General features: G+C 35.1%; 45 protein-coding genes (1 of these 45 running past the window's edge). 25 read left to right on the plus strand and 20 right to left on the minus strand.

What is annotated here, in order from left to right:
* Nucleotides 1-1,223, plus strand: partial view of a TonB-dependent receptor plug domain-containing protein gene (locus BLS98_RS20035; RefSeq protein ID WP_089738789.1) — the 3' portion only. 847 nt of this gene lie to the left of the window's left edge; only the last 1,223 of its 2,070 coding nucleotides appear in the window; its start codon lies beyond the left edge, outside the window; it ends in the stop codon at nt 1,221-1,223.
* Entirely contained in the window at nt 1,220-1,681 is a 462-nt protein-coding gene (locus tag BLS98_RS20040; RefSeq protein ID WP_089738791.1) for a thioredoxin family protein, read from the plus strand. The genes BLS98_RS20035 and BLS98_RS20040 overlap by 4 nt, the downstream gene beginning before the upstream one ends.
* Before the next feature lie 342 nt (nt 1,682-2,023).
* On the opposite strand, the gene BLS98_RS20045 is transcribed toward BLS98_RS20040, so the two are convergent.
* Both BLS98_RS20045 and BLS98_RS20050 read right to left on the minus strand, forming a co-directional pair.
* Nucleotides 2,024-2,500 (minus strand): cupin domain-containing protein, encoded by a 477-nt coding sequence (locus BLS98_RS20045; RefSeq protein WP_089738793.1) that lies wholly within the window; start codon nt 2,498-2,500, stop codon nt 2,024-2,026.
* Nucleotides 2,501-2,504: 4 nt separating this feature from the next.
* Nucleotides 2,505-3,497 (minus strand): NADP-dependent oxidoreductase, encoded by a 993-nt coding sequence (locus tag BLS98_RS20050; RefSeq protein WP_089738795.1) that lies wholly within the window; start codon nt 3,495-3,497, stop codon nt 2,505-2,507.
* A gap of 91 nt (nt 3,498-3,588) precedes the next feature.
* Between BLS98_RS20050 and BLS98_RS20055 the strand changes: the two genes are divergently transcribed.
* Complete coding sequence (locus BLS98_RS20055) at nt 3,589-3,966, plus strand: winged helix-turn-helix transcriptional regulator (protein WP_089738885.1); 378 nt, start codon at nt 3,589-3,591, stop codon at nt 3,964-3,966.
* A 419-nt stretch (nt 3,967-4,385) separates the two neighbouring features.
* On the opposite strand, the gene BLS98_RS20065 is transcribed toward BLS98_RS20055, so the two are convergent.
* Complete coding sequence (locus BLS98_RS20065) at nt 4,386-4,751, minus strand: DUF1304 domain-containing protein (RefSeq protein WP_089738800.1); 366 nt, start codon at nt 4,749-4,751, stop codon at nt 4,386-4,388.
* A gap of 66 nt (nt 4,752-4,817) precedes the next feature.
* On the opposite strand from BLS98_RS20065, the gene BLS98_RS20070 reads away from it, so the two are divergent.
* From BLS98_RS20070 to BLS98_RS20080, 3 genes are all read left to right on the plus strand, one after another.
* Nucleotides 4,818-5,390 (plus strand): Crp/Fnr family transcriptional regulator, encoded by a 573-nt coding sequence (locus tag BLS98_RS20070; RefSeq protein WP_089738802.1) that lies wholly within the window; start codon nt 4,818-4,820, stop codon nt 5,388-5,390.
* Between the two features lie 63 nt (nt 5,391-5,453).
* On the plus strand, nt 5,454-5,885 hold the full coding sequence (locus BLS98_RS20075) for a DoxX family protein (protein ID WP_167356258.1): 432 nt from the start codon (nt 5,454-5,456) through the stop codon (nt 5,883-5,885).
* A gap of 5 nt (nt 5,886-5,890) precedes the next feature.
* The gene (locus BLS98_RS20080; RefSeq protein ID WP_047095198.1) at nt 5,891-6,334 is read left to right on the plus strand and encodes a carboxymuconolactone decarboxylase family protein; all 444 of its coding nucleotides are present in this window, start codon (nt 5,891-5,893) and stop codon (nt 6,332-6,334) included.
* 212 nt (nt 6,335-6,546) lie between these two features.
* On the opposite strand, the gene BLS98_RS20085 is transcribed toward BLS98_RS20080, so the two are convergent.
* The 5 genes from BLS98_RS20085 to BLS98_RS20105 form a co-directional block, all read right to left on the minus strand.
* On the minus strand, nt 6,547-7,515 hold the full coding sequence (locus BLS98_RS20085) for a cyclase family protein (protein ID WP_089738804.1): 969 nt from the start codon (nt 7,513-7,515) through the stop codon (nt 6,547-6,549).
* A gap of 187 nt (nt 7,516-7,702) precedes the next feature.
* Nucleotides 7,703-8,686, minus strand: coding sequence for an aldo/keto reductase (locus BLS98_RS20090; protein ID WP_089738805.1), 984 nt, complete (start codon nt 8,684-8,686; stop codon nt 7,703-7,705).
* A gap of 308 nt (nt 8,687-8,994) precedes the next feature.
* Nucleotides 8,995-9,750, minus strand: coding sequence for a type 1 glutamine amidotransferase domain-containing protein (locus BLS98_RS20095; RefSeq protein WP_228425273.1), 756 nt, complete (start codon nt 9,748-9,750; stop codon nt 8,995-8,997).
* Complete coding sequence (locus tag BLS98_RS20100) at nt 9,750-10,040, minus strand: putative quinol monooxygenase (protein WP_089738807.1); 291 nt, start codon at nt 10,038-10,040, stop codon at nt 9,750-9,752. Before BLS98_RS20100 ends, BLS98_RS20095 begins: the two co-directional genes overlap by 1 nt.
* A complete protein-coding gene (locus BLS98_RS20105) occupies nt 10,037-10,654 on the minus strand; it encodes an NAD(P)H-dependent oxidoreductase (protein WP_089738809.1) in 618 nt (205 codons plus the stop codon). Before BLS98_RS20105 ends, BLS98_RS20100 begins: the two co-directional genes overlap by 4 nt.
* Before the next feature lie 287 nt (nt 10,655-10,941).
* Between BLS98_RS20105 and BLS98_RS20110 the strand changes: the two genes are divergently transcribed.
* From BLS98_RS20110 to BLS98_RS20125, 4 genes are all read left to right on the plus strand, one after another.
* Nucleotides 10,942-11,688 (plus strand): metallophosphoesterase family protein, encoded by a 747-nt coding sequence (locus BLS98_RS20110; protein WP_089738811.1) that lies wholly within the window; start codon nt 10,942-10,944, stop codon nt 11,686-11,688.
* Between the two features lie 232 nt (nt 11,689-11,920).
* Complete coding sequence (locus BLS98_RS20115; RefSeq protein WP_089738813.1) at nt 11,921-12,856, plus strand: alpha/beta fold hydrolase; 936 nt, start codon at nt 11,921-11,923, stop codon at nt 12,854-12,856.
* Between the two features lie 236 nt (nt 12,857-13,092).
* Nucleotides 13,093-13,995, plus strand: a complete 903-nt coding sequence (locus BLS98_RS20120) for a LysR family transcriptional regulator (protein ID WP_089738816.1) — start codon at nt 13,093-13,095, stop codon at nt 13,993-13,995.
* 10 nt (nt 13,996-14,005) lie between these two features.
* Nucleotides 14,006-14,512: a GNAT family N-acetyltransferase gene (locus BLS98_RS20125; protein ID WP_089738818.1), complete on the plus strand. Its 507-nt coding sequence runs from the start codon at nt 14,006-14,008 to the stop codon at nt 14,510-14,512.
* A 4-nt stretch (nt 14,513-14,516) separates the two neighbouring features.
* Here BLS98_RS20125 and BLS98_RS20130 read toward each other — a convergent pair whose 3' ends face one another.
* Nucleotides 14,517-14,993 (minus strand): GNAT family N-acetyltransferase, encoded by a 477-nt coding sequence (locus tag BLS98_RS20130; RefSeq protein ID WP_228425271.1) that lies wholly within the window; start codon nt 14,991-14,993, stop codon nt 14,517-14,519.
* Between the two features lie 579 nt (nt 14,994-15,572).
* Between BLS98_RS20130 and BLS98_RS20135 the strand changes: the two genes are divergently transcribed.
* The 4 genes from BLS98_RS20135 (at nt 15,573) to BLS98_RS20150 (ending at nt 18,675) form a co-directional block, all read left to right on the plus strand.
* A complete protein-coding gene (locus BLS98_RS20135; protein WP_089738820.1) occupies nt 15,573-16,448 on the plus strand; it encodes an aldo/keto reductase in 876 nt (291 codons plus the stop codon).
* Nucleotides 16,449-16,621: 173 nt separating this feature from the next.
* Nucleotides 16,622-17,674 carry an NAD(P)H-dependent flavin oxidoreductase gene (locus BLS98_RS20140; RefSeq protein ID WP_089738821.1) on the plus strand — a complete coding sequence of 351 codons (1,053 nt, stop codon included), beginning with the start codon at nt 16,622-16,624 and terminating at the stop codon, nt 17,672-17,674.
* 58 nt (nt 17,675-17,732) lie between these two features.
* The gene (locus BLS98_RS20145; RefSeq protein WP_089738823.1) at nt 17,733-18,179 is read left to right on the plus strand and encodes a lipocalin family protein; all 447 of its coding nucleotides are present in this window, start codon (nt 17,733-17,735) and stop codon (nt 18,177-18,179) included.
* 61 nt (nt 18,180-18,240) lie between these two features.
* Entirely contained in the window at nt 18,241-18,675 is a 435-nt protein-coding gene (locus BLS98_RS20150; RefSeq protein ID WP_089738825.1) for a hypothetical protein, read from the plus strand.
* A gap of 83 nt (nt 18,676-18,758) precedes the next feature.
* On the opposite strand, the gene BLS98_RS20155 is transcribed toward BLS98_RS20150, so the two are convergent.
* Genes BLS98_RS20155 through BLS98_RS20170 form a run of 4 tightly spaced genes read right to left on the minus strand, consistent with a single transcriptional unit; the run spans nt 18,759 to nt 22,007 of the window.
* A complete protein-coding gene (locus tag BLS98_RS20155) occupies nt 18,759-20,096 on the minus strand; it encodes a UDP-N-acetylmuramate--L-alanine ligase (protein WP_089738827.1) in 1,338 nt (445 codons plus the stop codon).
* Between the two features lie 6 nt (nt 20,097-20,102).
* The gene (locus tag BLS98_RS20160; protein ID WP_089738828.1) at nt 20,103-20,540 is read right to left on the minus strand and encodes a hypothetical protein; all 438 of its coding nucleotides are present in this window, start codon (nt 20,538-20,540) and stop codon (nt 20,103-20,105) included.
* 3 nt (nt 20,541-20,543) lie between these two features.
* Nucleotides 20,544-21,350, minus strand: a complete 807-nt coding sequence (locus tag BLS98_RS20165) for a lysophospholipid acyltransferase family protein (protein WP_045493822.1) — start codon at nt 21,348-21,350, stop codon at nt 20,544-20,546.
* Nucleotides 21,351-21,377: 27 nt separating this feature from the next.
* A complete protein-coding gene (locus BLS98_RS20170) occupies nt 21,378-22,007 on the minus strand; it encodes an NUDIX hydrolase (RefSeq protein ID WP_089738829.1) in 630 nt (209 codons plus the stop codon).
* A 364-nt stretch (nt 22,008-22,371) separates the two neighbouring features.
* Here BLS98_RS20170 and BLS98_RS20175 point away from each other — a divergent pair, with 364 nt between their 5' ends.
* The 6 genes from BLS98_RS20175 (at nt 22,372) to BLS98_RS20200 (ending at nt 27,839) form a co-directional block, all read left to right on the plus strand.
* Nucleotides 22,372-23,190: a hypothetical protein gene (locus BLS98_RS20175; RefSeq protein WP_089738831.1), complete on the plus strand. Its 819-nt coding sequence runs from the start codon at nt 22,372-22,374 to the stop codon at nt 23,188-23,190.
* A gap of 172 nt (nt 23,191-23,362) precedes the next feature.
* A complete protein-coding gene (locus BLS98_RS20180) occupies nt 23,363-23,761 on the plus strand; it encodes a hypothetical protein (protein WP_089738833.1) in 399 nt (132 codons plus the stop codon).
* Nucleotides 23,762-23,768: 7 nt separating this feature from the next.
* Nucleotides 23,769-24,503: a curli production assembly/transport protein CsgE gene (locus tag BLS98_RS20185; RefSeq protein ID WP_228425269.1), complete on the plus strand. Its 735-nt coding sequence runs from the start codon at nt 23,769-23,771 to the stop codon at nt 24,501-24,503.
* 11 nt (nt 24,504-24,514) lie between these two features.
* A complete protein-coding gene (locus tag BLS98_RS20190; RefSeq protein ID WP_089738837.1) occupies nt 24,515-24,925 on the plus strand; it encodes a curli production assembly/transport component CsgF in 411 nt (136 codons plus the stop codon).
* A gap of 26 nt (nt 24,926-24,951) precedes the next feature.
* Nucleotides 24,952-26,316, plus strand: a complete 1,365-nt coding sequence (locus tag BLS98_RS20195; protein ID WP_089738839.1) for a CsgG/HfaB family protein — start codon at nt 24,952-24,954, stop codon at nt 26,314-26,316.
* Between the two features lie 11 nt (nt 26,317-26,327).
* Nucleotides 26,328-27,839 (plus strand): carboxypeptidase-like regulatory domain-containing protein, encoded by a 1,512-nt coding sequence (locus BLS98_RS20200; RefSeq protein WP_089738841.1) that lies wholly within the window; start codon nt 26,328-26,330, stop codon nt 27,837-27,839.
* 236 nt (nt 27,840-28,075) lie between these two features.
* On the opposite strand, the gene BLS98_RS20205 is transcribed toward BLS98_RS20200, so the two are convergent.
* The 7 genes from BLS98_RS20205 to BLS98_RS20235 all read right to left on the minus strand — a co-directional run bounded on the left by BLS98_RS20205 (nt 28,076) and on the right by BLS98_RS20235 (nt 35,709).
* The gene (locus BLS98_RS20205; protein ID WP_228425268.1) at nt 28,076-28,726 is read right to left on the minus strand and encodes a response regulator transcription factor; all 651 of its coding nucleotides are present in this window, start codon (nt 28,724-28,726) and stop codon (nt 28,076-28,078) included.
* 226 nt (nt 28,727-28,952) lie between these two features.
* Nucleotides 28,953-29,420 (minus strand): OsmC family protein, encoded by a 468-nt coding sequence (locus BLS98_RS20210; RefSeq protein ID WP_089738843.1) that lies wholly within the window; start codon nt 29,418-29,420, stop codon nt 28,953-28,955.
* Between the two features lie 169 nt (nt 29,421-29,589).
* Nucleotides 29,590-30,984, minus strand: coding sequence for a T9SS type A sorting domain-containing protein (locus tag BLS98_RS20215; protein WP_089738846.1), 1,395 nt, complete (start codon nt 30,982-30,984; stop codon nt 29,590-29,592).
* Between the two features lie 82 nt (nt 30,985-31,066).
* Nucleotides 31,067-32,473 carry a T9SS type A sorting domain-containing protein gene (locus BLS98_RS20220; protein ID WP_089738847.1) on the minus strand — a complete coding sequence of 469 codons (1,407 nt, stop codon included), beginning with the start codon at nt 32,471-32,473 and terminating at the stop codon, nt 31,067-31,069.
* A 79-nt stretch (nt 32,474-32,552) separates the two neighbouring features.
* On the minus strand, nt 32,553-34,115 hold the full coding sequence (locus BLS98_RS20225; RefSeq protein WP_089738849.1) for an Rne/Rng family ribonuclease: 1,563 nt from the start codon (nt 34,113-34,115) through the stop codon (nt 32,553-32,555).
* A gap of 367 nt (nt 34,116-34,482) precedes the next feature.
* Nucleotides 34,483-34,773 carry an HU family DNA-binding protein gene (locus BLS98_RS20230; RefSeq protein ID WP_002984212.1) on the minus strand — a complete coding sequence of 97 codons (291 nt, stop codon included), beginning with the start codon at nt 34,771-34,773 and terminating at the stop codon, nt 34,483-34,485.
* A 264-nt stretch (nt 34,774-35,037) separates the two neighbouring features.
* Nucleotides 35,038-35,709 (minus strand): response regulator transcription factor, encoded by a 672-nt coding sequence (locus tag BLS98_RS20235; protein ID WP_089738850.1) that lies wholly within the window; start codon nt 35,707-35,709, stop codon nt 35,038-35,040.
* A 204-nt stretch (nt 35,710-35,913) separates the two neighbouring features.
* Between BLS98_RS20235 and tssO the strand changes: the two genes are divergently transcribed.
* The 5 genes from tssO to tssD all read left to right on the plus strand — a co-directional run bounded on the left by tssO (nt 35,914) and on the right by tssD (nt 41,143).
* Nucleotides 35,914-36,423 carry a type VI secretion system TssO gene (gene tssO, locus BLS98_RS20240; protein ID WP_228425266.1) on the plus strand — a complete coding sequence of 170 codons (510 nt, stop codon included), beginning with the start codon at nt 35,914-35,916 and terminating at the stop codon, nt 36,421-36,423.
* Nucleotides 36,424-36,434: 11 nt separating this feature from the next.
* Nucleotides 36,435-36,962, plus strand: coding sequence for a type VI secretion system transmembrane protein TssO (locus BLS98_RS20245; RefSeq protein WP_089738852.1), 528 nt, complete (start codon nt 36,435-36,437; stop codon nt 36,960-36,962).
* Nucleotides 36,963-37,014: 52 nt separating this feature from the next.
* Nucleotides 37,015-37,926: a PKD domain-containing protein gene (locus BLS98_RS20250; RefSeq protein WP_089738854.1), complete on the plus strand. Its 912-nt coding sequence runs from the start codon at nt 37,015-37,017 to the stop codon at nt 37,924-37,926.
* A 47-nt stretch (nt 37,927-37,973) separates the two neighbouring features.
* Nucleotides 37,974-40,379 carry a type VI secretion system protein TssR domain-containing protein gene (gene tssR, locus BLS98_RS20255; RefSeq protein ID WP_089738856.1) on the plus strand — a complete coding sequence of 802 codons (2,406 nt, stop codon included), beginning with the start codon at nt 37,974-37,976 and terminating at the stop codon, nt 40,377-40,379.
* Between the two features lie 356 nt (nt 40,380-40,735).
* Complete coding sequence (gene tssD, locus BLS98_RS20260; RefSeq protein ID WP_045493871.1) at nt 40,736-41,143, plus strand: type VI secretion system tube protein TssD; 408 nt, start codon at nt 40,736-40,738, stop codon at nt 41,141-41,143.
* Nucleotides 41,144-41,405: the final 262 nt, after the last annotated feature.

Raw genomic sequence — 41,405 nt, forward strand, 5'->3', positions numbered from 1 at the left:
GGGAAAGTATTTATACCAACAGAGCGGAAGTTTTCGGGTTGTATGAATGGCCAATGAAAGAACATATCGTTACTCAGTTTTCCTATAATTACCATGACCAAAATTCCTTTTATGGAGCTAATCCGTTTAATGCGCTTCAGAAAGTAGCCTTTGTGCAAACATATTGGGACAGAAGTTTCGGGAAACATGATATTACAGCAGGATTGACGTTTAAAAGAACTTTTTATGATGACAATACTCCGGGAACTTTGGGATCAGATGGAGTAACCAACGCTCCCATGAAGTCTCCGATCTGGGGAGCGTTTATACAGGATCAGTGGGAGATCAATGATAAGAATACCTTGTTATTAGGATACCGTTATGATTACGATAAGGTTCATCATTCCGTACATTCCCCAAGATTTGCATGGAAATTCTCACCGAATCCGTATCATACTTTAAGATTCAATTTTGGAACAGGATTCAGAGTCGTGAATCTGTTTACAGAGGATCATGCAGCATTAACGGGTTCCAGAGAAGTTATTGTAAAGTCTGATCTGCTGCCTGAAAGATCAGTGAACGGAAATGTAAATTATATCTGGAAAATTCCTGTTGGAAACCGTATGGTGAATCTTGATGCTTCTGCATTTTATACCTATTTCAGTAATAAAATTGTGGGGGATTTTGATTCTGATCCAAATAAAATCATCTATGACAATCTTCAGGGATATGGAATTTCCAGAGGAGCTTCATTGAATGTAGATTTCAGTTTTTCATTTCCATTAAGCGTCAATTTGGGAGTAACCTATCTCGATGTTTACCAGAAATTTGATAACGAAGATCAAAAAACACAACAACTTCACGCTCCAAAATGGAGTGGCACCTATAATTTAACCTATAAATTCCTAAGTAATCTGACTGTCGATTTCACGGGACAATTTTATGGCCCGATGAGACTGCCTGTTTTACCGAATGACTTCCGTCCTGAGTATTCACCATTCTATTCTTTAGCAAATATTCAGGTTTCAAAGAGCTTCAAATCCGGATTTGAAGTTTATTGCGGGGTGAAAAATTTATTCAACTTTACTCCTAAAGATCCCTTAATGAGGCCTTTTGACCCATTTGATAAACATGCTGATGACCCAATTAGCAATCCAAACCACTATACTTTCGATACCGCATATGGCTATGCGCCTATGCAAGGCATCAGAGGGTTCTTGGGAGTGAAATATACACTGAAATGAAAATTTTAGCTTTATTTTTAATGTTTGTACCCTGTCTTTGTCTGTCTCAGATGAAGACAGGGACTTTTTCCGAAGTGGAGCTTATGCAAAAAAAATCTCCAAAACCCATGGTAATCCATCTTTATACGGATTGGTGTGGTGTTTGTAAAATAGAGTCCTTTAAACTGAATAAGGATAAAGATCTGGTGGAAATAATGAACAACCATTTTTACCTGATTAATTTTGAGGCTGAAAAAACGAGAGAGAAAATAAACTTCCAGGGACAGGAGTTTGAATATTTAGCCAATGGTAGTTCAGGGATTCATGAATTGGCGCTGGCACTATCTAAAAATAAAGAGCAGCCTGTTTATCCGTTGTGGATTTTTTTGGATAAGAACCAGAAGCTAGTCTATTATCAGGAAGGATTGCTTACTCCTGATAAAATGAAAGAAAAATTGCTGGAGATTTCCGCTTTATGATTTGTTGTTGGAAAGCGCTAAGGCGCTAAGCTTTTTCTATTCAACACGTCTTTAGGGCGCAAGGATTTTATCTGTGATAAAATTTTATACTGCTTTTTTAAATGCCACGAATGCACGAATAAAAAACGTTCACCTTGCACAAGATTCTATGTACCTATGTGGTTTAAATATTTTTTTGAACCACATAGGTACATAGATTTTATACCTGAAATTAAGCATGCATCATATTATTTGTGCATTCGTGGAAAAATATTAGCCGTTTATTTAAGGTTCTCGCAGAGTGAACAGATTTCGCAGATCTTTTTTGCATCTGTGAAATTTGTGTGATCTGTGGGAAATCTTTTACTCTTTACCTTCAGCATCAATCAAAACGGCCAGTTGTATGCATGGTTCATCAGATCTGTTACTCCAGGCATGATTGGTACCTCTTTGGATCACAATATCTCCGGGTTTCAGAAGAGTTTCCCCTTCTTCCATAATCAGATAAAGCTCCCCGGAAAGAATGATAATGTAATCTAATGTTGGAGTCTGATGCATCATCGGATGAGGTTCTCCTTTCTTGAATTCAACGCCTAAGTCTTTATCCGGTGGAACGACTACATATCGGAAGTAGGTTCCATTTTTAGGGGTTTGTGGAAATCCAGTGTTGGGAATTTTGTTTTCAACATCTAAACTTGCCGGCATTGTCTGGGTATTCCATATGTCTGAGACAATCAGCCCTGGGAAATGTTCTATTGCGTTTTCAACCTGTTGATCTTCTATGATAATTGATTTTCCGTCTTTGATTCCGGTTACGATGCGTCTTGGTATTTTGTTCATGGATTTATGAGTTTTTCATAATGAGTTTATGACCTTGGGTCTGGTTGTTTTTAAGAATAGAATGGGCTTTAAGAACAGTTTCCAAAGAAAGATCACCAATTATTTTATGTTGAGATGGAGCAATGGAACCGTTTTCAATCAATCCAGCAACTTCTTCCAGACTGTTTTTGTAATAATCATACTGTTTTACCATGCTGTAGGTATAATTGGAGATATTCATAATTACAGTTCCTTTATTGAAGAGCATTTCATGAGCTGCTTTGGTAACAAGAGCGGTAACATCTACATAAATTCCATTGATTTTTAATACCTCAGCTGTGATTTCAGCCATATAATTTCCAACCAAATCAATTCCAATATCAAAAGGTTGATTCTGATTAGCTTTTAAAATGTTTTCTACAAGATTTTGTTCTTTGTAATTAACAATCTGATGCTCTTTTAACCCAAGATTCAAAAACATCTGCTTGTTTTCTTCACTGCCAACAGTGATAATGAAGTTGTCAATATGGTGAGCCCATAAAATTTTAATTAAAAAAGAACCTACTGCACCAGCAGCTCCGGTGATAAGAATGGTCTGTTCCGGCTGTAGTTTCAATCGTTTAAAAATTTGTAAAGAAGTTAATCCTGCTGATGGAATAGAAGCAGCCTGTTCAAAGGAAATATTTTTTGGTTTAAATGAAACAATGGCTTCCGGAACTGAAATATACTCTGCATACGTTCCATTGCTTCCCATAGAGCCGCTGCCACAGAATACTTCGTCCCCAATATTGAACTGAGTGACATCACTTCCTTTTTCTACAACAACTCCGGATAATTCTCGTCCTAATATCGGCGAACTGATTAATTTTCTTTCCAGTTCATTTTCCAACATTTGATAATCTATGGGATTGAAACCACTTGCTTTGATCTGAATTAATACTTCATGAGATTTAGGCTGAGGTTTTTCCGTAAACCCATCTTCAAGCTTAAAGTCTTTATTTAAAATTACTGCTTTCATATTGTTAATTTGATGTACAAATGTAAAACGGGAATAGTTTATATTTGCTACTAGTTAACAATTGGTAACTAGTTACCTTGATGAAACTATTATGGCAAAAATTAAAGAAAACGGAACCGAAAGAGAAGCAAGCTGTACTGAGGAATTATTTGCAATGCGCGACAGCCTTGATGTATTGGGTGGAAAATGGAAATTAATGATTCTACGATATCTTACAAATAGAACGGATCAACAGATTCATTTTAAAAAGCTGGAACGTGGAATTGATGGGATTTCTGCAAAAATGTTAAGCAAAGAATTAAAGGAGTTAGAAACAAACCTTTTGATTACAAGAACGATTCAGGATACCAAGCCAATTACTGTTACTTATGCCGTTACAGAATACGGAAAGTCTGTATTTCCAGTAACGGAGACTCTTGTAAACTGGGGATTGCTTCATAGGGAGAAAATTAAAGCTTCAATGGGATAATATCTTTATAAGCTACTTCCCACAAATTTCAAAGATGCAAAAAATCTGCGAGAACTATAATTTTGTTGGAAAACGCCAAGGCGCAAAGAATTTTAAATGAAATCGTGCTTTAAGGCGCAAGAAAATCGAAGATTTTCAGCTATCATAAAACTGCTGCTATTTTGCCACGAATGCACGAATAAACATTATGAGTGTGTAATTTTTTCGGATGAAATCTATGCTCCAATGTGGTTCAAAAAAATATTTAAACTACATAGAAAGATAGAATCTTGTGGAAAGTTAAAACGTGTTATTCGTGCATTCGTGGCATAAAATAAGCGGTATTCAATTTTATCGCAGATAAAATCCTCGCGCCTTAGAAGAATGTGCATAGAAAAAAAACTTTGCGTCTTAGCGTTTTCCAACACATTTTCAGCAGACTATTTCAATAAAACAGCAATGATAGCCAATATTGCAGGCAATGCCTGAACAAAAAATATCTTCTTCGTAGCAGAAATGGCTCCGTAAATACCCGCTACAGCTACACAACTTAAAAAGAATAAAGCTACATTATCCTGCCATTGCGGATCTTTAATCAGAAAAGACCAGATGAGTCCTGCAGCCAGAAAACCGTTGTACAACCCCTGATTAGCAGCCAATCCTTTTGTAGGTTTGAACATTTCTGCCGGCAGAGCAGCTTTGAAAACTTCTTTTCCTTTGGTTTCCCATGCAAACATTTCCATCCAAAGAATATAGAGATGTTCAAGTGCCACAACGGCGATTAGAATTTTAGCAACGACTTCCATGATTTCATGTTTTTGTGATTGTAAAACTAAAAAAATAAAGTTAAGTTTGAGTATTCAATTCTAAAGATGGATAATTTCAAGGCACATTTAAATAAATTTATTACGGTAACTGACGAAGAGTATATTTCAATTTTTTCATTTTTCGAAGTACTGAAGGTGAAGAAAAAGCAAAGTCTGATGCTGGAAGGTGAGATTTGCAGAGATATGTATTTTGTGGTAGAAGGCTGCCTGAGAAAGTATTTTATTAATGAAAAAGGGGTAGAACATACCACTCAGTTTGCTATTGAAAACTGGTGGATTACCGATACATTTGCCTATGAAAGGCAGATGCAGACGGATTTTAATATTCAGTCTGTGGAAAAGTCTACTATACTTGTCATTGATTTTAAAAATCAGGAATTATTATTGGAGAAACATCCTGTGATGGAAAAATATTTCAGGATCATCTATCAGAGAGCTTATGCAGCTTCTGAAAGAAAACTCCGTTATCTGGCTGAATATTCTCGGGAAGAGCTGTACGTTCATTTCAGTACATTATATCCTTGGTTTATTCAGAGAATTCCTCAATATCTTATTGCTTCATTTCTTGGTTTTACTCCGGAATATTTAAGTGAAATTAAAGCAAAATTACGTTCTTAAACCAGTTTAAGTTTTTTACGGATCAGATATCGGAAATTTGTCATGTAATTAAAAGCGAATGCAATGACAGATACAAAAACTCAATTTCCGCAGTTATTTTTAAGATTGGCTCTTTCTGTAACCATGCTTTCTGCAGTGGCAGACCGATTCGGGTGGTGGAGTCCAGAAAATTCTTCATGGGGAAATATGAAAAGCTTTGAAGAATACACGAGGTCATTAACGTCTTTTCTTCCTGAAGCTTTGAGTACATTTTCAGCTTATGCAGCGACATCTTTAGAAATTGTATTTCCATTGATGCTGTTGGTGGGTTTTAAAACAAGAATTGCAGCCTATGGAAGCAGTATCTTATTGTTGATTTTTGCAGTATCAATGACGATTGCTTTAGGTTCTAAAGCACCACTCAATTATTCAGTATGGGTGGGAAGTGCAGCCGCTCTTTTACTGGCTGTTCAGCAACAATATTCTTTTAGTATAGATCAATTAACCAAAAAATAAATATAATGAGCGCAAGATTTAACATGGCTACTACAGATGCCGCAGCTTACAAAGCAATGCTAGGATTGGAAGGGTATTTACAGAATACTTCTTTAACCCATATTCAAAAAGAATTAATTAAAATCAGAGCTTCCCAGATCAATAAATGTGCTTTCTGCCTTGATATGCATACCAAAGATGCCCTTAAATATGGGGAAACAGCTCAAAGAATATTCATTCTGGATGGATGGACAGAGGCTAAAGAGTTTTTTACAGAAGAAGAGCAGGTACTTTTAGCGATGACTGAGGAAATTACTTTAATCAGCCACAAAGGGCTAACTGATGAAACGTATCAGAAAGCTAAAACATTCTTTGATGAGGCTCAGATTGCTCAGATCATTATGGCAATTATCACTATCAATGCATGGAATAGAATAGCGATAAGTACACATCTTCCGATAGCTAAATAATGGAGAAAAGAAAAAGCTGAAGGTAAGACTGAGGTTTATTCATAAAAAAAGAGCTTTTCAATAATGAAGAGCTCTTTTTTGTATAATTGTGAATAGCAAAATAAAGATTCCGTGGGTATTAATTCTAAAATAAATCTTAATGGTTAGTGATTAAGTTTGGGTACGGAAAGTACTTCTCCACTTTGTTATTCATAATCATTTAAAAAATATATTTAATAGATTGCTACCGGGTTAACGTTTACCTGAGTAGATCCAACATATAGAGGCTGTCCCAGAACAAACAGGAATTCCCATACTTTTTGTTTGACTAATGGACGGGTATCAATCAATTCTAAGTTATAGATTCCTTTTTTAGCCAGCATATATTGGTTGATAGGAAACTCTTCTTTACTTTTTGGATTTGGATAGACTTCGGAAGCCCAGGTATCACCTCCAAAAGCAATAATTCCTTGGTCTGCCACCCATTTGGCTGCATCCATTCCGATTCCCGGTTCAGTTTCTAAAAACTGTTTGTTGTTTTTGCCTATGAGTTCAAGCCATCCTGTATTGAAAAGAATAACGTCTCCTTTTCTTAAGGTAAGACCTTGTTTCTTTAAAACAGATTTGATATCCTCAACGGTAAATTCTGTTCCACCAGGCACAATAGCTTTTCCAAAATGAGCGACCATATCAAGGACTACACCACGGGTAACGAAAGGAGGAACTTTTTCAACACCCAGTTTTTTTACACCTTCTACAGTTACAAAATCAGTTGCTTTATTTCCATTATAGTAAACGTTATCAATACCGATGTGTCCAATACCGTTAAGCTGAGTTCCTACACCGGTCCATCCGTTTACCAATTCGTCATTGAATGTAAATTTGTTGGGACCTATGCTTTTTCCACCCTGTTCTCCGGGTTGAATATTATATAGATTGAAGCTTCTGTGTCTGAAAGCCGGTAAGTTTTTATCAATAGGAACCGCAAGGGCCAATGTTTTACCTTGTTTCACCAATCCAAGTGCCTGTTTTACTACTTCGGGAGTTAATAAATTTGCGGCTCCAATTTCATCCTGTGCTCCGTAAGCAGAAGGATACCATGATTTATCTTCTGGGTTGACAAGTGTTTGAGCATTTAATGCAATGCTGTTTATAGTCAATAGGGTTCCTAACCCGAACGTTTTGATAAGATTCTTTTTCATTTTTTACGATTTATGGGTTGAATAAGAAGGGAAGCTGGAAGAGGGAATTTATTGAAGCCTTTTAAGAATTGATATTTTATTGATCAGATTGTAGTTTCTAGATTGAACATACTGTAAGTTTATCATTCACAGCTAGTGTTTTCAATTTCATATTTCCTCCTTCCATCCTCCAGCTTCCAGCTTTATACTAAATCTCGCTTAAAGCAGCGTTGATGAAGGTCAGTTCTTCCTGAGAAAGGTTGATATCCATTGCTTTTGCATTATCAATAGCTTGCTCTGCATTTCTAGCTCCTGCCAATACTACTGTAATTGCCGGTTGTAGAGTAGTCCATCTTAATACCAACTGAGAAAGGCTGGCTCCTTTTTCCTGAGCAATAGGTTCAATTTTTTCTAGGAAAGTTTTTACTTTATTTAAATCGAACTGAGAGAAATAGCCGTTTCTGTGGTCGTTGTCTTTTAATTTATTATCCTTGAAATACTTACCTGTTAAAAGGCCTCTTTCCATTGGGCTGTAGACGATAATTCCTGAATTGTTTTCTAAAGAATAAGGAACAAGATCACTTTCAATAGCACGGTTCAGCATGCTGTAAGAAACCTGGTTGCTTGCTAGCTTCAAAGTTCTGTTAGCTTCTTCCATTTGGGCAACACTGTAGTTACTTACTCCGGCAGCACGGATTTTTCCTTGTTGGATTAACAATTCCATCGCTTCCATTGTTTCACTGATAGCTGTTGTGCTGTCTGGCCAGTGAAGCTGTAAAAGATCGATATAATCTGTACCCAGTCTTTGTAGGCTTTCTTCAACTTCTTTGATGATGTTTTCTTTTGAAGCCAATTTATAGACAGGAATTATTTTCCCTTCATCTTCAGCATCAAAGAAAAATTCCCCTTTTCCGTTGTTGCTTCCGTCCCATACCAATCCGAATTTCGTTAATAGCTGAATTTTTGAACGGTCCTTTCCTTTCATCGCTTCACCAATCATTTCTTCACTTAATCCGAAACCATAGAAAGGTGCTGTATCAATAGAAGTTACTCCATGATCCAATGAGGCATGAATAGAATTAATGGAATCCTGTTTTTCATTACCACCCCACATATTACCACCAATAGCAAAAGCTCCGTGAGTGATGGTTGATAATTCTAACTCTGTATTTCCTAATTTTCTGTATTCCATTTTTTTTAATCTTAATTTGTTATTGTGTTAAACCATAGAAGTTGTAAAAGTGTTTGTAGATATCTGATAGACCACCCCGTCAAAAATTCTTTGAATTTTTGACACCCCTCCAGAGGAGGGGAATTTTCAGCCCTTCAATTGAGATATTGGTGAAAATTGGAGGTTTTCAAAACTTAAGTGTTCTTTTCAACAGCTTAGATTCTAACTTCTATTTACTTAAGTGTCTAAAAGCTTTTTTTAACTCTGACTTCGTCGAAATAATATTCATCGACTAACAGGAGATAATCTTCGATTTGTGGTTTAAAAACTTATTTGTTATTTAATTCTTTTAAAATTGCTTCTCCAACGCTCTTTGCAGATTGTGGATTTTGTCCGGTGATGACTCTTTGATCTGTTACCACATGGTTCTGCCAAAGTCCGGATTTTTCAAATTTTGCCCCTCTTTCTTTTAATTTATTTTCCAGTAAGAAAGGAACAATGTCTGTTAGTTTTACAGCGGATTCTTCTTCATTAGTGAAAGCATTGATTTTCTTTCCATCTACCAGATATTTCCCGTTATTCAGTTTGATATTCACCAAACCTGCTGGTCCATGGCATACTCCTGCTACAATACCTCCGTTTTCATAAATTGTTGAAGCGATATCAGACAGTTCTTTATTATCAGCCAGATCCCACATGGCTCCATGGCCGCCTGCGTAAAAGATGGTTGAATATTCTTTTGGGTTCACCTGTGATGGCATTAAAGAATGATCTATTTTGTTTTTATATTCTTTGTTTTCCCAGAACTCTTTGTTTATAGGATCCTTTAAATCAAATCCATCTACCGGTGGAGTTCCGCCTTTTGGACTTACAAAATCAATTTCATATCCTGCTTTGTGAAGAACTTCCCATGGGTGAGAAACTTCTCCCAAATAGTATCCTGTATCTTCTCCCGTACTGCCTTTTTTATCATGACTGGTGACTACGAATAATATTTTCTTTTTCATATCAATAGATTTTTTGTGTTGAGCCTGAATGAATCCTATCGTGAAAAGGCTGAGCAATAAAAGCGCTAATTTTTTCATTATGAAAGGAGATTAGTGGTATAAATTTGTGGTGTTTCCTGAAGTTTTTCATCAATCAAAGCTCCGAAAGCTTTAATATAGGGCTGCTCATTGTGCTGTGCTAATCCTTCTTCACTTTTCCATATTTCGTAGAAGACAAAATGATTCTTGTCTTCAATTCCCTGATGAAGATTGTACAATTCGCACGCTTCTTCTTTTCTTGTTTCCTGTACCATATTCTGAAGAACGTCCAATACTTCTGAACGATGTTCTTCTTTGGCTTTGATTACTGCGGTAAGGTGAATTTTCATGATACTAATTCTGATTTTAATTCTTTTTCAAATACGTTTCTCACATGTTCACTGTAAAGCTTCATATCACGCTCTATGTTGGCATTTTTTTCTACATCATGGAAGTGGAAACTTTCCATTTTTTCTAATGATACAAAGGCATTCATTCTGTGAAAACCAAATAAAGGTCCTTCATCTACACTTTTTTCATCAAAAAATTCTCCAGGAAGCGTAAAGGCTGTAGCAGGAGCATTCCAGCTTGTTGTTACCATATATTTTCTTCCGCCAAGCATTCCTCCTGTACCATAATTGATCTCAGGGTTGGCAGCATTTCTTCCGTCACTCATATAAATACCTTTTGCATGACCTGCTGTGAACACTTCATCAATATATTTTTTTAATCCGTTCGGAAGCTGGAACCACCAAATTGGAGTATGGTAAATGATATAATCTGCCCAAACAAATTTTTCTACTTCTTCATGCTTGTTATAGTGTTCACTTACATTGGTGATTTTTACTTCTACATTATCAAATTCCTTAAGAACGGCTAATGTATTTTCTGCGATAGTATGATTATATTTTCCTCCGGAATGTCCGAAATTTTGTCCTCCGTTGATGATTAGTACTTTTTTCATTTTTTTATGATTGTTTAAATTTTACTCTGCAAAGTTACCTCGGATGTATGTATAATAAAAATAATATAAATTATAGCAAAGTATCAGAATATTTATATGATATAATTTGTATATATTCTGAATGATGAATGTATTTCTTATCAATTTTATGGTTAAGAATCACTCACTCTTAATTTATGAAGTGAAAATTAACGATCAATAATCACTGTTTCATGGTAAAATGTCATGCTGTATCTGATTTGGAATTATCTTGCGTCTTGTAAATTTGATGAAGAAATAGACAGAGAATGATACAGATAGCAGTTTTCAGTGATGTACATGGGAATCTTCCTGCATTGGACGTAGTATTGAAGGATATTGAGCAGAGAGGAATTCATCAGAAATTCTGCTTGGGAGATCTTGTAGATTTTGCCCCTTGGGGAAATGAAGTGATAGAAAGAATACAGAATTTGAATGTTCCTTGTCTGATGGGCAATCATGATGAAAGAATTGCTTTTGATCTGCCTGTTTTTCCTTTATCTAAGCATTCTCAGGAAGAAACGAATGCGAGATTTATCGCTATAGATCATTCTAAACAACATATTACAGAAGAAAACAAAAAGTTTCTTTCCGGGCTTCCTTTTCATTTGAAATTAAACTATAAAATGGGTAGTAAACATTGGAATATCCAGTTGGTACATTCCAGCTTGGAAAGTAATGATACTTATCTGTATGAATCGGAAGGTGATGAGGTTTTTATGAATATGCTGGAAGATTCAAAAGCTGATCTGATTGTGATGGGACATACGCATTTATCATTTACAAAACAGTTTGAAAATAAGAAGTGGGCTGTTAATTGTGGTTCTGTAGGCCGCTCCAAAGAAGAAAACAGATTAGCTTCTTATTTGATTTTGACTTTAGATGATGAAAAGATTGTTCCTGAAATTGTACAGTTGAGCTATCCCCTTGAAGAGACAGTCCGCCAAATCGAAGAAAGTGGGGTTCCCAATTATTATGCTGCCTTCTTAAGAAATGAAAAAGTATCAATATTGTAATTTTTCTTAAATATATCACTCCTATATATAATGAAACTGTCTGGGAGTTGCAGTATTTTTCTATGTTGTAAATAGTTGTAATGTTTTGATTTGTAGTTAATTGTAATTACTCGGACTTTGATTTGTAGAGATTCGAACTCATTTTTTTATTAAAATCAGTTCGAATTGTTTTATTCGGACCTTTTTAAGAATTCTCTGGAGGATATTTGTATCAAATTAAAATCTAGAAATCATGAAAAAGTCAAGTCTTTTTATTCTTTTACTACTATCAGCATTTTGTATGGCACAATTACATAAAGGGAAAATAGATACCCTGCTTATTCCAGAAATTGGTGGAATAAAACAAGCCATAGATATTAAAACAGATGATTCCGGAAAGCCAATATTGCTCTTTTTATCAGGAGGCCCTGGAAGCTCTATGAGAAAAAATGCTGATTCTTTTACAAAGCTTTTAAAAAGTAAATTCACCATTGTTCAGTGGGATCAGAGAGATGCCGGAAAAACGCTGGAATTAAATCCTTCTCCAGTTCAGCCTTCAGTGGAGCTGATGGGAAAAGATACTTATCAGGTGATCAATTTCCTGAGAAAAGAATTAAAACAGGAAAAAATATACCTGTTGGGAAGTTCATGGGGAAATGCTTTAGGATTCTACATCGTTAGAAATCATCCTGAGCTGTTACATGCTTATTTTGCTGTAAATCCTGTGGTAAGCCAGCTAGAGAGTGAGAAAGAATTGCTTCAGATTTTAAAAGATCATTTCAAAGCAGATCCTGTTGCTTCTAAAGAATTAGCAAGTGTACAGATTCCGTTCAAAGTAGATGAAGATCTGTTTTATTTAAGAAAATGGCTTTTTTATAAAGATGGAAAACAATATGTAACCGGGGACGAATTCAAAAAGGGATTTCTTCAATGGTCAAAAACCTGGTCACCAGCTTGGAATGAAGTAATGAATATTGATCTTCCTAAGACTTTAAAGAAAGTGGATTGTCCTATTTATTTCTTTGTTGGTAAAAACGATGTTCAAACTTCTACGAGAATTACCACCGACTATTTTGAAAAAGTAAAAGCACCGAAAAAAGATCTTGTTTTATTTGAAAATTCAGGGCATCAGATTCATAAAGATGAAGCGGAAAAATTTCAAAATGCAATACTTCAGATCGTAAAATAATCTGTGAAAAGATAAAAGGCAGGAAGCTGGGAGTGGGAAGCAGGAAGGTGCCAGGCAAATTATTTATAGCTGTTATTGGATTAAATGATTTAAAAAATCAATAAATAACGTGATAGTGTTTGTATACGGCTCATTTACTTCCCTCTTCCAGCTTCAGGCTTTCTGATCTTATCAAAACTATTAATTAGTATTATGATTATTTTGTAATTTTGTATCAGAATATTAATAATTAAGTCATGGTCAATTTAGAATGGTATCGTACTTTTAAGGCGATCTATAAAACCGGGACGTTAACAGGTGCAGCTGATGCCTTATTCATTTCGCAACCTGGGGTGAGTTTGCATTTAAGTTCACTGGAAGCGTATGTAGGATATAAGTTGTTCGACAGAACGGGTAGGAAGATGATTCCTACGGAGAGAGGAAAAGTATTGTTCAATGCAGTTGCAGAACCTCTTACCAAGCTGGAAGATGTAGAAAAAAACTTTCAGAAGTCTACAGAAAAACATACGCCGACCATTAGTGTGGGGATGTGTTTTGAAACTTTTCAGACTACACTGGAGCAATATGTTTCTTCATTACCTTTCAACCTGATTATCAGTTTTGGAGAATATCCTGAAATGCTGGATCAATTGGATAAAGGGATTCTGGACCTTATTATTACTCCGAAAAAAGGATCTTCACCCAATATAGAGCATGAAGCATTTTCTTCGGAACAGATTATATTGGTTGGTGGAAAAGATGTAGACACTGAAGCTTTCAAAAAGGTGTTGAAAACAAAAGATGCAGAACAGATCGAAGCGTGGCTGAAGAATGAAAAATGGTACGGAACCACGGGAGATATGGAACATCTTTTCCAGTATTGGACTTTAAATTTTGGACATAAACCGAATTTCCGTCCGAATTATATTGTTCCGAACTTGAATTCAATCATCCGTTGCCTGAAAGGAGGAACAGGATTAGCTGTTGTACCGGATTTCTTATGCAAAAATGAAATAGAAAGTGGAGAAATTAAACTAATCTGGGAAGGAAAGAAAAAGTTGGAAAACACTTTGTATTTCGGATGTAGAAAAAAGACCAATTACCAAACAGAAATAGAACATATTAAGGGATTATTCCGTAAGGTGATGGGTAAAAACTAATCGGTTTGGAATGAAGAAAGTTTTGGAAACAGATCGGCTTCTGTTAAGGGAATTAACCGTTGAAGATGCGGATAATTTTTATAAGCTGAATGAAAACCCTAATGTTATAAGATATACTGGAGATTCACCCTTTGAAGATATTCAAGAAGCTTATACTTTTTTGCAAAATTATAAAGATTATGAAGTCAATGGGTATGGAAGATGGGCTGTCATTGACCGATCAAGTCATGAATTTTTAGGATGGTGCGGGTTGAAATATGACCGTTCTAAGGATGAAACAGATATTGGCTTCAGATTCTTTGAAGAGCATTGGAATAATGGATTAGCCACAGAAAGTGCTGCTGCTTGTTTAAAATATGGATTTGAAAAGTTAAACCTTAAAAAGATTATTGGGAGGGCAATGTCTGATAATATAGCTTCTATAATGGTATTGCAAAAGCTTGGGCTGACTTTTGATAAGGAGTTTGATTTTGATGGTCACAAGGGTTTTATCTATACCATTCAAAAAAACAGATAGAAAACTATGATAATGGACATTCTAAAATAATCATATCCCGCATCTGCAAACCGTTTTCATAAATCGGGGATGGGTAATTTTCAATAAAGAAATCTTTACGTATCCCTATTTTATGAAAACCGTTTCTCTCATAAAACCTGATCTGCTGAAATCCTGTATCTGAAGTTCCTACACTTAGGACTTCATAATGATTGTCACGGGCAATTTCCTTGGCTTGATCCATTAAAATACTCCCAATTCCCTTGCTCCTGTAGTTTTCAATAACAGCAATATTTTTAATCTCTAGCTCAGTATCACTGTTTTTGTATAAGGCCATAACGGCAATATTTTCAGCATCATCTTGAAGCAGATAGATATCACATTTAAAAATATACTGATTGATGGCCTCAACGGTTTCATCTGCCAGTAATAATAGCCCGTAAGGAATTTCTGAATCCTTTTCACTCTTATTAAAAGTATATTGCTCCATCTGTAAATTCATGTAAATAATTGTATAACCACGCAGGTTTGTTGATATGTGGTATGGGATTTATACAAAAGTAGGAAAAATAGCTACTGGAAGCTAATATTAGAAGTCTGTGATTTTTTGTTGGAAAACGCAAGGATGCAAAGATTGTCGGAGAATTATATTGTTTTTAAGGCGCAAGAATATTTCGACTTCGCTCAATATGAGATTTTCAGCTAGAATATACTGCTGTTATTTTGCCACTAATGAACACGAATAAATAATTTATATATAGTTCCAAATCTATGTGGTTTAAAAAATAATGGAACCCAAAGGTACATAGATCTTTAAGTGAAAATTATGCCCGCATAATTTTATTCATGAATTCGTGGCATTACAATAAGCGGTATTCAATTTTATCGCAGATAAAATCCTTGCGCCTTATAACATGTTGAAAGGAAAATTTCTTTGCGTCTTTGCGGTTTTCCAACATATTCATAAGCACGTATTAATAACACTTTTTAACAAAAAACAGTAAAATTGGTAAGTTAGAGTTCCGTTTTTTTATCGCAAATTTGTTTAATCACTTTATATTAATAATTAAAATAAAGACTTATGCAAAAGAAAACCTATACGGGGCAACCTGTAGTGACTTTAAATAACGGAGTGGATATTCCTGCTTTAGGCTTTGGAGTATGGCAGATGGAAGACCTGAAAGAATGTGAAAATGCTGTTATCAAAGCTATTGAAACAGGATACCGAATGATTGATACAGCAGCAATCTATCAAAATGAAACTGCGGTGGGAGCAGCGGTAAAAAACAGTGGAGTAGACAGAGATGAATTGTTTATCACGTCTAAAGTCTGGGTTCAGGATCATGGCTATGAAAAAGCAAAAAGTGCCTTCCAGAGAACACTGGACAGATTGCAGATGGAGTATCTGGATATGTATCTTATCCACTGGCCGTATGGTGATTTCTTAGGAACATGGAAGGCTTTAGAGGAACTGTATCAGGAAGGGAAAATTAAAGCAATTGGAGTTTGTAATTTTACTGTTGAAAAATTGGAAGAATTAAAAGCAAACTCAACGACTCTTCCGGTAATTAATCAGATTGAGCTGCATCCTGTATTCCAGCAAAAAGAATTACAGGTTTACGACAGAGAAAATAATATTGTAACACAACCGTGGAGCCCGCTTGGAAATGGAAATGCCAATCTTTTAAGCAATACTGATCTGAAAGCAATTGCTGAGAAATACGGAAAAACAGTGGCTCAGGTAATTCTGAGATGGCATTTACAGGAAGGTTTTGTTGTGATTCCGAAGTCTGTGACCCCATCAAGAATTGAAGAAAACTTTAATGTATTTGATTTTGAATTAACAGAAGATGAAATGAACGTTGTCCGTACTTTAGATACAGGAAAAAGACTATTCTTTGATCCAAAAGATCCTGAATGGGAACAGAAAATGTTGAATGCTGTAGCGGATATTTAAGTTTAATTAACATTATATCTCCCGCAGATTCCACAGATACCGCAGATTTTTGATCTGTGAAATTTGTGAGATCTGTGGGAATTTTATTTTCTGTCGGAGTGTGAGGAATGTCATCCATTGTTGAAAGTGAGGTGTTCTTATTTTTTGTACCTTTTTAATTAAAATATTTTCTTATGCTTTGGCCGGATACAATCAGTAAAAAATTGGGAGTACAATATCCTATTATTCAGGCTCCGATGTTTGGAGTAAGTACAGTGCAGATGGTTGCTGCAGCAGCCCGTGCAAACTGTCTGGGTTCTTTGGCATTGGCTGATCTGTCGGCAGATGAATCTATTGAACTGATTAGAGAGACCAGAGAATTAACGGATAAGCCTTTTGCGGTTAACATTTTTACACATCACATCCCTGAAATAACTGATGATTTAAAAGATAAATTTGTTACAACCAAACAGTTTTTAGAACAGCTGGCAAAAGATAATGATATTGAAGTAAGCCTTCCTGATCTGGAAGACCTCCAAGTAAGATCTTATCACGAACTTATTGATGTGGCTATTGAAGAAAACTGTAAAATTTTAAGTTTTACTTTCGGAAACCTGGATGACCTAAGTATTCAGAAGTTAAAAGAAAATGACGTAACGCTGATTGGGACCTGTACCTCTGTAAATGAAGCTTTGATATTAGAAAAATCAGGAATTGATATCATCTGTGTACAGGGCACAGAAGCTGGTGGCCATAGAGGAACTTTTGATACTGACCATGTTCCGCAGATTGGAGGATTATCTTTATTATCACAGGTATACGATCATGTAGAAGTTCCGCTAATCTATGCAGGCGGAATTTATAACGGAAGAACTGTAAAGGCTGTAAAAGATTTAGGAGCACAGGGGTTTCAGGTAGGAAATCTTCTATTGGCTTCTCAAGAAAGTGCTTTGCAACCTTTTGAAAAAGAAAGGCTCAAAAAAGTGAGAGAAGATGAGATCATGTTGACGAAAAGCTTTTCAGGCAGATATGCAAGAGGAGTTAGAAACAAATACATTGAAGCTGTTGAAGACTCCGAATATATCTTACCTTATCCTTATCAGAATAAACTGACAAACGCATTACGAAAAGCTGCAAAATCTAAACAGAATGCAGATTTTGTTGGAATTTGGGTAGGGCAGTCTATCCACGATTACAGTGAGCTTTCCACTGAAGAGATTCTGAGAAATCTCATATTTCAAATATAAGGGAAGTAAATGAAATTGTATTATCTTCGGAAATTAAATACAATTTTAAATTCTAAACATGAAAAAATTATTTTTGTTACTCGTTGTATTTTCAGCAATTGTATCGTGCAGTAGCAATGATGATGAACCACAAACAAATAATGCCTCCATTATTGGGAAATGGTATATTGATAAAGCTGAAAAATATACATCAGGAAATAAAAAGACAGAAGTTAAAGCCTTCAGTGAATGTGAGAAAAAGGGGACTCATGAATTTAGAGAAAAGGATATGACGTCCACTACTTTCGCTCCTGAAAATAATAACTGTGTACAGACTGATGTTGTTACCAGAAACTATACTTATGATCCCACATCTAAAAAGTTTTGGTACGAAAACGAGAAAGATTTTCCTTATATCATTTCGCAGTTAACCCAAACGGATATGATACTTGAAAATCATCTTGATGATGTGGATGGTGACGGAATAAAAGATGTTGTCAAATTCTATTTTAAAAGAATCAAATAAAAAAAGGAAATGTTTCTATATATTAATTGTAGATCACTTTATCCTTTACATTAAAAAAAACATGAAAAAATTATTTCTATCTCTGGCTGTATTTTCTGCCATAGTTTCTTGTAGCGATGATGACGCTGCTCCGGAGCCCACCATTATTGGAACATGGAAAATAGGAAAGTCAATAACCTATCAAACCAGTACAAACAAAACGATAACTCAGGAACCAAACGGTTGTAGTGTACTAAATACAATGGACTTCGGAGAGGTTGATGCAAGATTAGTAGGATACGCTGCTAAGGATGATAAATGTGTTGAAGATTTTGCTGTTACAACGAAGTATACCTATAATCCCCAAACAAAGAAAATGATATTGAAGGATAATGTGAATATTTCGTCTACTGTTATACAGCTAACCAAAACGAATATGATTATTGAAGAACGTATGAATATAGATATGGATGGGATAGATGATATTGTTACAACTTATCTCACCAGAGTTAAATAAAATAAAAATTCCTTTCAAAACTGAAAGGAATTTTTTTATGTTGAAGTTTGAGATATTATCACTTTAAAATTCTCAAATTAAATTTATTTCGTCAGATCCAGTCCGCCAAAGTTTCCTGAGCTCATCATCAGATAAACTCCATCTGTTTTATCCAGTGTATTCCAGTAAGCGTGAAGATCTTCAGCATTAGTGAAAACTCTTAGATTTTCGTTTTTGAATTTCTCTTTAATGAATTCCGGAGAAATAGGTTCCATTCTTTTGATTTTTAAAGCATCTTCAGAATAGAAAACAATGGCTTCTTCCAATCCGTCCATAGCATGGTCATACTGCTCTAAAAAGGCAGGATTTAAGCTGGAATAGGTATGGAGTTCAAGGAAGCCATACTTCTTTTCACTTTTAAATTGCTCCTTAAATGCTTTTACAGCAGCTTTTACCTTGCTTGGTGCGTGGGCAAAATCTTTATATAATGTTCCTTTATCTTCTCTTTCTACCTTTTCAAGACGCTTGGATGCTCCTTTAAAGCTCATAATTGCTTCATAGAAATCCTCATCCATAATACCCAGTTGCTGGCAGATATGTCTTGCTCCTTCCATATTCAACAGGTTGTGAGCTCCAAAAACAGAAAGTGGAACATCTCCCATTTCGGTTTTTAAATATACTTTCCCATTGTTGATCTCATATTCAGGAGTTTTGTAAGGAATTTTTCTGAAATAATTTTCAGCATTTTCCACTACTTTCACTACCTCGGCATCTTCTTCATTATATACTAAAACACCACCAGGAGTAATGCTTGCTACAAATTTTCTGAACTGTTCAATATAATCATCAAAGGTCTTGAAAACATTGATGTGGTCCCATGCAATACCACTCATTAAAGCGATATTCGGTTGGTATAATAAAAATTTGGAACGCAGGTCGATAGGTGAAGAAAGGTATTCATCCCCTTCCAATACCATGAAATCATTATCCTGAGTCAATTTTACCATACAGTCAAAACCTTCCAGTTGAGCACCTACCATAAAATCCACATCTTTCTGATGGAAATTCAGAACATGGAGAATCATAGAAGTAATAGTTGTTTTCCCGTGAGATCCGGCAATAACTACTCTTGTTTTATTTTTAGACTGCTCGTATAAAAATTCCGGGTAAGAATATATTTTTAACCCTAATTCTTTTGCCTTTGCCAATTCAGGATTATCCTGGTGAGCATGCATTCCAAGAATAACAGCATCAATATCCGGAGTGATTTTTTCCGGGAACCAACCCATTTCCTGAGGCAATATTCCCTTTTTCTCCAATCTGGATTTTGATGGTTCAAAAATAGCATCATCTGAACCGGTAACCTGATATCCTTTATCTTTTAAGGCGATGGCAAGATTGTGCATGGCGCTTCCGCCAATAGCAATGAAGTGGGTTTTCAATTGTATTTACTGTTTTTTAACATTAGTATTAATGATCTGTTGGAAAGTTTCAAGGATGTTATTCCAATTCGTCTGATAATTAGGAATAATCATACTGGCATCCGACTTACTGCCTTCGTTAGGCCCTTTTTTAATATTAATTGAAGTAGAAATATTATCGTATAATTTCTTACGATCTTCCTGTATTCTTCTGAAATTATTCTGGGAAAGAACCTGATCCAGTTTCTTCAGATCTTCATTTGAAATTTTAAAATCCTGTTTGTATTTTTTTCCCTGGCCTTCAAAGGAGTAATGTACATTGTTCCCTTTGATAAGCAGATTTTCATATACAGGAGCAACGCCGCCACTTTTCGAATAACTGATATCAAAATCCGAATATACTTTTTGGCTGTTGCATGAAACGAATACTATGATAGCGAATAAAATTCCGATTATTCTGTTCATAATTTAATTATTTGAGTCCTTTTGTTCTAATTTTTTAGCTTTAAGTTCTTCATCATAATTGTGTAATACATTAAAGTCTTCCGTCTGTTCAATGGCCGTCATGATCTTCAATAGAATTTCCGGTGCTTTCTCATTATCATAATCAATATCTAACGGAGCCTTGAATTCCATGGTGGGTTTTACACCGGTTACTTTTACACGGAGTCCTTTTTTATCAAAAGCCCTTCTGAACCCATTAATTTTGATTGGGATCACGATAGGACGTTGGTTTTTTACCAATTTGGCAGTACCTCTTCGTCCCTGGGCAAAAGCAGATGTTGTTCCCTGAGGGAAGGTAGCTACCCAGCCATTGTCCAGTGCTTTCATAATATTGTCTACCTCGCTCATGTCTACCATTCTGTTGACATTTTTTCCTTCTGCTCTCCAGGTTCTTTTTACCGTTACAGCCCCTGCAATCTTGAATATTTTAGGAAGAATACCTTTATTCATAGTTTCTTCGGCTGCTACATAATAAAAATCAATCTTTGGATTCAACAGGTAGATGGGATTTTTAATCGTATTTAAATATCCATTATTTACGGCACAGAAAGCATGGTACATGGCAGCCACATCTGCAAAATAAGTCTGATGATTAGATACAAACAATACATTGGAGTCCGGAAGATCCACAAGGTGCTCTGTTCCGGTTATTTTTAACTTATTAAAGCCGTTGAACCTTCTGTAGGATACAACTCCTAAAATAAAAATAATAAACCTTTTTAAAAAATAAGGTGTTCCGAATGCATCGGTGAATATATTTTTCTTCGCCATTTTTCAATTAAACACGGTAGTGCAAAGTTACATTTTTTTCAACAACTGGCTGAATTCACTTAATATCATTGCTGTAGCACCCCAGATAATATATCCATTAAAATTGATGACGGGAACTTCACTTCCGCCGGCACTTGGAAGTGCCATAATTTCAGGGGTATCCGACAGATTTAAAAAAGAAGTGATAGGAAACTCGATGGTCTCTACAGCTTCAGTCTGCTGAAGAACGAAGAGCGGATTCTTTTTAGTATACGAAATATAAGGATATACGTAGAAATTACTAGGTGGAACATAGATAGGAGACATTTCCCGGATAATTCTCATATAATGTTTATCTATTCCAATTTCTTCAGAGGTCTCACGAACAGCTGTTTCGGCAAAATCCTGATCCATTTCTTCACGTTTTCCGCCAGGTAATGAAATCTGTCCGCTGTGTCTGTCATGTTCATTAATCGTTCTTTGGATTAAAGGAAAATACCATTCATTATCCTTAAGATATAATACAATATTCACTGCTGCAAACTTGGGATTTTTTGCAAGTACTTCATCGTATGTAAAAACGGGACGATAGGGAGGAGAAAATACACCATGGGCGGGTTCGCCGGGAAGCTCTACACTTTTTATTTTCCTTAATAAATCTTTTCCAAAATTTTCCATAGCTCAAATTTAACAATATATTCCTGAAGAAATAAAGGCCTTAACATTAATTAACCTATAAAGTGGTGATGAAAAGACATTGAATGTGAATGATGAATTTTGCTTTGCAAAGGAATAGTGAATTATCATTGTCTATCGAGTATTGCAGAGGGATACGAATGGATCCTTCATTATTGATATTTTATAATTTCTACTTCAATATCGTATTTCTACGTAACTGAAATCCGTGATGCCGTAAATACCAAAAATGGTGAGCTTAGAAACCAAAAATGGTGACTTTTATAATTTACACTTTGATGGTGGTTTCTCACTTACTTATAGCGTATACCTTTGTCTTACTATTAACCAATTAATTTTTACTAAGATGAAAAATTTACTTACAGGTGTGCTTACACTAATCGCCATGAGTTTCGGTTTCGCTCAGTCTAATATTGATGTGACTACCCAAATAGGAAACCTGAACGTAGCTACTGTAGACCAAACAGGTCTTTTGAACATGAATTCTTTAACACAGAATGGGAACCGTAATACTGCTGATATTGATCAGGTAGGTATCATTAATATGAATACTGCAGTGAGTAATGGAAACAGAAACTCAATAGATGTAGATCAAATCGGTATCGGAAACTCAAATAATGTGAGCCAGACAGGTAATAGAAATGATGCTTCAACCTGGCAGCTTGGTCTTTTTAATTCTACTCAACAAATTCAACTTGGAAGAAGAAATGAAGCTTCTTCAGTGCAAATTGGGGTGGGTAACGGTGTATTCCAATATCAGGATGGAAGAAGAAATGATGCTTCCGCTATTCAGGTAGGTAGTGGTAATATGGCTTATCAGGTTCAGATAGGAAGAAGAAATGAAGCTGATGGTCTTCAGATAGGAGCAAACAATATGCTTGTTCAATATCAAGCTGGTAATGATAATACGGCAAATCATACTCAAATAGGTAGTAGCAATCTTGCTGTTGCGGCTCAGGTTGGAGATGATAATACAGCTGTAGGACTACAGGTAGGTAACGCAAACCAGTTATATCAAGTTCAATTAGGAGATTCTAACACAGCCATTGATCTTCAGTTAGGTAATGGTAACTTTAGCTGGGTAACTCAGGTAGGTGATTCCCATTTTCACCTTGGTACTCAGATAGGTAATGGAAACTCTATGGTTATCAATCAATCGAACTAAGCCCTTTTTAATACTGTAATCTTTAAAATGGAAAGGAGAAACTACAGGTGTGGGTTCTCCTTTTTTAACCTAAAGCTTACATCTGCTTGGAGATTATGATTTTATATGATTATTTACCAGGCGTGTTTTCTTCCATACTCTATGACTAATTTTTAATTTAAATATCAATGCCATGTTTAATTTAAGATGGAGTGTTTTAGCTCTTTGTATGGTATTGCCATTGCAGGCTCAGGAAATCGACTGGGATAAGGTCAACAGTAATACAATCTTAAACCTTATGACCAGACAGAATATGGAGATGAATGCGAGTTACTCTAATATCATTCAGATAGGTAACGATAATAATGCAGAACTTTCTCTTAATAACAAAACAACTATTACTGTAAGACAGCTTGGGGACTATAACGCTCTTTATTTTATCAATTCATTCGCAGATAAAGAAACCAAGGCTGCTATTATTACGCAAGGAAGTAATAATATTATTGATGTTACGGGAAGCAATAGCATTTCAGACGGTATACAGATCAATGTAAAAGGAGATAACAGAACCATTTTCATGAGAAATTATTAAAACACAAATGATGAAACTTTTATCTATCCTGAGTTTGAATACTTTTTTTGTCTTCCTGTCTATTATGACTTATGGGCAGGAGGATAAAAAAGTATCCGCAAAAATAGAGAGTACTACACTAGAAAACCAGATCAGAATAAAGGCTGTAGTAGTTAATAATACGGCCGTCTATAAAGAACTGAACTATCTTTTAATATCTATAAAAAAAGGAAATGGAGGAAATCTCTCCAACAATCAGCAAAGCGGTAAGTTTTCTGTAAATCCTAACCAAGTAAAGATATTATCCGAGATCAGTGTAAACCTTGAACCAAAAGATGCTTTGAAAGCTTTCCTTTATATCAGAGATGAGGAATCTAAAGCACTGGTAGCAAAAGATAGTCTTGAACTCAACAGTGATCTTTTTAAAAAAAAGACAGCGAAAGCAGAAGATGATGCTGTTTATGAACTTAAAGGGCTTACCATTGATGAAACCAAAACCAAGGTTGGAAAAGACTTTTACGATATGTTTTATATCCAGTATAGTCAGCTTCCTGACAAAAGCAGCAGTGCTGTCACTATTTCTGAACTTCCTCTTCGCGGAACAAGCGGTCAAATCAATATTCAGATGGATGATAAAATAATCTACAGTTTTATAACCAATCCGGGAGAAGACTATTTAAAAGAACAGTTGGCGTCCAGTCTAAAATATATCAAGGAATTTACAGCAAAGAAAAACCTTATAAAAAATGAATTTATCTATTAAAAACGTCCGCTATGAGAACTTTAATTATTATTTTGATTTTTATTGCGGGTATTTTCCAAGGGAAATCTCAGCAACTCGTTTACAAGCCGATTAACCCAGCATTTGGAGGAGATACTTTTAATTATCAATGGCTTTTAAGCTCAGCCAATGCACAAAATCCGTATGATGAAAAAAAAGATTATACTAATCTGCTTGACCGTATGAATTCTCTTGACAGTTTCACTCAGAGCTTGAACAGACAAATCCTCAGTGAACTCTCAAGAAAGCTTTTTGAAGACCAGTTTGGTAGTGGAAGTATACAACCGGGTAATTATCTCTTCGGATCTCTTTACCTTCAGGTTACCAATACCAATCAAGGACTTTTAATTAATATTTTGGATACCGGTACAGGCGATCAGTCCGAGATCGTAATTCCAAAATAATATAGAAACTTAAAACCAAACTTATCATGAGAACTTACACTTACACCAGAATCTTTTTCTGTAGTTTTCTGCTATGTGTTTTACAGGCTTGTAGTTCAATATTCGGTTTACCTTCGGATCCCGAAAAACCAACGATGGGAGAGGTAACCGCTTCCACAGCAGAACTAAAGAAATTGCCTTTACCTAAAGAAAAAATAGTCGTAGGAGTCTATAAATTCAGAGACCAGACCGGCCAGTACAAACCTTCCGAAAATGGTAATAACTGGAGCACTGCAGTGCCGCAGGGAACCACTACCATTCTTATCAAAGCCCTGGAAGACAGCCGCTGGTTTATTCCTATTGAAAGGGAGAATATAGCCAATCTGCTCAATGAAAGACAAATTATCCGTTCCACACGTCAGGAATATATAAAAGATGCTGATAAAAGCACTCAATCACTTCCTCCACTTCTATACGCCGGAATTCTTCTGGAAGGAGGAGTAATATCCTACGATAGTAATATCCTTACAGGCGGTCTTGGAGCCCGTTATTTTGGAATTGGAGCTTCCACACAATACCGTCAGGATAGAATTACCATTTATCTCCGAGCCGTTTCCACTCTTAACGGAGAAATTCTCAAAACAGTTTATACATCCAAAACCATTCTTTCAACCAGTGTTAATGGCAGTTTTTTCAGATATATAGATACTGAAAGGCTGTTGGAAGCTGAAGTGGGATTAACCCAAAACGAACCCGTTCAGTTAGCGGTAACCGAAGCTATTGAAAAGGCAGTAAAATCCCTTATTGTAGAAGGAATTCAGGATAAAATATGGGGAAAATCCATAGATGATACAGCCGGTTATCAAGGCTTAATTAAAGAATATAATAAAGAACAGGAAGATAATAGCGGAAGAGTAATCGGAAGCCGATATCCTGATTATTACAGACAGAAAGTTTCCGTATTTGCAAATGTAGAGGCTCAGAAGGTAAAAGATGATTATGTAAATCCTAAAATGAATATAGGTGGAAAAGCGGGAATCAAATATTTTCTTACCCCTAACTTTAATGTTGAGATAAGTGGGAATTATTTTACCCTTGAAAATGAAAATATTATAAAAAGAAACTACTTCGGCCCTGAAGTTAACCTGGAATACCTCCTTTTTCCGAAATACAGATTCAGCCCATACATTTATGGTGGGGCAGGGGCGTTGTACTCTAAATATAAACCTCAGTACAAAGGACAATTTGGAGGTGGGCTTGAATATATGATTGATCATAATTTTTCATTGAGAGCTTCTGCACAATATGATCTTGGCTTTAAAGACGATTGGGAAGGGCTGGTGAATGGAAAAAGAAAAGACCAGGCCCTACGATTTGCATTGGGAATCAACTTCTATCTTGGAAACAAATAAAAACACGAATTATGAAAACTTTAATCAAAATACTCAGCATATTCATTCTAATTTTTTGTCTGTTTTCATGTAATGAAGACCTTGTAGAACAGGCTCAGACAGGAATGTTAAAAGGAAAAGTAGTGAAAAGAGGAAGTAATGTGCCTCTTGCCAATGTGAAGATTTTCACAAATCCTACTACACAAACTGTTTTCAGTGGTACTGACGGTTCTTTCGAAATTGCAGCAATGCCAATCGGTAATTATTCAGTGAAAGCAGAACTTTCGGGATATATTACCAATTTCCAGTCTGTTAATATGCAGAATCAAAATCAGGTAGTAACGGTAGTGTTTGAAATGAGTGATGATACTTCTCTGAACTCTCCGCCTACCACACCGCAGCTTTTAAGTCCGATAGATAATGCAGTCAATCAGCCATTAAGTGTTGAACTGACCTGGAGTGCAACAGATCCGGATACGGCAGATGTTTTAAAATATAGTTTAACAATTAAAAATAATCTTGACACTAACGTGATTCAGGTTAATGATTTGAAAGTAAATCATTATACACTTTCAAATTTGAAGTTTGGTGTAAGTTACTTCTGGCAGGTGTCTGTTTCGGACGACATTCACCAGCCAGTTTTAAGCCAGACCGGTAAATTTACTACCAATACGGTTCCTGCCAACAGATATCATTATGTGAGAAAGCTGAATGGTAACTTTGTGATCATGTCTAGTGATGAACAAGGCAATAGTTTTCAGTTTACAGATTCGTCCTATAACAGCTGGCGGCCACGGAAAAATAATAATGCAGGCCTCATTGCTTTTCTCCGAACTGAGGGCGGAAGTACACACATTTATACTGCAAATCCTGATGGTTCCAATCCTTTTAAAGTAACAACAGTTCCTGTAGCGGGCTTTAATAATTATGAAATGGATTTTGCATGGAGTACCAACGGTAAGGAAATTATTTATTCAAACTTCAATAAGCTTTATCGTATTAATAAAGACGGAAGTGGCCTTACACTGGTGTATACTACTCCGGATGGAAGTATGATCTCGGAATGTGATTGGAGCTATGATGGAAGTAAAATTGCATTGAAAACCAATGACTACAACGGATATAATACAAGTATTTATGTCATTGATATGATGGGGAATGTTCTTAAAACTGTAGTGTCCGGATCTGCCGGAGCCAGTGGAGGACTGAATTTTTCAGTAGATGGACAGCTTCTTCTGTTTACCCGTGACATTTCAGGATATCAGGATGGAAGCGGAAATTATCGCCAGCTGGATTCTCATATCTTCATTTATAACTTAACAGATAATACAGTGAATGATATTTCTTCTGAAAGCGAAAAAGTATTGGGTACCAATGATCTGGATCCAAGATTCTCACCTAATAATGCTCAGGTGATCTTTATGAATACTTCCAATGATAATATTTCACAGCGAAATGTAATGGTCATTGATCTGACCAGCAATATGACAGACCTTTCGCGATCCACACTTTTCAGTAATGGCGAAATGCCGGATTATGAGTAGGGAGATTTAATGAATACAAAAAATGGTAATGGTGAATTTTGCTTCGCAAGTGAATAATGAATTTTCATGGTCTACAAAAAATTGACAAGCGAAGCGAAATGACCATTTACATCTAATACTCTACATTAATAATCAGTTGTTTGCCGAACTTTTTATTAAAAGGAATTTGGGATAGGCAAAAAAATTCCAGACCGTAAGGTTTGGAATTTTTTAGGTTAATGATTTGAAGTTGTCAGTCAGTCTACAATATGATTTTCAATAGCATATTTTACGACTCCCGCAGTGTTTTTTACGTTGAGTTTCAAAAGAATTTTTTTTCGATGTGTTTCTACCGTATTGATACTTATAAAAAGTTTTTCAGAGATGTCTTTGCTGCTGAAGCCATCACATATTAGTTTTAGAATTTCCATTTCGCGTCGGGTAAGTGGATCTCTGATATGGAAATTTCGTTTCCCTTGTTCATTACTAATGAAGCTAAGCATTCTTTCCTTGGCATGGTCACAAATATAAATCTCATTCAGAAGCAAAGCATTAATAGCTTTTAGAAATTCATCATATCTGCAGTTTTTATCCAGATAGCTTTTAATGCCTTTGTTGAAAAGCTTTCTGATATCTATTACATCATAACAGCTCCCTATGACAATGATTTTAATGTGATGATGTTCTGTGATAATGCTTTCCACAGATTTACATATCTCTGTAAGCATAAGTATATTGGAACTCATGACAAGCATTTCAGGTGGTTGATCTCTTAATTGTTTGGAAAGATTTTCTAAGGAATTGCAGATATTTATAGTATTAAAAATTTTGCTCTGCATTAATAATTTTGATAACCCTTCAGTATATAGCATGGGTTCATCGAAAATAGTTAATCTTGGTTTCATCATGGTAGTTTTATTTATATAAAAATATGAAAAAAACTTAACATAATGAATAAAATTGATAAATAATTTGAATTTTTTATGATGATTATTATAGTAAATTGTTATTTTTGTTAATTATTGTGTAAATAAATCTCTTTTTATTGATTTTTTATTGTGAAAATTAGAGTTATTAGAGGCGTTTGTTTGATACTGCTGATGTTTTAGAGTATTTTTTTTAAGTATATTTTTTTTATTTAACTAACACAGTAGGGATATGTTTTACAGGGAAATTAACCGAGTTGGCTATAAAACAAAACTCATTGGCTTTATGATGAAGTTCTTTGGCTTTTTCCATCATAGATTCATCAGTAACTGTAACGGTAGGATAGAGTGTTACTTCTATGAATTGCCCGCTGCCATTAGCTTTTTCTTCCATAATTCCGGTGGCTTCATCAATATAATTGGTGACAATTACACCAGCTTCAGAGCAAAAATGAAGATACCAGAGCATATGACAGGAAGAAAGAGAAGTTAGAAACATATCTTCAGGATTGTGTTTCGTTTTGTCTCCACGGAAGGCCGGGTCAGAGGATCCTTCAATCAGAGCCTTATTTTCTACTGAAATGGTATGGCTTCTTTCGTAGTTTCTGTAGCCGCTGGTTCCTGTTCCTTTGTTTCCCGTCCATTGAATGGTAGCTTTGTAGTGGTGCTTTTTCATAATGTAAATTAAAAAGTGTTACAGTTAAAATCAATAGAGGTAAGCTTTCGCTCGCCTTATAATTAAAAAAAAATCCAATAGCTTTAGCCCAAGCCTAAAAACATCGAATAGCTCTTTAATATAAACACTAAGGTAATAAAAAACCTCTGGTAAAGCCAGAGGTCATATTTTAATTTTTAATCATTTTCTTGGTAGTGACGCTTCCGTTTTCAAAAGTAACTTTAGCTATATAAGACCCTTTGGGTAAATCAGAAACAGAACAACCAGATTCTTTTATGTTTTTTGCAATCTTTCCATCAGAATAATAAATTTCAATTTTGCTCACTTTTTCTTTAGATTGATAAATCAAGTCTTGTTTTACAGGATTTTCAAAAGAGATAGTAGGATTTGCTTTGGCAACATCTGCTGTAGATAAACTACCATTAGTAAGCAGATATTTTACAATGAATCCGTTTCCTCTTATCATGATATTGCTATTATGAATAAACATTTCCTCTACATCAGAATCTGTTTGTAAATAATCATTAAAAAGAGGATCTACTAAACCGCTTTGAGAAATTTTCGAAATTAAATTAATTGAATTACCTGCACCTCCAACATAGTAAGAACCTTCTTTTTCGGTAATACTTTGAATCCATGCCCCTCCATTCAATCCTGAATTTGTATCTACATTGTAATTAAATGTGGTATCAAAAGTTCCATCCTGATTTAATCTTTGAAGCTTATCCTCTGAAGCTGGTGCGAAAAGAATTTTATTGCTGCTATCCACAAATACTGCATTGGTACTACCATAACCAAAGCCATTATTGTCAAGCAATGGTACAGTACCATTGGTTCCAAAGTTTGTTACAGGTTGTCCATTGGAATTAAATTTTTGAATAAATCCGCTGTCACTACTAAAACAGATAATATTAGATTGATTATCCATTCGTACAAATGTTCTGCCGGCAGGGGTTCCTTTTGTGGCAGTATAGCCGCTGTTACCGAAAGTAGTATCCAAACTTCCATTGGTATTAAGTCTGAAAACTACATGCTGATGCTGAACGTTTTGAATGTATTTAATAGCGTGAACAAGTATTTTGTCATTCTGTAAAATAATTCCGGATGAAGCATAATTTTGATCAGGAACTAAAGAGGGTACAATTACAGTACCGTTGGTTCCAAAAGTGAGGTCTGGCTGGCCATTTGGAAGTATCCTTGATATGGCTGTTGATTCTGTATTAATGAAACCAAAAACTATCAATTTTCCATCAGGTTGTATTTTAACTTCGTTGAGGTAACTGTTGTTAGGTAATTGAGCGGTTCCATTAACTCCGAAAGTTGTGTCTAAAATACCATTGGTTGTGAGTTTTGATACATAAGTCGCAGTTACATTAATAGGAGTGGAGGCATTTGTATTATGGGTAAAATAAGTTTCCCCATTAGGATTTTGGACCATGGACCAAGTGAGATTTCCTGGCATGGGATATTTTCCATTGGTTGCAAAATTAGGATCCTTAGAAATAATCTGTGCAAAAGCAGTTTGCGCTACAAGAAGCAGCACAATGAATAAATTCTTTGTCATCGTAGTGTTTTTTTTAGATTGAGAATAAAAAGGATCAGCTCACAATAAGCAAACCCTTTTTATCATTCGGATATGTTGATTATTAATTTTTCATTAATTTTTTAGTAGTTTCCTTTCCATTGGCGAATCTAATCTTTACGATATAAATTCCAGTTGGAAGATCTGAAACGTTGGCGTTGTTGTTTTGAACAGTTTTGATTAGTTTGCTATTTGTAGAATAAATTTCTATAGATTGCACAGTCTCTTTTGTATCGTAGATTAAGTGTTGCTTAATTGGATTTTCAAATGAGATAGAGGTTCTACTGGCTTTGGAAAAATCTGCAGTAGCCAGTGTGGCATTGTTATTTACTATAAATTTAAAAATCTGCTTTCCTCTTACTGCAAAAATATTTCCTTCGTTGATAAGCATATTTCCAATAAATATGGGATCTGTGGAGCTTTCTGAATAATAATTGAAAGAAGGATCTATGGCTCCTGTTGAAGTAAGCTTAGAGATTAAAAAAGTTTCCCCCGTTGCTCCTGTTATCCATGAAATATAATAGCTTCCGTTTTTTTCAGTGATAGAAGCAGATAAATTACCATCATTGAAAGGAGCTGTAGTATTATCAAACACAAAAGAATTGTCCCGGCTTCCATTGGGATTTATTCGGAAAATCTCATTGTCAATATTATTGATGCATACAATAAAGTTATTGCTATCCATAATAGCTGTATTGATTAATCCCGGGCTTGATGGGAATGCTGTAACTCCATTGTTCCCAAATGCTGAAAGCACTTGTCCATTACTATCATATTTTTCCAGCGCACCATAAGGATAAGTGCTGCTATTTCTGGCAAGACTTACAATATTGGTTTGATTATCCACAAAAACAAAACGTCCTTTGGTATTGATGGAACCATTATTTCCAAAAGTCTGATCGATGGATCCGTTTTCATTTAATCTGTAAACGAGAGAATAATCTAAAAGATGGTAATTGCTGTCAAAAGCATTACCGTATACAATTATTTTATTATTTTGAAGATGAAATCCAAAACTGTCTACATTAAGACTCGCTCCAATATAAGGGATTTTAGCTGTACCATTTGTTCCGAAAGCCGCATCTATCTGCCCATTAGGAAGAATTCTTGTGATGGCTGTACCATCTTCATAAAAACCTAATATAACAATCTTGCCATCCGCTTGCTTTTTTAGAGTAATTGGGAATCCGGATGATGCATAAGAAGTGCTTACTTCTCCATTGAGTCCGAAAGAAGTATCCACTGTTCCATTAGGATTTAGCTTAGATAATACAACTTCAGTAGCAGCGCTTTGTTTGATATAGGTAAAGTAAAGACTTCCGTCTGAATTTTGAACAATATTGTTGTAGTGGGAACTGGATGCTTCGGCAATGGTATACTTCCCATGAGAAGCAAAATTGTTATCATAAGATGTAATTTGGGCAGAAATAGCCTGAGTTACCAGGGTAACCAGTAATAGATTTTTTTTCATTCTGTTTGAGTTTTATGTTGTTTTGTTGCAAATATAATAAAAAAACCTTCAGTAAAAACTGAAGGTTTTAAATTTTGTCTTAATTAGAAAATTCAATCAATTCTTCTTTTTTAGAATTGTAAATTTTGTATTCTAAATATTTAAAAGAATCCCTTGGTACAATGGTTACCCATTTTTTGTACTTCATGAACCATTTCATTTGGATACTTTTAAGTAAGCCTTTTGTTAAATAAGCTTCTACAAATGGGTGTACATGCAGGTAGATTTTTCCTTTTTCTTTCTGCAGAATGTTTCTTAGTGTTTCACCCATTCTTTCCACGATAACAATTGGAGCTACAATTTCTCCGTCTTTGTTCGGGTTTTCTTCTTTGGTTTCGATCTGTTTTTCCGGACGGTTTCTTTGTCTGGTAATCTGAATCAGGCCGAATTTACTTGGAGGAAGGATTTTGTGGCGAGCTTTGTCGCGCTTCATTTCCTCTTTTAGATGTTCGTAGAGATCTCTTCTGTGATCAGAATTGATCATGTCGATGAAGTCAATCACAATGATTCCTCCCATATCACGGAGGCGGAGCTGTCTGGCAATCTCAGTGGCTGCCATTTTGTTTACTTTAAGAGCGTGTTCTTTATTAACAGCAGTTCCGGTGGTGATATTATTTCCGGAGTTAACGTCTACTACGTGAAGTGCTTCTGTGTGTTCAATAACAAGATAAGCGCCTTTGGAGCTTGGTATGTTTACGTGTTTTCCGAAGCTCTGTTTAAGCTGTTTTTCAACATTGTAATATTCCAGAAGTGGAATATGAGAATCATAAAACTGGACAATATTTTTCTTTTCAGGAGCAATTACTTCAACGTAATTGGTCATTTCGTTTACCATTTGCTCATCATCGCAGATGATATTTACGAAATCCTGATTAAAATTGTCTCTTAAAATAGCTGAAGCTTTGTCTTCTTCGCTTAAAACTTTAGACGGGACTTTGTTTCTTTGGATATTTTTAAAGGTGCTTTCCCATTTTTGAATCAGCTGATTCATGTCATTATGAAGGTCTGCTACCTTTTTTCCTTCGGCAACGGTTCTTATAATAACTCCAAAACCTTCAGGCTTAATGCTGTCGATCAGGGTTCTTAATCTTTCCTTTTCCTCAAAACTTTTGATTTTTTTAGAAATGGAAACCTTATTGTCGAATGGAATTAAAACCAAAAAACGTCCTGTCAGTGAAACTTGGGTAGAAATTCTGGGACCTTTTGTAGAAATAGGTTCCTTGGTAATTTGTAAAAGAACAATATCGTCTTTTGCAATAACTTTATCTACCGTTCCGTTTTTATCTATTTCGGGCTGTATCTCGAAATTTTTTAAGCTTGAAGAATTTTGTTTTTTAGAGATCGTGTCTTTTAAAAACTTTCTGTAGGTAAGATATTGTGGTCCCAGATCCTGATAATGCAGGAATGCATCCTTGTCATATCCTATATTTACGAATGCTGCATTCAGGTTAGGTGCCAGTTTTTTTACTCTTCCAATAAACAGATCTCCAACTATAAAATCGCTTTTGTCCTCTTGCTCATGAAGTTCACATAGTCTTCCGTCTTCCAGCAGTGCAATCTTTGTAAGATCATCTTCATGCGAAACTATTAGTTCTTTCTTCATTTTGTTATCAGATAAAAATTGTTAAGATTTTAGGAAATTGGTATTGTTCTAGATTAATTCATCTATTAAATATAAGGATTTAGAATGAAAACCATTATATTTTTATTAAAATAATATTTGAAACGCTCCGTTTTCCGCGGAATCTTATAGTTGCAAACAAAAATATAGTCGGTGAACTTTAAAAATTTAAAATCACCAACTATATATTATATTGTAAATCTCGAGAAAAAGAGATTATTTTTTCTTATGTCTGTTCGCTCTTCTTCTTTTCTTTCTTTTGTGAGTCGCAACCTTGTGTCTTTTTCTTTTCTTTCCGCTTGGCATAATTTTAATTTTTTAGTAACTAGTTAATATTCAGTTAATGTTCTTATTTTACTGCAACTTTCGTTTTTACTTTCTCAACAAAAGATTTTGATGGTTTGAAAGCAGGAATGTTATGAGCAGGAATCTCAATCGCAGTGTTCTTAGAAATATTTCTTCCTGTTTTAGCAGCTCTTGTTTTAATGATAAAAGATCCAAAACCTCTCAGATAAACGTTATCCCCATTATACATAGAAGTTCTGATCTCCTGCATAAAAGCTTCTACAACTTTCTGTGTTTCATTCTTTTCTGTTCCCAACTTATTTGAGATGGTGTTTACCAATTCTGCCTTTGTCATTTCCTTATTTTAATTTTAAATTTTAGGTGTGCAAATTTAGTTAAAAAAATTGAATACTAGCAAATTAGTGGCAAAATATTTTTGTTCAAATAGTTGAGATATTAATGTATATGCTATATTAACGCAGGTTGAAGATAATTTAATAATAAAATAATATTGCTGTTTAATGATGTGAAATCATCAATAATGGTAAAAAAATGAGATGTATAACCATCAATTTACCAGAGCTTTCTGTTACCCTCTCCATGCCTCATAATATAATTTCTACATACTGGAATTGTAGTACCCATTTTCTACACAGAAACGGATAAGATGAAGTTTAGTTTTTAATCCCAATTTCTCCGTTAATCGGTTAATGTAAGTATCAATTGTTCTTGTACTCAGGTTCAGTTTTTCTGCAATTTCTTTATTACTGAAGCCTTCGTAGCAGAATCTCATAAGCTGTATCTCAGCCGGAGAAAGTTCTTCCTGTCCTTTCTTCTGCCTGTCCATATATTCCTGTACGGCAAGCGGCTGCTGTTCCCATTCTTTTGAATAGGTTTGATAATCAAACTCATCAGAAGCAATACTTCCTTTAATAATGTCCTTAATAATGGTACTGTTCTTCTGACAATAATATATATTAGGAATTCTCGACAGAATCTCAGCCATATCTTCCTGGTAAGTCCCGGAATAAGTGATAATAGGCGTTTCTGCGTTATTTTTCCTTATATATTTAATTGCTTCAATTCCACTCAATACCGGCATAAATAGCTCAATAATGAATACATCTTCCTGTCTTCTGTAAATTCTGTTTACAAGCTCGTGGCCATTGTTACAGTCGTTCAACAGCATATAGAAAGGGTTTTCCATTAAGGTTTTGATCATTATTTTTTTAAAATAAAAATCGCTGTCTGCTATAGAAAAACGCACGGTATTAGATAATATTTTACTCATTCTTAATATCGATTTGGCGAATGATATTTAAAATTCAGAGGCCTAATTTATGAAAAACTTATGAAAGAGAAAATTAATATTAATTTAAACCGGGTTTTCACGAAATCGGAGCGGGGAAAATACGTATTGTGCATAAAAAAATTTTTTTATACTTTCACAGGCCAAACAAATCGCAAATATATGTCTTCGAATAGGGAAAAAAAATTGAACAAATCTGACGTCAGAACAGGCATTTGGAAGTTTATTCTTTCTTTTGCCGTCTTGTCTATGGTATCCTTTAGTTGTTTATACCTCTTCTTTAAGAGCTATGATATACAACGTGAAGGGATAAGTCGCGAAGCTGAAGCTTACAAGGAATTAATGCGTAGAAGTGATCTGCTTAAGCTTAGTGTAGATGATATTTACGAAAAAATGGCCCAGCTTGATATGAATAAGGTGAAGAATGAGGCTTTTCTTAGAACCAATATTATGGATAACGTAGGAAGTGTTAAAAGTGTTATGGGGAAAGACAGTATCACAAACTTTAAGCACTACGCTACATTAATGAAGCAGATAGAACCTATGCTTGCTTTAAAGACTAAGATTATTGGGGTAGATTTCAAAAAGAAAACAGTTCTCAGAGACCTTGATGAATGTATGGGAAAAGTAAACAGAGCCAATAATGAGCTTAGAAAAGACCCTACAAGAAATTTCACAGGAGGTAGAAGAAGATAAAAAATAAAGATATGCAAGGACAAATTACACTATCTAAAAAGGAAAGGCATTATCAGTTTTTTTATTTAATACTGATGCTTGTAGCTGCCATGATATTTTTAGGAATTATTTTTCTAAAAGGATTTGAATCTCCGTTTTCTGATGAAGACGTAAGGGGAATTCAGAATCTTGAACAGAAGGCCGAATTTGAACAACACCAAAAAATTATTATTCCAATCATGGACAGTACCTATACCATGATTACGAAGCTTACGGATGAGGCACCACAGCCTTTTGTGGAAAATAATATCTTTGTGGGAGTTAATGATCTGAATGATTACTTTAAACGTAATGAAAATATCATTGATACCCGAAAAGATGCCTACCCGCAAATTGCTAGATTCTATAAGATGTACTACGAAGATAAAAAGGTAATTTCAACCACTTCAGAAGATATCAAAAGGTTTGAAAAGCAGGTGGAAGAATGCAGAATAGGATTTAAGGACAAACAGGATAAGATTTATCAGCGTAAGAGTGATTTGAAAGCTCGTACTCAATAAACTAACCAATGAATTTAGGAACTTTAAATAAAACACATCACAATTATTAACTATGAATTATTTTCAAAAGAACAAGAAGAACATTATTATCGGTGTTATTGCAACATTGCTCATTGCAGCACTTGTTGCACTATGGCTGCAGAAAAAAGTGATCCACTCTGCTGATGATATTGTTGCAGTAGTTTATCCATCTACATTGTCGGTAGGAGATACCCTTTTATTTGAAGATAAAACCCAGTTTGCAAAAACCAAAAGATGGAATTTTGCAGACGGAACAACTTCTGATAAAAACAGCGGAATCCACTTCTATAATAAACCTGGATATTACCAGGTAAGTTTGATTGTTGACAATAAGTACACAAAATCCTTCCCGGTAATGGTAACAGCAAGAAGCGTTAAACAGCCTAAGGACAGTGTAAAGTCTAAAACAATTATAGAAGCTCAAACGCAGGCAATGCAGAATGAGAACGTACAGTTCCGTGCTGTGTCCAATGCGGCACAATTTGCATGGAAGTTTGGCGAAACAGGAAATACAGATTCCAAAGATAAGCTGGCTATCTATGCTTATAAAAAACCTGGAGATTATCTCGTGACGCTGTACACAGAAGAAAGTCAGGAGCCTATTTACCACCGTATCAAAATTCTTCCGGCTTACAATTCCTTAGAACAGGAAGAAGTATCTGTAGAAGATTCTTATGCGAAAATTGATAACGATTTCAAATATCACTTACAACAGATTGCAAACGGTAATAGCTTCAATATGCACTACAATTACCTGTTAAAAACTTACCTGTGTAACAATGAAAACACAGTGGTAAAAGTAAACGACAGTAAAGTAAATAACTTCTACATGTACTGTGCAGGTCTTCAGTTTGATAAAAATACTGTGATCCAGACTGTAAAGGTAAATTTAGATGATACACAGAACTGTGTAACGAAAGTAGAAATAAACCAAAGCAAATAATACCGTCCGGTTCTCCGGATGTGCCAATCATAAAAAGATAAAATAGGATGAAAAATAAATTTCCTCTAGCAGCATATTATATAGGATTATCAGTATTGTTGACGAGTTGCCAGGTAAAGCTTCCGTCAAAAAAAACACCTGAACCTTCTCAATATGGACAGGTAGATAATTCAACAGTTGTCAACGGATATCCTAAAAAATCCGTTCCATGGATCGTTATTTCAGACAGATCGAGAAATACGGCTTATTTGGATAAAGATGATGAAAAATCATATAAAGAAGTAAAATTTCTGGAACCTTTAATGGTTCTGAAACATAGAGACGGAATGGTAAAGGTAGCGGAATATGTTCCGGATGCCTTAATGAAAAAAGTCTCCTCAAAATCTATTAAAACATATGGCTGGATCCATGAATCTGACCTGCTTTTATGGAATCACTCCCTGAAAAATGAAAGAACAGGATATCCTGTAAGAGTAGCTGTAGTCCCTAATAACAGTGAGGTTATCAGAAGCGCTGAAAGATACTACAAGAATGACTCTATCATGGTTTTCAACTCACCAAGTCTTATTGAAACAGCCAATGTTAAGATCCCTAACGGGCAGATGGTGTATGTGTATAAGCAGGCTGAAAATAACAAAAGATTCCTGGTAGGTAAAAAGCCATCTGTTGATATCGATAGTATTGGGAAGGGGCTTTACGGATGGGTAAGCTCCAACGTAATTTCTACATGGGGTGAGCGTTCAGCTATCAAACTTAAAAATACAACAGGGATTACTGAAACTGAGTTAGGAGTACGTGAAGGGTATCCAGGTGCATCAGGATCGGATGCAGATAATAAAACTGCTATTCTTCTTACAGATGTAAATAAGAGAAAACCTCTGGAAAATATCTTCCCAGTAAACCTGGCTTTAAATGAAACTCCAACTCCAGACTCTAAAACTAAGTATTTTACCAATATCCTTGATTACAGTAAAAACTACGTGTTTAACGTATTGGGAGAACCTATCTATTTCGATCGCTATAAAGAAATTACAGATAGAGATAAAAACATCAATATTGTTTTTGCATTGGATATAAGTGCCGGAAATGCACCGTATGCACCTATTGTAAAATCATTATTACAGGATCTTCAGCTTAGATTTGAAAAACCATCGTATTTCAATAACGTAAAATATGGTGTGGTTTTATATAAAAACAATACTTGTGGTAACAATACTGCGGTTTCCAACCTAAGTAATGACTACAGTAAGATTACAACGTTTATCGATCAGAAAACGAATGAAATGAACTGTGCCAGCAATAATGGCTACCAACCGGTAGGAGAAGCTCTTTCTGCCGCTGGAAACCTTCTTGCTAATGTTCCGGATGAAACCAATATCGTAGTTACTGTAGGGACGTCTGCTAACCAAAGCGGAAATATGTACAGTGTAATTGGTTCTCTTACTCAGGCTCAGGCAAGATTAATTATGTTCCAGACCAGCGCAAGATCTTCAGATACTTACAATGATTTTGTATTGATGGCTGAGAACGTGGTAACCAATACTGCTAAAAATATTGCTGAGCTTAAAAAGCAAAAGATCATTAATCAGTCTGATGTTCTTACTAAGAATAATTTCAGCCTTGTAGAGGGAGATGCAGGGTTCTTCTCTTTAGCTTATCCTAAGCAGAGTATGTCTCAGGGATTTGTAATCTTCCCTAAAAAAGGAGATGTAGCTACCCCTGGATTCCTTAAAAAGTCAGTAGACAGCCTTATTGCACAGGTTACTTTAGATAATCAGAATGTAGATAAATCACTGAATGAATATTTCCATTCTTCAGTAGGAGCCGGGAAAACAGATGTAGATTTAAAATATAAATATCTGTATCCAGGACTTACTAACCCAGTTTCTGCAGGAATTGCTGCACAGCTTATCAACTATGGAAACCCATTCCTTGTAAAAGGATATTTACCAAAAGAGCTGAAAGAAATTACTCCAAGTGTAGAAAAAGGAATTCTTATTTCTGAATCCGAATATGATAATCTTAAAGCTTTCTATTCTGAAGTATACAGAAATACAGAACCAGATAAACCAGGTTTCAGCCAGTCAAAAGCAATCAAGGAATATGTAAGACTATTAAAGAAATACAATCCAACCATCAAGTTCTTAGATAAAGGAGATCTTTATGAATTACCAATGTCTTATGCCATCGGAATGAGTACAGGATTTGATCTTTCTGAAGAAGAGATATTGGCTAAGTTCAAACTTAAAGGATGGAAGAAATCTAAAATAGTTCGTAATGAAACGGTAAGAACTTATTTCCATCACTACAAAGATCTGGCAGAAAGAATGCTAAATCACAGAAACAATCCGGCAGTGAAGATCCAGCAAAACGGACAGACCTTCTATTGGTTGAACGAGTTCTTTACTCCTACAATGGCCCCAACAGAAGCACCGGAATATACTAAACATTAATTGTTAGTTTTATCATCATAAAAAGCAGAAGTAACTTTACTTCTGCTTTTTTATTTTCAGGGTGAAATTTTGAGGTGAAAATCTTGATTTTTCACATTGATTTTGTCTGTTATTTCTCATTCAGGTGTAAAAGTATATTTTTTCATTAATTGGAGATAAAGTTTAAAATGCTTTATTAGTGGTAGTTATAGTGGTGTTCGTAAATCCAATGTCGTAGAATTACTACAAAAAGTCGTAGAACTACTACAATTTTTCAAATTTATGGTGAAAAGTTTTTTTTAGAGAAAAAGACCTTTTATATTTGCTACACAATCACTGAATCACAAAATATTACTAACGATTAAAATTTACAAATCATGGCAGAAAGAAATTCGAGAGGAATCTTAAAATTCAATAACGGAGAAGGTCAGAAATTATTAAAAATGAACTACAGCGTATCAAGATCAACAGACGTATCAGGACGTGTAGCATCAGACCCATCTAACGCATTAATCAAAGTTACAGTAGAAGCTACTGAAAAATCAGATATCTTAGAAAGTTTACTGAACGGAAAATATAAGCCAACAGTAGGAGAAATTACTTTCAACAAATCTCACGAAGAAGGAACATTAATCACTTTGAACTGGCAAAACGGTTATGTTATCCAGCACCAAGTAGAATTTGATGCTGTAGACAGCAACAGTATGTACATTAGCTTTATAGTGAGCGCTGAAACCATTAGCTATGGTAATTCTGAATATGCAGGACTTTGGCCAACAAGCTAAAATTGTTACACATTATCAACATTCATAAAAAAAAGACTGTCCATTTTAATGACGGTCTTTTTTTGCCTGACATCAAATTTTATATCGATTAATTATTTCGTATCCTATTGATATGATGGATGTTCTGTAAAATATTGTTATCTTTAATACTAAACTAAACACAATGCATATGAAAACCGAAACAAAGACAAAGGGTTCTTCTTTCCGCCCATCACAAAATGCTGATGGCGTATCTGAAAACCATCATGCAGGGATCAACCGG

It is taken from the genome of Chryseobacterium jejuense, assembly GCF_900100075.1.
Lineage (GTDB): Bacteria > Bacteroidota > Bacteroidia > Flavobacteriales > Weeksellaceae > Chryseobacterium > Chryseobacterium jejuense.

Coding starts and splice junctions, on each gene's coding strand:
- BLS98_RS20100 (WP_089738807.1), bottom strand. CDS start 10,040: ATGAAAATTCACCTTACCGCAGTAATCAAAGCCAAAGAAGAACATCGT.
- tssR (WP_089738856.1), top strand. CDS start 37,974: ATGAAAAATAAATTTCCTCTAGCAGCATATTATATAGGATTATCAGTA.
- BLS98_RS20230 (WP_002984212.1), bottom strand. CDS start 34,773: ATGACAAAGGCAGAATTGGTAAACACCATCTCAAATAAGTTGGGAACA.
- BLS98_RS20245 (WP_089738852.1), top strand. CDS start 36,435: ATGCAAGGACAAATTACACTATCTAAAAAGGAAAGGCATTATCAGTTT.
- BLS98_RS20135 (WP_089738820.1), top strand. CDS start 15,573: ATGCAAAAGAAAACCTATACGGGGCAACCTGTAGTGACTTTAAATAAC.
- BLS98_RS20175 (WP_089738831.1), top strand. CDS start 22,372: ATGAAAAATTTACTTACAGGTGTGCTTACACTAATCGCCATGAGTTTC.
- BLS98_RS20105 (WP_089738809.1), bottom strand. CDS start 10,654: ATGAAAAAAGTACTAATCATCAACGGAGGACAAAATTTCGGACATTCC.
- BLS98_RS20190 (WP_089738837.1), top strand. CDS start 24,515: ATGAGAACTTTAATTATTATTTTGATTTTTATTGCGGGTATTTTCCAA.
- BLS98_RS20050 (WP_089738795.1), bottom strand. CDS start 3,497: ATGAAAGCAGTAATTTTAAATAAAGACTTTAAGCTTGAAGATGGGTTT.
- BLS98_RS20140 (WP_089738821.1), top strand. CDS start 16,622: ATGCTTTGGCCGGATACAATCAGTAAAAAATTGGGAGTACAATATCCT.
- BLS98_RS20115 (WP_089738813.1), top strand. CDS start 11,921: ATGAAAAAGTCAAGTCTTTTTATTCTTTTACTACTATCAGCATTTTGT.
- BLS98_RS20185 (WP_228425269.1), top strand. CDS start 23,769: ATGATGAAACTTTTATCTATCCTGAGTTTGAATACTTTTTTTGTCTTC.
- BLS98_RS20200 (WP_089738841.1), top strand. CDS start 26,328: ATGAAAACTTTAATCAAAATACTCAGCATATTCATTCTAATTTTTTGT.
- BLS98_RS20055 (WP_089738885.1), top strand. CDS start 3,589: ATGGCAAAAATTAAAGAAAACGGAACCGAAAGAGAAGCAAGCTGTACT.
- BLS98_RS20130 (WP_228425271.1), bottom strand. CDS start 14,993: ATGAATTTACAGATGGAGCAATATACTTTTAATAAGAGTGAAAAGGAT.
- BLS98_RS20195 (WP_089738839.1), top strand. CDS start 24,952: ATGAGAACTTACACTTACACCAGAATCTTTTTCTGTAGTTTTCTGCTA.
- BLS98_RS20170 (WP_089738829.1), bottom strand. CDS start 22,007: ATGGAAAATTTTGGAAAAGATTTATTAAGGAAAATAAAAAGTGTAGAG.
- BLS98_RS20110 (WP_089738811.1), top strand. CDS start 10,942: ATGATACAGATAGCAGTTTTCAGTGATGTACATGGGAATCTTCCTGCA.
- BLS98_RS20040 (WP_089738791.1), top strand. CDS start 1,220: ATGAAAATTTTAGCTTTATTTTTAATGTTTGTACCCTGTCTTTGTCTG.
- BLS98_RS20070 (WP_089738802.1), top strand. CDS start 4,818: ATGGATAATTTCAAGGCACATTTAAATAAATTTATTACGGTAACTGAC.
- BLS98_RS20085 (WP_089738804.1), bottom strand. CDS start 7,515: ATGAAAAAGAATCTTATCAAAACGTTCGGGTTAGGAACCCTATTGACT.
- BLS98_RS20205 (WP_228425268.1), bottom strand. CDS start 28,726: ATGATGAAACCAAGATTAACTATTTTCGATGAACCCATGCTATATACT.
- BLS98_RS20080 (WP_047095198.1), top strand. CDS start 5,891: ATGAGCGCAAGATTTAACATGGCTACTACAGATGCCGCAGCTTACAAA.
- BLS98_RS20160 (WP_089738828.1), bottom strand. CDS start 20,540: ATGAACAGAATAATCGGAATTTTATTCGCTATCATAGTATTCGTTTCA.
- BLS98_RS20095 (WP_228425273.1), bottom strand. CDS start 9,750: ATGAAAAAATTAGCGCTTTTATTGCTCAGCCTTTTCACGATAGGATTC.
- BLS98_RS20150 (WP_089738825.1), top strand. CDS start 18,241: ATGAAAAAATTATTTCTATCTCTGGCTGTATTTTCTGCCATAGTTTCT.
- BLS98_RS20210 (WP_089738843.1), bottom strand. CDS start 29,420: ATGAAAAAGCACCACTACAAAGCTACCATTCAATGGACGGGAAACAAA.
- BLS98_RS20220 (WP_089738847.1), bottom strand. CDS start 32,473: ATGAAAAAAAATCTATTACTGGTTACCCTGGTAACTCAGGCTATTTCT.
- BLS98_RS20215 (WP_089738846.1), bottom strand. CDS start 30,984: ATGACAAAGAATTTATTCATTGTGCTGCTTCTTGTAGCGCAAACTGCT.
- BLS98_RS20225 (WP_089738849.1), bottom strand. CDS start 34,115: ATGAAGAAAGAACTAATAGTTTCGCATGAAGATGATCTTACAAAGATT.
- BLS98_RS20250 (WP_089738854.1), top strand. CDS start 37,015: ATGAATTATTTTCAAAAGAACAAGAAGAACATTATTATCGGTGTTATT.
- BLS98_RS20165 (WP_045493822.1), bottom strand. CDS start 21,350: ATGGCGAAGAAAAATATATTCACCGATGCATTCGGAACACCTTATTTT.
- BLS98_RS20125 (WP_089738818.1), top strand. CDS start 14,006: ATGAAGAAAGTTTTGGAAACAGATCGGCTTCTGTTAAGGGAATTAACC.
- BLS98_RS20075 (WP_167356258.1), top strand. CDS start 5,454: ATGACAGATACAAAAACTCAATTTCCGCAGTTATTTTTAAGATTGGCT.
- BLS98_RS20065 (WP_089738800.1), bottom strand. CDS start 4,751: ATGGAAGTCGTTGCTAAAATTCTAATCGCCGTTGTGGCACTTGAACAT.
- BLS98_RS20045 (WP_089738793.1), bottom strand. CDS start 2,500: ATGAACAAAATACCAAGACGCATCGTAACCGGAATCAAAGACGGAAAA.
- BLS98_RS20145 (WP_089738823.1), top strand. CDS start 17,733: ATGAAAAAATTATTTTTGTTACTCGTTGTATTTTCAGCAATTGTATCG.
- BLS98_RS20180 (WP_089738833.1), top strand. CDS start 23,363: ATGTTTAATTTAAGATGGAGTGTTTTAGCTCTTTGTATGGTATTGCCA.
- tssD (WP_045493871.1), top strand. CDS start 40,736: ATGGCAGAAAGAAATTCGAGAGGAATCTTAAAATTCAATAACGGAGAA.
- BLS98_RS20235 (WP_089738850.1), bottom strand. CDS start 35,709: ATGAGTAAAATATTATCTAATACCGTGCGTTTTTCTATAGCAGACAGC.
- BLS98_RS20090 (WP_089738805.1), bottom strand. CDS start 8,686: ATGGAATACAGAAAATTAGGAAATACAGAGTTAGAATTATCAACCATC.
- BLS98_RS20120 (WP_089738816.1), top strand. CDS start 13,093: ATGGTCAATTTAGAATGGTATCGTACTTTTAAGGCGATCTATAAAACC.